This window comes from Vibrio sp. 1F253 (assembly GCF_041439295.1).
Taxonomy (GTDB): domain Bacteria; phylum Pseudomonadota; class Gammaproteobacteria; order Enterobacterales; family Vibrionaceae; genus Vibrio; species Vibrio tasmaniensis_A.
The window spans coordinates 122139-168355 of record NZ_JBGONU010000006.1; the positions used below are offsets into that span (position 1 = coordinate 122139).

Consider the following 46217-nt stretch of genomic DNA (forward strand, 5'->3'; position numbering starts at 1 on the left):
GGTAGTGCGAAGTGATCCATACCAATGAACTGGTAACCCGCACCGGTTAGCGTCTCGATAGTATCTTGTAAGATAGCCATCTTCTCTTTAGCTTCAGGTAGGTCTTCATCTTTTATCTTACGCTGCGCAGCAAACAGTTGCGGCATGTGTGCGTAGTTAAATACAGATAAACGGCCCGGCTTCATTTCTAACACTTGCTTCAATGTTTCAGCGAACAAAGCTTGAGTCTGCTTTGGTAGGCCGTAGATCAAATCCAGGTTAGTTGAACGGAAGCCTAGCTCTGTCGCACGTTGAACCATTGCAATAATGAACTCTTCATCTTGCTCACGGTTAACCAGCTTCTGTACTTCTTTATTAAAGTCTTGCACGCCAATGCTCAGGCGGTTGAAGCCTTCATTTCGAAGGTGGTCAAGTACGTCTAGCTCAATCTCACGCGGGTCAACTTCAATACTGATTTCAGCGTCAGCGGTGAAGTTAAACTCTTCACGCAAAATGCCCATCAAACGAGTGATTTGTGTTTTGGTCAAGAACGTTGGTGTACCACCACCGAAGTGCAGTTGAGTCACTTTACGGCCATTCAATAAAGAGGCGCGCTGGCGGATTTCATGTTCAATCACATCCAAGTACTCATCCGCTTTATGCGAGTGACGAGTAATGACTTTATTACAACCACAGTAGTAACAAAGCTTGTGACAAAATGGGATATGCACGTAAAGAGAGAGTGGACGATCAGGATATTGAGTACACGCCATGTCGTAATCAGCGACGGTAAACGCTTCATGAAACTCCAACGCAGTTGGGTATGAGGTGTAACGAGGTCCCGAATAGTTGTACTTGTTTAAGATCTCTTGATCCCAAACGATTTGCTGATTCGTTGTTACTGGCTTGCTCGACATAGCGGTATTTCCAATTTAGATCCGCGAGAACCTAAGGTCTCTCAAATCATTTTACATACATTAAAATATAGACGGGTTATTTTGCCACACGACCTGTAAGGTCGTTCCAAGACAAAATCAATTTTTTAGACAAAAACTCAGAACTGCTAGCTTGATCACTAACAAAGCGTCGGGATTAACGAGACGCAAAAGGTAAGAAGGCTCATTTAACATCATCTGTTAAAGACAAAACGTATTAAAGACGTGAGTCTTAAAAGCTGTATGCCTCAAAACAGCGCGTCTTGAAAACTAAATGTTAAACAAGCCTCTATTTTAAAAGTCTTAGCGACTAGATCATCTGAATGTTGATTTGGTTGTTGAGAGGTTTAACCTTCTCTTGCAACCTTTTCAGATCTTCGATGACCGCATCATTCAAGCGAGTCTCTGCCTTATGGCGCGTGAGATTCTGCTGCATGCGTTCTTTCTTCGTCAGTTCCTGTCTTGCCTCTCCGCGAGCCATATCTTTTACGATATGGTACAGCTCAGAAAGAGCAGGATATTCAGAATCAAAATCGACACGCTCATCACCCTGAACATTATCCATAATGATACACACTCGGATACTGATCTCAGGTAAGTCACATTGCCCTTGAATGCCCGCTAAGCACAAAGTATTTACGTTTTCGTAAATCGTCGCGTTACGTTTTTCAATGGCTAGTGCTTGATGCTGCTTTTGCAACTCCGTCTGCTTCTTCACTTGAAGTAGAAGGTAACCTGCGTAAGAGCCCAAGCCGAGAATGATAATTCCACCAGCAATTGCTAATAAGGTTACATTCATTGGCTATTAACCTTTAAAGCTGTCTAAATCGAAATCTTCGAATTGAGATAGCAAGTCTTCGTCAGAGCTCGCTTTCTTCTTAGAGGCAACCGGTGCTTCTTCGAAGATCTCTTCTTCATCGTCTTCTGGCTCTAGTAGACCTAAGCGGCCCATTAGGTGTTCGATACGATCAAGTTTCTCATCAACAAACTTCTGTAGACCAGCACCTAGGTTTTCACCATTTTCGATACGATCTAGCAGTGTGTTCAGTTGAGCATCATTCTCAAGCATCTCTAACTCTTGTTCGTTAGATAGCTTGCGCTCTTGTTTAGTCGGCTTCTTCGCTGGTTCAACGATCAGCGGGATTTTTTTCTTGCTGCCTAAACGAGGGTCACGAGCTTGTGCAGCTTTACGCTGTTTTGCTTCGCTACCATCAGAGTGACGGCTGCCAGACTTAAGGCCTTTACGCTTTTTAACACGCTTACGTTCACGACCTTCAACATCAGATTCACTACGGTTACGAGTAACCATAGGCTCCGGAGCGCCAAGTGCTCCCGGCTTTCTTGATTTCTTACTACGACCCATTACTGCACTTTCCTCAGTAAAATTACATCATTTCCAAAAAATTCTAGTTCGAGCTTATCCCGCTCTGCCAAAAACTGGAATGTTTGACGACTAAAGAAGACGACATGTGTCGGGTCATTCTTGTAGTGCCAACCAGCAAACGCGTCTACGTCTATTACTAGTTTAGTCATAAGACCAATCCAGCCCTTGGGTTTAACTAAATTCAACCATTGCTGCCACACTTTGTCTGGGTGGTAAAGATGCTCTATCACCTCCGTGGCAGTCATAAAGTCATACGTTTTTTCCAACACAGAAGCTTCTGGGTGGTAATAGATATCGTACAACTCCATGGTGTGTCCGGCTTCTTCTAACATAATAGATAGCGTAGGGCCTGGGCCACAACCAAAATCCAACCCTTGTGAGTTAGATGAAATTTTGTCTGTTAGTGGATCCGCGATGCGAGATAGAAAACGGCGATAGCCTGCATCACTAGGATCGTTCTCATGGAGATCATAGTGTGCTTTTTCTTCTTTTGCTTCTAACCTTTGTTCAGGTTTAACAAATACCAGTTCACATTGCTGACACTGCAGATAGGCTCTGCGTTTGTCTTCAAAATAGTGATTCACGCCTTGGTGATGGCATAAGGGACAAGTATACATAGCACATCCTTAAACAGGGATGCGAAACATACCAGAAACTGAGTTTATAGTGGAGAGGTATTGGGTGTTTTTTCATCAAATCAATAAAAAAAGCGATAGGAAAACCTATCGCTCTCTAAATCTGCCTATATCGGCCAAAATTTGCATACTCAACTTGGTACACAAATCTCCATTTGTTATTGGTGCTTTCCATGCCAAATTTGTTTGTTGTTCATCGTCCTGATGAGTTTTGGCTATCCTTTTCTAACACCTTGTTGCTGGGCTGTCCTAGCCTGATCCGTTTCTGTCTATACCGTTAGACTAGATGACCATCCGTATCTAAGTCAGCTCCTAGCTGATGGCGGCTACTTTACCTTTTTACAAAAAGACTACAAGAGTGCGAGCTCACACTTTTGTACACAATTCGAACACGCATTGATAAATTAGACATTAACACAAACCGGATATATAAAATCAATACAAAAGAAAACGCCCCAACCATTACTGATCGGGGCGTCTCTTCAATCTCGCTCGAACGTACATTTCATTACTCTGGCTAAGAGCAAGAAACCGACATATTAGTGTAAACCACCAACGTACTTCGATAAGGTATCAATATCTGCGTCTGTTAACTTTTTAGCTACATCACGCATCATCGCATTCATGTCGTTATTACGGTTACCATCGCGGAATTTCTCAAGTTGAGCCTTGATGTAATCTGCGTGCTGACCTGAAATCTTAGGGAAACCAGAAAGTTCGGTACCATTACCACGAGGGCCGTGACAAGCAATACAAGCCGTTACGCCGCGTTCTGCGTTACCCGCAGTGTAAAGAACCTTACCTTCATCTACTACATTTTCAGGAGTAGAGTTACTAGAGATAGGGAGAGATGCGTAGTATGCCGCTAGGTCAGCCATATCTTCTTCAGATAAAGGCATCGCCATTGCACCCATTACAGGCTCGTAACGACCTTGTTTACCACCACTCGTCATACCTAGCTTAAGCTCTTTTAACTGCTTCTCTAGATACTTCTCATGTTGACCAGCCAGCTTAGGATACTGAGTGATCAGACTGTTGCCGTCAGCACCGTGGCAGGCAACACATGTTTGTGATTTGGCTTTACCAGCTTCAATACTACCTTGAGCCCATACTGAGCAGCTGGCTAAAAGACTCAAAATTAGCGCTAATTTCTTCATGACATTCCATTATAATTATCAAGCTTCCAGTACCACTCTATGTTGCCACTCATGGTACAATAGGCGACCTTATGCCGAGCACGGTTATTTTACACAAATTCACAAAAAAGTAATCAATCGACTACACAAAGTCGAGATGGAGTTAACAGTGAGCGTAAAAATTCATTATCAAAACACGCATTTCATTACCAGTGCACCTGATATTCGTCACTTACCAGAAGACGAAGGGATCGAAATTGCGTTTGCAGGACGCTCCAATGCTGGTAAATCTAGCGCACTAAACCGCGTTACAAACCAAAAAAGCTTGGCGAAAACCAGTAAAACCCCAGGTCGAACTCAGCTAATTAACCTATTTAAGGTTACCGACGGCTGTCATATTGTCGATTTACCGGGATATGGCTTCGCTCAAGTACCGCTTGAGATGAAGAAAAAATGGCAGAAGTCGCTAGGTGAATACCTACAACGACGTGAAAGCCTAAAAGGTTTAGTGGTATTGATGGATATCCGTCACCCAATGAAGGAGCTTGACCAACAAATGATCTACTGGGCTATCGATAGCCGCATCCCAGTACAGGTTTTGTTAACAAAAGCAGACAAGCTGAAAAGCGGTGCGCGTAAAGCACAGCTACTGAAAATCCGTAACGATGCGAAATCTTTCGGTGGTGATGTAGCGGTTGATGTCTTCTCTTCAATGAAGGGCATCGGCGTTGACCAACTGCGTGCCAAGATGGATGAGTGGTTTGCACCTGTGTTTGCTGATCAAATCATTGATGAGCTAGCGGACGAAGAGCAAAACGACTCAGAGTAATTCCTCTATCTAGAGCTTTATCTATTAATTAGAGGTTAAAGCACTGACAACACGTGATTTAGCCTTATCAATACCCTGCCTTTTATAGGTGGGGTATTTTTTTACCCACAAATTAGTGAGTTAAACCTAGATCTTGAGAGTTAAAGACAAGATTAATCAGTTAGAAGCGAGAGAAGTGAACCATACTAAAAGACAACCTTTAACAAACTAAACAGTGAGAAAGGAATACTCATGTGGAAAAAACCCTTGGCGACCATCGCACTTATATTGATCTCATTTTCCGGTGTAGCATCTGAAGCGGAACAGCCCAAGACCGAGGCCGCTCTAGTCAATGTTGATATGACTTTAGACCTAGATGGTATGGAAAAGTATGCAAAAGACGCGAGTGAGTCCCTTGAGGTGATATCGCAATCTTTGCAGGCGATAGTCAACAACCCCAACCTCAGCAATGACCAACAACAAGCCCTGAATCAAACCGTTGAAAGCATCAATCAGCTTGCGAGCTCCACCAAGACATCACTCAATCAACTCCCACAAGTCTTAGACCAATCTCGACTCGCCTTTAAGAAAACCAGTCAATTACTGCTAGATGATATCCAAACTAAAATCATTATTGCGTTGGCAGCCGTTATCGCTGTCATTGTTATCGCGTTGACCGCTATCTATCTACTTATCCTAAAACCCATGCAGCAAACCTTAGTGGAAGCGACCAACAATATCTCTTCTATGGCGCAATCTATCCAGATCACGGCCGAAGCTCTGAAATACAGCACCGAGAAACAACAGGAAATCATGGACTACATTGAGCATTCACCCACTCAATGTCCTGATAAATAAGACGTAAGCGATCAATGTATTATGAGTTACTTGTAAAATAAAAGTTATTTTCAAGAATAAAACAATGCACTTAGAGACGGATTAAAATTACCAATTGCTGATTGAATTCCAGATCTAAGGCAATCAAGTGTTTATCACGCTGCTTGGGGGAAACGTAACAAAAGGCACTAAAAATGGGAGATTTTACGGGGGAATAGTAGGTTGGAGATATTTTTCTTTCGCACAAGAAAAAACGCCCCAGTCAAATACTGACTGGGGCGGCTGAATCAGCCTAATCCAATAACGTGAAACAAAAGGTCTGAAAGATAGAACATCTTACCTCTGTACCCTACAAGATTTAATGTACAACAATTGCTCAGAAATGAAAACCATTTTTGTAGTTTTTTTTCATGAACGTTTTATTAAAACACCCAAAATCTTCTTATGACTTAACTTTATTCGAGACAAAAAAAAGCCAGTGTTTGTGCACTGGCTCATACTAATTTACTCAATAAGGTCAAAAACTGATTAGTGGGCTTGATCCCAGTTGTCACCGTGGCCAGCTTCCGCGACAAGCGGTACTTCTAGCTCTGCGGCGGATTCCATCAATTCTTGTACTTTACTTTCAATTTCGGCTAAAGCTGACTCTTCCACTTCGAAGACCAATTCATCGTGTACTTGCATAAGCAGTTTCACACGACCATCGCCTTCCGCTTGAATCCATTCATCAACCAACAGCATCGCTTTCTTAATGATATCTGCTGCTGTGCCCTGCATTGGCGCGTTGATTGCCGCACGTTCAGCAGCCTTACGACGCATGCCATTTCGAGATTGAATCTCAGGAAGGTGCAGACGACGACCGTAAATGGTTTCAACAAAGCCTTGCTCTGAAGCCGCGCTGCGTGTGTCTTCCATATACTGCATCACACCTGGGTAACGCTCAAAGTAAGTATCCATGTAGTGTTGTGCTTCGCCACGAGGAATACCTAGCTGCTTAGCCAAACCAAAAGCACTCATGCCGTAGATAAGACCAAAGTTAACCGCTTTAGCACGACGACGCTGCTCAGTGGTCACACTCTCAATATCAACACCAATGATCTCAGCAGCCGTTGCCGCGTGGATATCTTTGCCTTGTTGGAATGCTTCCAGCAGCGCTTTATCACCCGATAGGTGCGCCATGATACGCAATTCAATTTGAGAGTAATCGACCGCTAGAATCTTCCAACCATGCTGTGCAACGAATGCTTGGCGGATACGACGACCTTCTTCATTACGAATTGGGATGTTCTGTAGGTTTGGATCAGTCGAAGACAAACGGCCCGTCGCGGTCACCGCTTGATGATAAGACGTATGAACACGACCAGTCTCAGCGTTGATCATCTTCGGCAGTTTATCTGTGTACGTCGACTTAAGCTTCGCAAGACCACGATACTCAATGATCAACTTAGGTAGCGGGTAATCAAGCGCCAGCTCTTGAAGCACTTCTTCGTTGGTTGAAGGTGCACCTGATGGCGTTTTCTTGATAACTGGCAGACCCATTTTCTCAAACAGGATCGCTTGCAGTTGTTTTGGCGAGTTCATATTGAACTCTTGCTCTGCTATCTCGTAAGCTTTCTGCTCTAGCTCATCCAGACGAACCGCAATCTCTTGCGATTGAGCCCCTAACAACATGTCATCAATGAATACACCTGTGCGTTCAATGCGAGACATCACAGGGATCAGCGGTACTTCGATTTCTTCATAGATGGTTTTTAGCTTTTCATCTTGCTCAATGTTTTCCATCAGGCGGTTATGAAGACGTAATGTCACATCAGCATCTTCTGCAGCGTATGGAGACGCCTCACCCAGTTCAATCTGGTTGAAAGTAAGCTGTTTCTTACCTTTACCTGCGATTTGCTCAAATGAGATGCAGCTGTGCTGAAGGAAACGCAGCGCTAGGCTGTCCATATCATGCTTGCCACCTACGCTGTTGAAAACGTAAGACGCCAGCATGGTATCGTGTTTGATGCCTTTCATCTCGATACCGTAGCGCGCTAGCACACTCATATCGTACTTCAGGTTTTGACCCACTTTAGCTTGAGCATCATCTTCAAGAATCGGTTTCAGTTGTTCAAGTACCCAATCACGATCCAGCTGTTGCGGTGCATCTAGGTAATCATGAGCAACCGGTACGTAAGCGGCAACGCCCTCGTCCGTCGCAAATGATAGACCGACCAGGTTCGCCACCATGTAATCAAGGCTGTCTGTCTCAGTATCAAAAGCAAACAATTCAGCTGCTTTAAGCTTTTCTAACCAAACATTGAATGACGCTTCATCTAGAATCGTTTCGTAGTTGCTACGATCAATCGTCACGGCAGACGTATTCATCTCTACAGTAGAAGCGCTGCTACGTACTGATCCAGCTCCCGCTGCGGCAGATTTCTCATCCGCCTCAACCACTCCGCTGCCACCTTCAAGGAGCTCGTTCAGCCAAGATTTGAAAACCAATTGACCGTATAGCTTGATCAACTCATCGATATTGGGTTGAGCTTTTACCAATGATTCTGGTGTCTCTTCAAGCTCAACATCTAGCTTGATTGTTGCAAGCTCGTAAGACATGTCAGCATTGGCTTTATTATCAGCCAGCTTCTTAGCCATCGTCTTCGAACCACGGAAACCAAGCGCCGCAATATCATCAAGATTCTGATACAACTTTTCGATACTACCAATGCCTTGCAGCAAAGCCGTCGCTGTCTTGTCACCCACACCCGGAACACCAGGGATGTTATCGACTTTATCACCCATCAGTGCCAAATAATCGATGATCAGTTCTGGCGGGATACCAAACTTCTCAATCACACCTTCGCGATCCATTACCACGTTGGTCATGGTGTTGATCAGAGTAACGTTGTCATCAACTAACTGCGCCATATCTTTATCACCAGTACTGATAAGTACAGGCATCCCCATCGCAGAAGCTTGAGAAGCAAGCGTACCAATCACGTCATCTGCTTCAACGCCAGGAATAGAGATAAGTGGCAAACCCATCGCACGAATCACATTGTGCAATGGTTCTATCTGGCAACGAAGATCGTCAGGCATAGGTGGGCGGTTTGCTTTGTACTCTGGGTACATGTCATCACGGAACGTTTTCCCTTTCGCATCAAAAATAACCGCAATACGATCAGAAGCAAATTGACGCATCATGCTGCGTAGCATGTTAACTACACCATAAACAGCGTTCGTTGGGATATCACCATTGCTCATGGTGCCAGGGTAAGCATGGAACGCGCGATATAGGTAAGAAGAGCCATCGATCAGAATCAATGGATTATCAGGAATACGAGCCATAATATTTGTGAATCCAGTAAGTACAGAAATTATCTGTTAAGAATGCCACGTCTGTTGGTTGGATTCCATGTTGTCGATCTGTATCCGTTCACTCGGTTGTATTCGTTATAATCGATTTGTTGTTATTTTTTGTTCTTAGACGCAAGCGTTCTGTGGATAACTCTGTTTATATTATTTATCCACCCTGTTGAGAATTAAGGTTAACAAATCAAAAAACACCAGCAACACACTGAAAATAAAGAATAATTCTACAGATCGAACATATGATCAACGATCTTTTTACGATCCTGCATTGTGGAAAAGAATGCTGATGGCGTTTTATTCATAAAAAAACGTGCCACTAAATATGCATATTGTTGAATTGGAGGTATAAAAAAAGCGACACCCGAAGATGTCGCCTAGCAAAAACTGGTAAAGCCATTCAAATTGAATACCACAGCTTTACCTAAAAGCTATAAATTACACTGGAAGCAATGTGAGCAATGTCGTGTCAAAAAGAACTTAGTACAAGTTCGCGAGAATTCTGTTGGGTAACCAAGTTGATACTTGAGTACTTAACATCCTTGTGAACATTTCCTCATTCCCTAAGACAGGGTTAATAATAATGATTCTCATTTAATAGTCAACAACTAAATGATAATAAATCTCATTAAATTCATTTTAAATGATTTATCACCCCGATAAAGCAAATCATTAAGCTGATAATTGCTTCACGAAATGGATTCGATTTTCATTAATCTCTTCTTTTTCTTCCAATTTTTCAATTCGATATCCATTTTTCAATAGTAAACACAGCATCGCAGGAAACTGGTTACGAGATTTTACTTTCAGCTGCTCATAACCCCGCTCTTGTGCCCACTGCTCCTGAACATCTAATTGAGCCTGTGCGACCCCCTTATTTCTTGCAAGCGGTGACACACCACCAAACCAACTATAGAAAGTATTTGAGTTAAGCTCATAACCAATTTTAAAGCCGAGTAACACGTTCGCCTCTTCAGCCACTAAGATCAGGCTCTTTTTCCCTTCAAGCCTAGCTGCCAGTGAAGCGACACTCTCTTTTCTAGCAAATTCAGAGATCTGCTCGACAACAGACACAACCTCTCCCAGTGAACCTTCACGTACTATGACTGACATCTTCTTCCATCCTCATAAGCGAAAGGGCTGACACAATGGCCAACCCTTTTACTGAATATCACTTAAGTTAACGTTAAGTTGTTACTTTTCTTTTAAGTGCTTGGCTGCTTGTGCATTGTCTTCAGCAAGCCACTCTGCAACATCTTTAGCGAAGTAAGTCAGAATGCCATCAGCACCAGCACGCTTAAAGCACAGCAGTGATTCCATAACGGTGTCGCGTTCTTTCAGCCAACCGTTTTGAATTGCTGCTTTGTGCATCGCATACTCACCAGACACTTGATAAGCATACGTTGGTGCTTGAAGTTCATGTTTCACACGACGCACGATGTCTAAGTAAGGCATGCCTGGCTTAACCATCACCATATCCGCACCTTCATTAAGATCCATTGCCACTTCGTGAATCGCTTCATCGCTGTTGGCAGGATCCATCTGGTAGTTCTTCTTATTACCACCTTTCAGGTTCGAAGCACTGCCGACTGCATCACGAAATGGGCCGTAATAACACGATGCGTATTTCGCAGAGTACGCCATAATCTGAGTATGAATATAACCCGCTTCCTCTAACGCTTCGCGGATCTTACCAATACGACCATCCATCATATCCGACGGAGCAACCACATCTGCACCGGCTTCAGCATGCGATAACGCCTGCTGAATCAACACTTCAGTCGTTTCATCATTCATCACGTAACCATCTTCATCGATGATGCCGTCCTGCCCGTGAGTAGTAAATGGGTCCAGTGCAACATCAGTAATCACACCCATATTTGGCACGTGCTCTTTTAATGAACGTACCGCACGCTGCACTAAACCTTCTGAATTATGAGCTTCAGCCGCGCATAAGCTTTTAGCATCTTGGTTCACGACCGGAAACAGAGCAATCGCCGGAACACCCAATTTTGACAGGTAATCCGCTTCTTCAAGCATCAGATCGATCGACAAGCGTTCAACACCCGGCATTGACTCGACAGGCTCGCGGCGGTCTTTACCCATCAGGATAAACATTGGGTAGATGAGGTCATCCACAGACAATTGATTTTCTGCCATTAGGCGACGGCTAAAGTCGTGTTTACGCATACGGCGCATACGGCGACCTGGGAATTGACCTTGAATTGAAACAGACACTAGATTCTCCTTGCCTAGTCTAAGCACCGAAATGCTTAGATATGAAAAGTGCTAAATACAGGCAAAAGCATATCACTGATGGCTCAGGACGCTAGCAGTAAAATATAAAACCCACTCAAAAACAGGGATAAATGGCAAAAAATGACCTTCTCCTCACACTGCCGTATACTCATGACAACTCAGTAAAGACTGCTTTCAGGACAAAATAATGATCGACACCCATGCTCATATTTACGCGAGCGAATTCGATGAAGACCGTGAACAAGTCGTGCAACGCGCACTGGCTCAAGGTATTGATACCATTCTATTGCCGAACATCGATTTAGAATCTATCGAGCCCATGTTAGCGACGGAAGCTCAGTTTCCTGATGTGTGTCGTTCAATGATGGGCTTACACCCTTGTTATGTGGATGCGAATATCGAGCAAACCCTCAAAACCATTCGAGCTTGGTTTGATAAACATGACTTTATCGCCGTGGGTGAGATTGGTATCGACTTGTACTGGGATAAAACCTTCAAGGCTGAACAAGAGATGGCTTTCGTGACTCAACTGCAGTGGGCAAAAGATCTAGACCTACCTGTCGTAATCCACACGCGTGATTCCATTGAAGAGACACTTGCCCTGCTTCGCCAAGAACAAGATGGCAGCTTACGTGGCGTATTCCACTGCTTTGGCAGCAGCTTAGAGGAAGCCCAGGCAATCAACGAGCTAGGCTTTCACTTAGGTTTAGGCGGTGTATCGACCTTTAAGAACTCAGGAATGGACAAAGTGATTCCACATCTTGATATGAATTACGTCATTCTAGAGACAGATTGCCCATACTTGGCACCAACACCGAATCGCGGTAAACGTAATGAGCCAGCCTACACGGAATTGGTAGCAAAACGCATCGCTGAATTGCGCGGGATTAGCCTTGAAGAGGTCGACACCACAACTTCAAAAAATGCTAGCACCCTCTTTAATATATAAGACCTTACTTCACATAATACTTTAGAGTTATTCATTGAAATGCATAGGTACATTGTTTAATATTGACGATTATAATAAATAAAAGTCAAATTGAGATGATTATGTGTAATCACACTATTCACTTACAACGTCAACATCGAACCCTATGGCATAAAATTTTGGGCATCAAAGAGCTCTATATATGTCAGAACTGTGGCTATCAGTTAAAGGTTCGATAAAATCGACATAATAAAAAAGCGGCCTCGGGCCGCTTTTTTATTGTGTGATTTTTGCTGAAGGGCTCTAGCAAATTATGTTCTTACAGCAGAATCAAGACTCAGCTTCTTCCTCTTCATCCGCATCTGGCTTACGCACATAGAAACGCGCGAAGAACAGACCAATCTCAAACAGAATACACATTGGAATCGCCAACAGTGTCTGCGAGATCATATCGGGAGGTGTCAGCATCATACCGACGATAAAAGCACCGACAACAATGTACGGACGCTTTTCAGACAGAGCCTTAGGTGTTGTCGCCCCCGTCCAACATAACAAGATAATCGCTACTGGTACTTCAAAGGCAATACCAAAAGCAAAGAACAGCGCGAGTACAAAATCGAGATAACTTGATATGTCTGTTGCGAACTCTACCTGCCCTAAGGAAATAGCCGTGAAGAAACTAAATACCAATGGGAATACTACGAAGTAAGCAAACGCCACACCACAGTAAAACAGCAAAGAACTTGAAGCCAATAGCGGCATGATCAAGCGTTTTTCATGCTTGTACAAACCCGGAGCAACAAAGGCCCACACCTGATACAAAATAAACGGCACCGCGACAAAAATAGACGCGATTAAGGTTAGTTTTAGCGGTGTAAAAAATGGCGATGCAACATCCGTTGCGATCATCGTCGCCCCTTCAGGCAGACGATCTACCAAAGGTGCTGATACGAATTCATAAATATCATTAGCAAAATAAATTAGCCCGACAAATATCACTAGAACGGCGACAATCGCGCGTAGTAGGCGATTACGTAATTCTAGAAGATGGCTAATTAAAGGCTGTGTCTGCTCAGTCGAAGACATGTCAAACCTCTTAAACAGGAAGATCGAAAAGGAGCCGCGCACCTATCTATCCAGTTGAATTGGTATCCACTTGAATAGTTATCTACTTGAATAGCTATCGATTTAAACATCTAGCGACTCAAGCATCTGGCGACTCCTCCTTGCGAGACTATTCGGCTTTCTTATCTGACGGTGCTGAAGCTTCGCTGTTGACCTGAATGGTTTCAGATTCCACAGTTTCCGTGACACTAGGTTCAGTCTCACTTGGCTTATCAGACTCAGGCTTAGCGTACGGACGTTGAACTTGAGCAGCGGCCTGCTTGAGTTCATCGACTGACGCTTTTAGGTCTGGAGATAAATCTTCCATACCCATTTTTTCCGCCTTGCGTAGGTTTTCTTGCAGCTCTTGCACCTTAAGCTCGTGAGAAAGTTCATCTTTCACACTGTTTGCCATGCTTTTCGCTTGTCCAACAAACTTGGAAATACTACGAATCGCCACGGGCAAACGCTCAGGTCCTAAAACCACTAACCCAACGACAGATATTAATACCAGTTCCCAAAAACCGATATCAAACACGATTTACGCCTGCTCTTTGTCTTTCTTTGTTTCAGCAGTTGTTTCAGCGCTAGCTTCTGTCTTCTGCTGTTCAATATTCTTTGGTTCAAAGTCTGCATCTTTCTTATCTGCAGGCTTGTCTTCATCGCTCATCGCTTTTTTGAAGCCTTTCACCGCTGAACCTAAGTCACCACCCATACCGCGCAGTTTCTTTGTTCCGAAAAGTAAAATTACAATTACAGCAATGATTAGAAGTTGCCAAATACTGATACCACCCATTGTCATTGTCCTCGGGTCTGTCTACACATAAAAAATATTAAGAGAGTCTACTGTCTAACGACGGTAAGCTCGCCAACTAAGCAACCAAAATGTGACACCTGCGATGCCACAGCCCATAGATAGCTGCTCATAAGGGCTTGAAACTAATATTGCGGAGCATACGACTAAAGTGGCTCCAACGCCAAACAAAAACTTTCCAGTTGCTTGCTGACGCTTACTATCTCGGTAACCTTGATAAAGCTGATCCATTCTGTGGTTCATCGCTTTACCTTGGCGTAAGCTGTCATAAAGCAGCTCTGGCAGCTCTGGCAGTTTTTCTGCCCAGAATGGCGCGCGCTCTTTTACTGCGTTGATCACAGCTTGCGGCCCTACCTGATTCATCATCCAGGTTTCAAGGAAAGGCTTAGCCGTCGCCCACAGATCAAGCTGCGGGTACAACTGGCGACCTAGGCCTTCCACATACAACAAGGTCTTCTGCAGAAGCACCAACTGAGGCTGAACCTCCATGTTGAAACGTCTTGCTGTATTAAATAAGTTTAGCAACACATGGCCAAATGAGATCTCGCCAAGTGGTTTTGCAAAAATTGGCTCACACACCATACGGATCGCGAACTCAAAATCATTGACGTTGGTGTCGTGTGGCACCCAACCCGAATCAACGTGCAGCTCGGCGACTTTACGATAATCTCGATTAAAGAAAGCCAACAGGTTCTCTGCTAAATAGCGCTTATCTTCACTGTTGAGCGTGCCGACAATGCCACAATCCAAACCAATCCACTGAGGGTTATCTGGATTCTCTGGGTTAACGAATACGTTGCCCGGGTGCATGTCTGCATGGAAAAAGCTGTCTCGGAATACTTGGGTGAAGAATACCGTCACGCCACGTTCCGCGAGCAATTTCATGTTGGTGCCGTTGGCTTCTAGCGTTTCAATATCGGATACTTGAATACCGTAGATACGCTCTGACACCATCAGGGTTTCGCTGCTTAGATCAGGGATAACCTCTGGAACATACAGCTCTTCACTGCCTTCAAAATTACGTCGTAGTTGAATCGCATTGGCCGCCTCTCGGCGCAGGTCTAGTTCATCAAGTAACGTTTTTTCGTACTCGTGAACGACTTCAACCGGTTTCAAACGACGTGCTTCAGGAAGCGACTTAGCGACTATACGCGCCATTCGGTGCATCAGTTTTAGATCTGCGTCAATCACCGGGCGAATATCAGGGCGAATAACCTTCAGAACAATCTCGCGACCACTCTCCTTGAGCTTTGCGGTATGCACCTGAGCGATAGAAGCAGAAGCCAATGGCTCGATATCAAAGTCGGTAAACCAGTTATCTAGGCTACCACCGAGCGCTTTTTCCATGTCTCGCTTAGCCAATTGACCATCAAATGGCGCCACTTGGTCTTGCAATAGTGCTAGCTGATCAGCGATATGAGGAGGAAATAGGTCGCGACGCGTTGACATCATCTGACCAAACTTAATCCAAACAGGCCCTAATTCTTGCAACGCTAAACGCAAGCGGTGGCCTAATTCTTTATCTTGATGCTTATTCTTGAGCCAAAACAGTGACTTTCGCGCCAGTAAAGGGGCTTTAGTCAACTGGTGCTCAGGCATCAATTCATCAAGGCCGTATTCCAACTGTACCTTGATAATATGATAAAGACGTTTCAGTTCTGTTGGGGTCATGCTTTCTCCAACAGAGCGTTCAATTTAGCTTCAAGACGTGCAGCTGAGCTTTTTACGTCATCAACCTGATCGCAAAAATGTGCCACTTCTAATGGCGCTGGTGCAATTTTCCACTCTTCAGTTAATACCTGAGCGAGATGGTTTTGATGCTTAGTCGCTTGCTTAGCTACAAGACCGCCAACATTCTTAACGCCTTGTACCAAGGTATGAGCAACCACATCGCCTGTCACTCGCGATAGCCACTCTTCCAAGTCAGGCTTGCAGTCTGTCATTAGCTGAGCAAATTTCTGAGCCAGTTGAATATCACCCTCTAAAATCAGCTTATCTTGCTTGATCAGTTTGGTGATGTTCGATTGCTCACGCAGTTCTGGCAGTACCGATAGGTTCAAAGATAGGTAGCAATCAGGTTGTCCTTCGTAGTCAGACAACACATCGATTTGTTGGCTAAAAACGAAAGTGAGAGTTTTATTCAGCTCTTTCAAATTAACTTGAATGATCTGCCCCTTTAAACGAGACAAACGACGAACCAAAGCTGGATCATCGTTCACGAAAGTATTTAAAGAGGTTTCAATAACCGCGGTGACCAATGGATCAAATGGCATGACTGTCCTTACCTTTGAAAACGGATAAGCGTTAACCTATCCGTTCTATCTTTATTCTTATTTTTAGCACACTCAACGAGCCTGCTACCAAGTTCGACTAGAACTTGTAACCACGGTGCAGCGCAACAATGCCGCCCGTTAGGTTGAAGTATTTAGTATTTTCAAAACCCGCTTCTTGCATCATGCCTTCCAAGGTTTCTTGGTTAGGGTGCATGCGGATAGATTCTGCAAGGTAACGATAGCTGTCTGCATCGTTAGCAATCAGCTCACCCATTTTTGGCAATAGGTGGAAAGAGTATGCATCGTAAACCTTTGATAGTGGCTCAAGCACTGGCTTAGAAAACTCAAGAACCAACAGACGACCGCCCGGCTTAAGTACGCGGTACATTGAACGCAGTGCTTGGTCTTTATCGGTTACGTTACGCAGACAGAAGCTGATGGTAATGCAATCGAAGTAGTTGTCAGGGAAAGGCAGTTCTTCAGCGTTTGCTTGAACATAATGTACATTGCCAACAATACCGCTATCACGCAGTTTATCGCGGCCAACATTCAGCATTGAGTTGTTGATATCAGCAAGAACCACGTGGCCTTTTTCACCAACGATGCGCGAGAATTTCGCAGTAAGGTCACCAGTACCACCACCAAGATCGAGGATACGTTGACCAGGGCGCACGCCACTGCAATCAATCGTGAATCGCTTCCACAAGCGGTGAACACCACCCGACATTAAGTCATTCATGATGTCGTATTTAGCGGCTACAGAGTGAAATACCTCTGCTACTTTCGCGACTTTTTGGTCTTTAGCGACTGTTTCGAAACCAAAGTGTGTGGTTTCTGACTCTACTGCTGAATTTGTCTGCACGCTTGTGTCCATAATGCTGTTATCTACCATGGTAAGTTCTCATCGACAGTACACTCTCTCTTTAGAGGCGCTGCGGCCGATTAGTTTACTTTATCCTCAGCGGGTTGTCTTTCTACTAAGGAGGCATTTTCTGAAAAAGCCTCATTTTGAGCGATTTCCGCCAAGCCAACCGAGATAGGTTTCTTCACCTCGACACCCAATTGCTTAAAGCTTTCGGCCTGACGAATCACATTACCACGACCAGTCACCAGCTTATTCATGGCACCTTGGTAGCTTTGGTTGGCTCTGTCTAATGAGCTACCAAGACCTTCCATATCATCAACAAACAAGCGCAGCTTGTCGTAAAGTTTGCTCGCCCGCTCTGCAATGATTTGTGCATTCTGGTTCTGTCTATCGTTGCGCCACAAGTTATCAATGGTACGCAGTGCCACCAGCAAGGTGGTTGGGCTAACCAAGATAATGTTTTGCTCCATCGCATCTTTAACTAAGCTAGGGTCGGCTTGAATCGCCACCTGAAACGCAGGTTCTACCGGAATAAACATCAACACGTAATCCAAGCTCTGTATGCCTTTGAGCTGATGATAATCCTTCTGGCTCAAGCCTTTAATATGCGCTCGCAGTGAAGCTAAATGATCACGCAGTGCTGCGTCGCGTTGTTGATCGGTCTCAGCGTTGAAGTAGCGCTCAAATGCCACCAAAGCCATTTTCGAATCGACCACCACCTGCTTATCTTGTGGCAAATGCACGATCACATCGGGTTGGTAACGCTTGCCGGCATCGTTTTGCAGGTTCACCTGCGTTTGATATTCATGGCCTTCTCGTAAGCCAGAATCCGCCAACACGCGAGCCAGCACCACTTCGCCCCAGTTCCCCTGCTGTTTGTTATCGCCCTTTAGTGCTTGGGTCAGGTTAACCGCTTCACGCGTCATGCTCTCATTGAGGCGCTGCAAGTTTTTAAGCTCATGCACTAAGGTGTGACGCTCTTTGGCTTCTTGACTGAAGCTATCATTAACCTGCTTCTTAAAGCCCTCTAACTGCTCTCTCAGCGGTGATAACAAACCCTCTAGGCTTTGCTTGTTCTGTTGATCGACCTTAGCGGTTTTGCTCTCAAACAGTTGATTCGCTAACAGTTCAAACTGCTGCTTCAATCGGGACTCTGCCTGCTCTAACAGCTGCAGTTTTTCACTGTTGGCGAGATTTTCTTGGTCGTGCCTAGCTTCTTGCTCGCGAAGCTCAGCCTCCAACTCAGACTTATGCTCCTTAAGAACATTGATATCATCGGCATACTGCTGACGCTCTTGCTTCACGGCTTCAAAATAGCGCAGCTTCTCCATCGCAGCCATCACCTTGCCATGCGCCTGCTTAAGTTCAAATGCCGCTTTGTCTCGATCATCATCCAACTCATTGAGCTCTTGTTGTGCCTCTGCGAGTGAAGATTTGAGCTGAGATTGTTGTGACTCATGCAGCAAACGGTCGGACTCTAATTGCTGTTCAAGAAGTCGCTGCTGAAAAGAGAACTTCTGTTTGATCCACCAACCCACGACACCGCCGCTGACGAGCGCGCCGGAAATAGCAGCAATAAGCGTTGCCTGATGTTCGATAATCCATTGCATGATAATGATTTAGCCTAATTGGAAATAACTCATTAAAGGGTATTTTGATACTGGATAAATGTCCAGTTTGCCGTATTAAAATTCGACAGATAGACTAAGCGCTCCGTATTCTGCCCCATCAAATTAGAATGAGTTGCTATGAACGAACGTCGTGCCTTGGGCTTTGGCCTTGCTGCGGTATTACTGTGGTCAACAGTCGCTACTGCTTTTAAGCTGACCCTTGCTGAGTTTTCACCGATTCAAATGCTGACCATCGCCAGCATTGTGTCGTCGATTGCGCTGATCGCAGTCTGCGCGTTTCAAGGCAAGCTTTCTCAGCTGAGTACCACGTTTCTTTCAAACCCTTGGTATTACTTACTGCTCGGTTTGGTTAACCCACTGGCCTATTACCTGATTCTATTCAAAGCCTACGACCTGCTGCCTGCATCTCAAGCTCAAGCCATTAACTACAGCTGGGCTATCACGCTAACCTTAATGGCTGCGGTGTTTCTGGGACAAAAGATTCGTAAACAAGATTGGATTGCGTGTACCTTCAGCTATGCGGGTGTGGTAGTCATTGCCACCAAAGGTGATGTATTAGGCATGCAGTTCGATAGCCCACTCGGTGTGGCACTGGCGCTGCTTTCAACCTTGCTTTGGGCGGGCTACTGGATTCTCAATACCAAAAACAAGGCTGACCCTGTGGTGGGTGTACTGCTTGGGTTCTTAGTGGCATTGCCCTTCGCGATCGGTTTAACCATTTACGAAGGCGAGAGTTTTAGCCAAATCACAGCGAAAGGTTGGATGGCTGTGACTTATGTTGGCCTGTTCGAGATGGGCATTACCTTTGTCTTGTGGCTATCAGCACTCAAGCTAACCAACAATACGGCACGTATCAGCAACCTAATTTTTGCCTCACCGTTTATTTCGCTAATGCTACTTTCAACCATCATTGGCGAAGAGATTCACCCAGCGACACTGTTTGGCTTACTGCTAATCATTGCTGGTTTGGTGATTCAACAGATCAAGTTTTCAAAGAAAAACCCTACGTAAATAAGAGCTAAAAGACTCGATTGAGCACGAAAAGCTATCGATATAGTCTAATTTTCTCAATTAGATGTTAGATACAAAAATGGCGAGTCATATGACTCGCCATTTTTCTGTAAGATAACATTAAGTTGTAAGTCTCAATGTTCGATATTCAACCGTTGTTTTTCATATCAAATTTGGACTTAAATATCATGAAAAACAAGATCATAAATATAAAATCATTTACGCCATAAATTGTGTAAAACACGCCAGCCATCGTATCCGCTTCATATACTGGTGATAGCGTATTATTGGAAAGCCAATTCACCCAAACAACCACATAAACCAACTTTTCAATAAAGAAAGCACCAGCAAGATATTTGATGTTCGCATTGATTGTTGCAGCCCCAAGGTACGCAAAACCCCAAACGACGATCATAATCAGTCCAAAGTTGGACATTACTACGGGATCGGCTTCGTTAATGGCACTATTCGTAAAAAAGCGTGAAAACAGTAAAACAGCACCAACATTCATCGCTCCTGCTGCCAATAGAATGCTTTTTACTTTTGTCTGATTCATTGCAAACCCCTCATTTAAATAAGTAAAACATCAATCACTTATAATCTTTATCATTTGTGACGAAGTCATTCTTTCTACTGACTGAAAATGTTCTAAATGAATAAGCTTAGCCAGTGCCATCGCCACTGTGCTAGACGTTTTGGCCTGCAACCCAACCAGACGACCACGTCCATTGGAAGTTATAGCCCCCTAACCAACCCGTTACGTCCATTACTTCACCGATGAAATAGAGGCCAGGCACACTCTTACACTCCATGGTTTTCGAAGATAGGTGATCAGTATCCACTCCGCCTAGAGTCACTTCGGCAGTTCGATAACCTTCCGTGCCATTTGGTGCAATTTTCCAGTTCTCTAGGTGCTCAACGATGCCACTAAGCTGCTTTTCGTTGAACTGTTTAAGCGGCTTGTCTTCAAGCTCTTTACGATCAATCAGCACTTCCACAAAACGCTTTGGTAGTGCTTTCGCCAAGGTATTTTTCAAACTCTGATTTGGGTGTTTCTCGCGAGAATTCTCAAGCAACTCGGCAACGTCTACTTCAGGTACTAGGTTAATAGAAACCGATTGACCCGCTTTCCAGAATGAAGAGATTTGCAGTACCGAAGGACCAGATAAGCCGCGGTGCGTAAACAGCAACGCTTCTTTAAATAAAGTGCCGTCTTGCGCTGTGATCTCAGCAGGAATTGCGATACCAGAAAGCTCAGCGAAAGCTTCTTTGTCTTCTTTATGCAGAGTGAATGGCACTAAACCTGCGGTAGTTGGCATTACAGACAAACCAAACTGCTCTGCAATCTTATAGCCAAATGGCGTTGCGCCTAGCTTGGGCATAGACAAACCGCCTGTCGCTACAACGAGTGAGTCACACTCAACTTCGTCGGTATTGAGGTGCATCTTGAAGCCAGCGTCTGTTTTTTCGATGGAGTGAACATCACAACGGTAGCGTTGTTCGACTTTAGCTTGCTTACACTCGTCAAGCAGCATGCTCACGATGTCTTTTGCTGTGTGGTCATTCACACAGAACAACTGACCGTGATCGCGCTCTTCGAACTCAATGCCGTACTTGCTCACCATCGAGATAAAATCCCAGTTGGTGTATTGAGATAAAGCTGACTTCACGAAGTGAGGGTTGTTACACAGGAAATTGTTGGCTGAAACATCATAGTTAGTAAAGTTACAACGACCGCCACCTGAGATTAAAATTTTTCTGCCCGGTTTCTTTGCATGATCAACCACCAGCACTCGTCGGCCGCGTTTGCCCGCTTCCGCAGCACACATTAAGCCAGCGGCACCCGCACCAATTACGATTACATCAAATTTTTCACTCATGTGGTTCTGCTTTTCTTCACTTGTGCAGCCCGAGTACGCCCTGTTCTCGAAATGCCATCAATAAAAAAGGATGTGCATAAACAGCACATCCTTACTAATTGCTCGCTATTTTAGCGGCAATTTTAAACTTTGCAATTGATGTTCAATTGTACAATTTGCAGACAGCAGCAAGCCACTGTTTGGCTTGGCGAACCAACAACCGAAGCTTTACACCAAAAATCTAAGCTCTACTTCAATCGTACTAAATGACTTAGACGATGAAAGAAGACAGCAAGGTTACACCTAACAGAGCAGAAGAGAGTATGAATAACTGCCTTACACGATCGCACTTCGACGTAAAAACTTCGTCGTGATGGTGGTGATACTCTTTGCTTTTGATGTAACTAAACAGGCGAACCTGTTTGGTCATATTGCCATGGGTTGTGAAAAAACCACCTCCATCTACTTGTTGATATAGTAGAGGGTGTGCTTCTCGCATAATATAAATGAGTGTTCTTAGCGCAGTAAAGTAACGCGCCCAGTTCACACAAGTCACAACCATTAGTGCAAATAGAATAGTGTCGCCGCTGATCATCCTTTCCTCCTTACATCTTCATAAGAAAACTCAAAAGAAAAAGATAATCAGTGTCTTTCTCGTACTACCTAAACGGCAGGAGCTTCCATAATTGAAGATGAACCATCTTTTGCCAATTGCGCTAGGTCTTTATCAATAAAGAACAGTGCTTTACCGTCTTCACCAACAAGCTCTAGCTTATCCAATACACCTTTAAACAACTTCTCTTCTTCGTGTTGCTCTGCAACGTACCATTGCAGGAAGTTAAAGGTTGAGTAATCTTGTGTGCTGAAAGCAACGTGAGCCAGTTTGTTGATCTTTTGAGTAATCATTTGCTCATGTTCGTAAGTTTCACGGAACACAGCCCCAAGGCTATCAAATTCATGTTTTGGCGCTTCAATCGCACCTAAAATTGGCATTGCACCTGTCTCACTTACGTAAGTAAAAAGACGCTGCATGTGTTCCATTTCTTCGACTGCATGAACACGCAGAAACTCTGCTGCACCTTCAAATCCTTTATCTTCACACCAAGCACTCATTTGTAAGTATAGGTTGGATGAGAAAAATTCTAGATTAATTTGATCGTTCAGTTGCTCTACCATAGTTTTTGATAGCATTTAAGACTCCTAATTACATCTTCAGTTTTCTCTACTATATCACTATTTTATGAATATCTCGCAGGCCATTAGTTAACCAATATTTCGAGCAAACATTACGCAAGACAGTGGATATGAGATCACTTCAGCAAAAAAAGGGATTGCATAGTGCTAGTCTTTAGTTAGGCAATGAATAGAAGAGGTAGCGATATGAGTTACAAACATATTTTGGTCGCAGTCGATTTATCAGATGACAGCAAATTACTTGTGGATAAAGCGGTAGCATTGGCTAAGCCATTGGAAGCCAAAGTCTCTTTTATCCATATCGATATTAATTATGCAGAGCTCTATACCGGCCTTATTGATATCAACATGGCAGAAACCCAGCACAACGCGATGGAAGCATCTCGAGTTCAGCTACAAAATTTTGCAGAACACGCTCAATACCCGATTACCCACACCTTAGTGGGCAGCGGCGACCTGAGTCATGAACTGTGTGACACCATCAATGAATTCAATGTTGATTTAGTGGTTTGTGGGCACCATCAAGACTTCTGGAGCAAATTGCTCTCTTCAACACGACAACTGATCAATGCCTCGCCGGTTGATATGCTGGTCGTGCCTCTAAGAGATTCAGAAGACTAATGAATTAAGGTTAGGTAACATACAGCTCATATCTTATTAACGAAGTTTTTATATGAGCTATTTAGCTAGTGTTACCCTCTTATGGGCCTTCTCTTTTAGCCTGATCGGCGTGTACCTTGCTGGTCAGGTTGATTCTTGGTTCTCTGTATTAATGCGTGTTGCCCTTGCTGGCATTGTATTTCTTCCTTTCCTGAAGTTTCGAGGTATCTCGCGTAAGCTGATCGCTAAGTTGATGGCTATTGGTGGTATCCAGCTTGGGCTGATGTACTGCTTCTATTACCAGTCTTTCTTGCTGCTATCCGTTCCTGAAGTCCTTCTGTTTACCGTTTTTACCCCAATTTACGTCACGCTTATTTATGACTTCCTCAAAGGACAATTCTCTCCGTGGTATTTAGTGACAGCGGCGATTGCTGTATTGGGCGCTGTATTCATTAAATTCGCGGGTATCAACGAAAACTTTTTAGTCGGTTTCCTCGTAGTCCAAGGTGCAAACCTGTGCTTTGCTATCGGCCAAGTTGCTTACAAAGTAGTGATGGAGAAGGAATCGACAGAGTTACCTCAGCGCACAGTATTTGGTTACTTCTATTTGGGTGCGTTATGCGTCGCTTCGGTTGCTTTCATACTCTTAGGTAACCCTGAGAAGCTGCCAACAACCACGCTTCAATGGGGCATCCTGATTTACCTTGGCTTGATTGCTTCGGGGTTAGGTTACTTTATGTGGAATAAAGGTGCATGCATGGTGAATGCTGGTGCACTGGCTGTAATGAACAACGCCTTAGTTCCAGCTGGCCTTGTAGTAAACATCCTGATTTGGAACAGAGACGTCGACTTGGTTCGATTGGCCATTGGCGGCGCGGTTATCTTGTTCTCTCTGTTCGTCAACGAAACATGGGTGAAAAAGCGTGTTGCGAGATCCACAAGCAACGCCTAACCGCTTTCACTGAGCGAAGCGAACTAAACTAAGCTAAATGAACTGAGCTAAATGAATTGGCTCGGATAACCCCAAAAAGCAAAAGAGCGACCTTAGGTCGCTCTTTTTAAATCATCGTTGTAGCAATAAGTTATCCGTACCAGTTTCAGTGAATGTGACTATGGCTCACTACCTGAGTCTTAGTTTCAGTGAAAGCGACGTCATCAAGTTGTAGGTTGATACGTTCAAGGTGACTTTCCAGTTTTTGACTTTTCTTAAACAGTTTTTGCTGCTTCTTAATCATCTTCGCGAGCTTTTTGTTGTACTTCTCTTGTTTCTTAGCCGCTTTCTTCGCTCGCTTGAGGTCGGCTTTTTCATCACCACTCGCATTAGCGATTCGTTTTTTCAGTTTGGCTTTTTTCTGTGATGCATTTTTATCTACAACATTAGGGGCAATATCAGCAGCGGCTGGATCGAACATTTGTACGCTCGGCTCAATTGTCTCGCTGATTTCCGCAAGCGATAACTCTGGTGCAGGTAATGTTTCCGCTAGTAGGCCGCATGCGGCTTTTTCTTCAACGGGTTTATTTTGACAGCCAAGAGGTGGAATTGCGGTTGGTTTGCATAGGTTCGCTTGATCCGCCGAAGAACGCGCACAAGAACGACACACAAATTTAGGTTCAGTAACCAAGCTGTGGATCTCTCCTAGGTGTTCAGTGATATCTCGACGGTTTAACTTACAAAAGCGTTTAGCCATGCTACAACTCCAGCTAAGAATAATAATGATTCTTAGTTAGATATACATCCGTAACGCGACTATCGCAAGTGTTAAATGGTGATTTATCGTATTTATGACGGGAAATTTTCTTAGTGTGTATCTAAGTTATTGATGCTTCAATTAAGTCATTGATGCTTTCACATACACATCAAAACGGTTCTTTTTAGTTTCGATTGCCATGCTCGGTTTTTGCTCGTCTAACCATGCTGCGTAATCCGGTCTTTTGACCACAACGCGCTTCGTTGCCAGCTTCATCGCAGGCTCAAACAAGCCATCGGCATCCAGATCGGCGCCAACCAAAGATTGGAATACTCGCATCTCTTTCTTAACCAAAGCCGACTTCTTCTTGTTCTCTGGATGTGGGTACATAGGATCGAGGTACACCACATCAGGCTGTTCGAAGTTAGGGTCGTTGCTAAGTTTATCCAGCGCGTCGTGACTTGAAGCGTGAATCAACTTCATACGTTCGCTAACCCAACCGCCGATATCTGGGTCTTTTTGTGCTCTCTGCAGGCCGTCATCCAATAATGCAGCCACAACTGGATGTCGCTCTACCATCTGCACTTTACAGCCCAACGAAGCCAATACAAATGCGTCACGCCCTAAGCCTGCTGTACCATCAAGAATAGTTGGCGTTGCGCCTTTGTTTAGACCTGCCGCCTTAGCAATTGCCTGACCTTTACCACCACCAAACTTACGTCTGTGACCGACTGCGCCTCCGACTAAATCAACAAAAATAGCGCCAAGCTTAGGTTCATCGACTTTACGTAGCTCAAGTCGCTCGCGAGTCAGTACCAAAGCAAACTCGCTACTTTCATCATGAGATAAATTCCAACGGGTCGCTAAGTCATTTAAATGATCGATTTGGGTAGCATCTTCGCAAATCAGTTGTAATTGCAAGGTCGTCTCCAACAGACAGTGGTATTCAAAATAAAAGAGGCAACCAGTTTACCTGATTGCCTCCACAATACATATTAGCGGTGAAAAGTATTCACAGCTCGGTCGGCTTACCTAAACCAATTACTCTATCTCTCGTTCTTGCCTTAACTCTTCAACAAGCTCGGCCAGTGGCTTCGGTCGGCCAATAACATAGCCCTGAGCGTAGTTAACACCGAGTTCAATCAACTTATCGAGAACCTGAGTATTTTCAACAAACTCAGCTACCGTGTGCTTGCCCATCTGCTTCGCTAAATCATTGATCGAACGAACCATCACATAGTCCATCTCGTTAACATCAATATCACGCACAAACAGGCCATCAATTTTCACAATATCAACAGGTAATGCCTTCAGATATCCGAATGACGACAAGCCTGAACCAAAATCATCCAGAGCAATCAAACAGCCGAGCTCTTTAATTCGAGTAAAGAAGTTGATTGCCTGCTTCATATTACTCATGGCGGCCGTTTCAGTGATCTCTAAACAAATCTTATGGCAAGGCACTGATGAGTTCGCCAAACTTTCAATCAAGAATTCAACAAACTCTCGGTTACCCATCGAGTGACCAGAAAGGTTTATCGAACACATCCCTAAATCATCAACTAGATGTGGGCGTTGCTCCAACCAATTCAACGTCTGACTGACGACTTGGCGATCAATCAAATGCGCGATGTTATAGCGCTCGGAAGCTGGCATGAAGATCCCCGGTGAAATGTACTCACCTTGGACGTTCTTGATCCGCACCAGTATCTCAAAGTGCATTTTGTTGCTATTTTCCTCTAGGCCAAGAATACGTTGGGCAAATAACTCCAAGCGATCATTGGCTAAGGCTTCGTGTACCAAGTTAACGCATTCCATTTCTAAATGGCGACGGCGCAGATCTTCATCATCTAGATGATAAAGGTGATAACGATTTCGCCCTTCCTCTTTAGCGGCATGGCAAGCGGCATCCGCCTGTGCATGCACCATTTGTGATGAAGCGGCAGTATGGTCAATCAATCGAATTCCGATAGAACAAGTAAGATTGAGGTGAATAGCACCCCATAAGAATGGATTCTCACTCATCATCGATATAATACTGTGACAGACATTGACAGCATCTCGCTCAGTACAGTCTTTGATTAATACCGCAAACTCATCTCCCCCCATCCGAGCTAACACAGCATTGTAAGGAAGCACATCTTCTATCAGATTAGCGCTAAATAAGATCGCGGCATCACCCGCTTCATGCCCAGCAGTATCGTTCAATACTTTCAATTGGTCCAAATCTAAGAACAACATCGCATGAGTTCTCATATGACTCTCGACCTCTTTCAGCGCCTTTTGTAGCTCTTGCTCAAAGTGGTTGCGGTTGAAAGTGTCTGTAAGCAGGTCATAACGCGCTTGGTATTCTAACTTTTCAGAAAGTTCGCGGGTTTCAGTAATATCCTCTCCCACAATCAACAGCTGACCCGAGTCGACCAATGGACGAATATTTTCACGAATCCAGATCGTTCTACCGTCCGCATGACGATACTCGATATCACGACGCCACACGCCGCGAATTTTGTGCTGTGGTTGCAACAAGATATGACGAGGAATCATCGCGTTCTCATCCACATAAAATTCTCTAGGGCGATGCCCCAAAAGCAGATCAAGTGGATAACCTAGTAATTCTTCAGCAAACTGGTTCACTTGCTGAATGCGATTATTGACATCCAGTGTAATCATCATCACCGGCTGCTTGTCGTAATACAGTTTGAGATTCGCTTCACGTTGGAATAATTTGTTCTCAGCAAGCTTTCGTGAGGTAACATCACGAGCTTCAAATAAGAACTGAATGGTGTCCTCTTCACTGCTCGGCATCGGCTTTAAAGAGATATCTAGCACCATTCCACCACGATCACGGCACCATACCTCCGCCTCAAATCGTAGGGTTGGATAATCATCCCTTTCTGCAAAATACTCCTTCAGCGCTTCGCCAGCGGCATCCTCCCAATATTCTTGGAGAGGTGTTCCTAATTTATAACCTTGATTATAAAGAAGCTCATGCAGCTTACTGTTGCTCGACAGCAGTACACCGCCTTTATCAAGAATACCCATGTACTGTAGACTTTGATCGAATATCGACTCCAGTAACAGCTGGCTTTGTCGGCTAGCACGCTCACTTTTCTTGAGGCGGTTGAGGTAGTAAACCAAGGTCGCAATAACACACGACATAACCAGAAACAGCAAACCTATTGTTCGAATTTCATCGTGATAACGCACCAAGAATGACTGAGGCTTATTGAGAAAAGTAATTGAAGCCTCATTCTCAGTTCCCAGCCCCCAGCGTGACATCTGTTGGTAGTCGAGTTTAATTTCCGATGCGCCAGGTGCGACTAAAGGCAGAGGTTCATTTGGGTTTGCTAATACCTTTAGTAAAACACGTCCCGTATCTCGACCTTGCGTTTCACCACTTTGAATAACACCGCCTATCGCCCCAAAACCCAACCCCAAATCGTGCACCATATACAGTGGCATTTGGGTTTTAATGTTCAATTGTCGCCAGTCTTCAACGCTACTCACGTTACCTTTAGCATCGCGATAATATGCCCAAAAGAGTAAGCTCTGATCTAGATCGGTTCGCTGAGAAAACGCAATTAACTCTTGGTAAGAGTCAGGCACATAGTGCTCCAGCAAATCGGAAAAGTTGGGGTGAGCCTCAATAGAACGATCAATTTGTGAGCGGATAGCCTCACCTGTTACTGAATGGTCAGTAACAATGTATATCTTCTTTACGTTTGTTTGAAGGCGCTTAATTAGCTCAATATTACCCAATAAATCAATATCTTCAGTAATGCCCGTCGCGTTCAAACCTTCAATCATTTCAGGGGAGAAATTGTTGATGCCACCAAAGATTACTGGCGTATCTTTGAGATCGGGCGCAAGGCGCTTCATTAAATTAAGGGCGTTATTGTCACTGACCACAACCGCAGCAAATTCTTCATGCATCAACTTGGTGTGATAAAGCTGATAAACGCGCTCTAAGTATTCTGGGTTTTGAGTTCGTTTACTATCCAAATAAACAACTCGATACGATAGTCGATCACGGTCCAGTTCTTCTGATAATCCTTTGTGGAAATCATCAGTCCAGAAAAAACCCTGATGATAAGAGTGAATAACCAACACATCTTTTGTTTGAGCTGAAACAAAAGCACTCCAACACATAACAATCAAAAACAACGAAAATCGCACTGAATTCACCCTAACACTATAGTTGCTGCTAATATTATCACCCTTGGCTATGATGTGTACTAAAGCCGGTATGTTTTTTATTCACCCTAAGGATTATGCATGTCCACAACTACAGCTCGTCTGGATGATCTAGACCGTGCCATTCTCAAAACCTTAATGGAAGATGCGCGCACGCCTTATGCTGAAATGGCAAAGAAATTCGATGTCAGCCCCGCGACGATTCACGTTCGTATCGAAAAGATGAGATCGGCCGACATTATTGAGCGAACCGAGGTTGTGGTAAACACCAAGAAGCTTGGTTACGACGTGTGTTGTTTTATTGGTATCAACCTTAACGCAGCTCGCGACTACCACTCAGCCATTGCCAAGCTTAATGCATTAGATGAAGTGGTTGAGGCTTACTACACCACTGGCGCCTACAACATTTTCGTTAAACTGATGTGTAAATCGATCGAAGAGTTGCAGTTCGTACTGATTGATAAATTGCAGGCGATTGACGAGGTTCAATCAACTGAGACATTGATTTCATTGCAGAACCCTATCAACCGCAATGTGAATCCATAGTCATTTGATAAATCGATACAAAAAGAGCCTCACAAGGAGGCTCTTTTCTCTATTAACTCGCAATAGAGCTAAGCAACTACCGCAGTTACGGAAATGATAGCAATTACGCGCTGATACCCGCATGACGAAGCATCGCATCGATTTGAGGCTCACGACCACGGAAGCGTTTGAACAACTCCATTGGTTCTTCACTGCCGCCCATCTCAAGGATGTTGTTCAGGAAGCGATTACCGGTTTCAGTGTTGAAGATACCCTCTTCTTCAAATGCAGAAAACGCATCTGCAGACAATACTTCTGCCCATAGGTAGCTGTAGTAGCCTGCGCTGTAGCCACCAGCAAAGATATGCCCAAAGCTGTGCGAGAAGCGGTTCCAATCAAGGCTTGGCAATACCGATACCTTAGACTTCACGTCGGCTAACGTTTCGAGTACGCGAGCACCGACTTCTGGATCGTATTCAGTGTGCAGTGTGAAATCGAACAGGCCAAGCTCTAGCTGACGCAGGATAAACATCGCAGATTGGAAGTTCTTCGCCGCTAGCATTTTCTCTAGCATCTCTTTTGGTAGCGCTTCACCCGTTTCGAAATGACCAGAAATGAACGACAGCGCTTCCTCTTCCCAACACCAGTTTTCTAGGAACTGACTTGGCAATTCAACCGCATCCCAAGGCACACCATTGATACCCGCAACTGCGCCCGCTTCTACTTGCGTTAACATATGGTGGATACCGTGGCCAAATTCGTGGAACAAAGTGACCACTTCATCGTGAGTAAACAATGCTGGTTTATCACCGACTGGTTTGTTGAAGTTACACGTTAGGTAAGCGACTGGTGTTTGTAGATCGCCAGATTGAGTAATGCGACGACCACGACAGTCATCCATCCAAGCTCCACCACGTTTGTGTTCACGTGCGTATAGATCTAGGTAGAAGCTACCGCGCAATGTACCTGTCGCATCAAAGATGTCAAAGAAGCGCACTGAATCATGCCATGTATCCACACCTTCACGCTCAGTCACAGACATACCAAACACACGGTTTAGTACTTCGAACAAACCAGACACTGCGTTCGACTCAGGGAAGTATGGACGAAGCTCTTCATCAGAGATTTCAAAGAGGTTCTGTTTTTGTTTCTCGCTGTAATAAGCGATGTCCCACAGGTTTAGCTCAGAGACACCAAACTCTTTCTCAGCAAACTGGCGTAGCTCTTCTACTTCGCGCTCACCTTGTGGTTTGGCTTTTACTGCTAGGTCGTTAAGGAAACCAAGCACTTGGTCTGGCGTTTCTGCCATCTTAGTCGACAGAGATTTCTCGCTGTAAGTGCTAAAGCCAAGCATGCGTGCGATCTCGTGACGCAGCTTAAGTTGTTCAGTGATGATCTCAGTGTTGTCCCACTTACCAGCATTTGGACCGCGATCTGAAGCGCGAGTTACGTAGGCTTCGTACAGTTCTTTACGCAGTTCTTGGTTATCACAGTACGTCATCACTGGTAGATATGAAGGGATGTCCAGAGTCAGTAGATAACCTTCCTGCTCTTTAGCTTGTGCCGCGGCTTGTGCTGCTGCCAATGCCGACTCAGGCATACCAGCCAGTTCAGCCACGTCTGTAACTTGCTTGCTCCAACCCATGGTTGCATCAAGCACATTGTTTGAGAATTGAGAACCCAGCTCAGACTGACGCTTGCTGATCTCGCCGTAGCGGTGCTGCTCGTCTGCGGGTAAGCCAATGCCTGATAATTCAAAGTCACGCAGTGCGTCGGTAATGGTTTTCTGTTGAGCTTGGTCTAATGCCGAGAATGCCTCACTCGCCTTGATCGCTTTATACGCTTCGAACAAACCTTTGTGTTGGCCGACCCACGTGCCGTACTCAGAAAGTACAGGCAGGCAGCTCTCATAAGCGTCACGCAGTTCGTCGCTGTTCATCACAGAATTCATATGGCTTACAGGTGACCAAATACGGCCTAAACGATCATCCACTTCTTCAATTGGAGCAACGAGGTTGTCCCAGCTTGGTGAAGTATTACCTTCAAGTACTTGTTCTATCTTGTTGCGACACTCTTCAATCACTTGCTCAACCGCTGGCTTAACGTGCTCAGGTTTGATCTGTGAAAACGGAGGTAAATCCGTGAAGGTTAATAGCGGATTAGACATATAAACATTCCTTTGGCTTTAGAGACTTTCGTCTTTTTTGTAATGAGGTCGTCTTACAGTCATCAGGCTCAGGGTCACCCTAAAAAATCACCTGCGAATAGTTATTAAATAGTGCCCATGAAGGCAAATTTCAATAGTAGAACCAATAACTAACTGCATATTGCTAGCGACTGTTCCTGAATTGTTCGAGAATTTATGGTCCATTGGGGGTTATAATAGTCAAACTAACCCCACCTACACTAACCACACTCTAATTCGAGAGTGTTACGAGAGTTTAATTTGTTAAGTTATCGCCACAGCTTCCACGCGGGCAACCATGCCGACGTAGTAAAGCATATCGTACAGAGCCTTATTCTTAATTCTTTGAAACAGAAGGATAAGCCTTTTGTTTACCATGACACTCACTCTGGTGTAGGTCGTTACGACTTAACGCATGAATGGTCTGAAAAAACGGGCGAATACAAACAAGGTATTGCCCGCGTCTGGGCACAAACAGAACTTCCTGAAGACATTCAAAGCTACCTTGAGTCTATCTCAGCACTCAACAATGGCGAAAAACTGCGTTTCTATCCAGGTTCACCACGTGTAGCACATGCGCACCTGCGTGACCAAGACCGCATGGTATTAACAGAACTTCACCCTGCAGACCACCCTCTGCTTGAGCAAGAGTTCCACCGCGATCGTCAGGTATCTATCTACAAAGAAGATGGCTTCCAACGCCTAAAAGGCAGCCTGCCACCTAAAGAACGTCGTGGTTTGGTACTTATCGACCCACCTTACGAGCTGGCAAAAGAGTATCGTGATGTTGTGACTGCGATTGCTCAAAGCCATAAGCGCTGGGCAACCGGTATCTACGCAATTTGGTACCCAGTGGTAAATCGCTGTGATATCGAAGACATGATCGAAGGCCTTGAAGGCTTAGGCATCAACAAGATTCTACAAATCGAACTTGGCGTATCACCAGACACCAACGAGCGTGGCATGACAGCATCAGGCATGATTGTTATCAACCCACCTTGGAAGCTAGAAAGCCAAATGAACGAAATTCTTCCATTCTTGAAGGAAGCAATTGCGCCGGCGACCGGTCACTTCAAAGTAGAGTGGATCGTACCCGAGTAATCTCGAACTTAACGTCATCGTCTGACGAATACTCAGCAGACTGTGACGTACACGAATAAATTTTAAACAGGGAGATTGAGTTCAACCGATCTGCCCTCAATATAATAATTAGACAATTTAAGAATCTATAGGACGTAGGTGTTCAGTGCGCTCACTGTACCCACAACCTTCAATAAATGGAGAAAGTAATGGCGACTCATTTTGATTACATCTGTATCGGCGGCGGTTCAGGCGGCATCGCATCAGCTAACCGCGCAGCAATGCACGGTGCAAAAGTTGCACTTATCGAAGCTCAAGACCTTGGTGGTACTTGTGTAAACGTTGGTTGTGTTCCTAAAAAGGTTATGTGGCACGGTGCTCAAGTTGCTGAAGCAATCAACCTATATTCAAAAGACTACGGCTTCGACGTTGACGTAAAAGGCTTCAACTGGGGCAAACTGGTTGAAAACCGTCAAGCGTACATTGGTCGTATCCACCAATCTTACGATCGTGTTCTTGGTAACAACAAAATAAACGTAATCAAAGGCTTTGCTAAGTTTGTCGATGAGAAGACTGTTGAAGTTAACGGTGAGCACTACACAGCGGATCACATCCTGATCGCAGTGGGTGGTCGTCCAACCATTCCAAACATCCCTGGCGCAGAGCACGGTATCGACTCAAACGGTTTCTTCGACCTGATGGAGCAGCCTAAACGTGTTGCTGTAATCGGCGCAGGCTACATCGCAGTAGAAATCGCAGGCGTACTAAGTGCACTTGGCACAGAAACACACCTGTTCTGTCGTAAAGAGTCTCCACTACGTAGCTTCGATCCAATGATCGTAGAAACACTGGTTAAAGTAATGGAAGCGGAAGGTCCAACACTTCACACGCACTCAGTTCCTAAAGAAGTAGTGAAAGAAGCAGATGGCACACTGACTCTGCACCTAGAGAACGGCAACACTCAAAACGTTGACCACCTAATCTGGGCTATCGGCCGTCACCCAACCACTGACGCTATCAACCTAGCATCAACTGGCGTTGCAACTAACGACCGTGGCTACATCAAAGTAGACGAGTTCCAAGCAACCAACGTTCCTGGCATCTACTGTGTTGGCGACATCATGGAAGGCGGTATCGAGCTAACACCTGTTGCTGTTAAAGCCGGTCGTCAGCTTTCTGAGCGTCTATTCAACGGTCAAACCAACGCGAAGATGGACTACAAGCTAGTACCTACTGTTGTATTCAGCCACCCACCTATTGGCACTATTGGTCTAACGACTCAAGAAGCTGAAGAGCAATACGGCAAAGACAACATCAAGGTATACACGTCTGGTTTTACTGCAATGTACACAGCAGTCACTCAGCACCGTCAACCTTGTAAGATGAAGCTAGTATGTGCTGGCGAAGAAGAGACTGTAGTTGGCCTACACGGCATCGGTTTCACTGTTGATGAAATGATTCAAGGCTTCGGCGTTGCAATGAAGATGGGCGCAACCAAAGCAGACTTCGACTCTGTTGTGGCTATCCACCCAACGGGCTCAGAAGAATTCGTTACCATGCGATAACCCACTGTAAGTCAAAGAAATATTATACAAAAGCCGACCTGTGTCGGCTTTTTTTGTTTTTTACCGTATGGTCGGGATACTTATTAACCGAACAGCATTTTACATACTTAACTTGGAATCAAGATCAAACTACAATCGCGCGCTATAAAATTACACGCATAAAAAAAACAATTAGCTCTAATACATGAAGGATGTACGAGTAATGAAAAAAGTGAGTATTCTCGCAGCAGCGATTGCAGTGGCTTTAACAGGTTGTGGTAGCGACAGTTCTAATTCAGGTGTCACAACACCGACAGGACCATCCACAACAACCAACAAGTTTATCGATGCCGCTGTTGAAGGTATCTACTACAGCACTAGCTCTGGTTCAAAGGGCATCACAAACAGCGAAGGCGAATTTACCGCTAAGTCTGACGACACGGTGACCTTCTTCATTGGTGGTGAAAATGGCTTGAAAGTAGGGGCAGCATCAAACCGTGATGTACTGACACCATTTGAAGCAGCGGGCAAATACGACCGAGCTCTAAATTTAGCAATTCTACTTCAGTCTTTAGATAACCAATCTGGTAGCGCTTCTGATGAAGTACTGACAATTCCAGATGCGCTGCGCGAACCTGATGCAGCGACGTTAGCGAAGATGAAAAGCCTAAGTCTAGATGACCGTGATTCTGTTACAGACTTCCTGACAGCGATGGGAGTCACTTCAATTACTAGTGAATCTGAAGCATTGGCTCATATGGAGAAAGCATTCGGAGAAAAATATGGTACTGTTCGCGGCAGCACTGATGCCAATCCATTTGTAGCGAAAAATGGGCAATTCATTCGCTCAATCATGGTGAGACAGTATGATATTAACGATCCAAACAACCGCCCTAACGACAAGACAATGTTAGTTCACGCTGACAAAATGCTCCCTAAAGCTGTGTTTGAACATACACGTGGCACGCCTTACTTCACTTATCAAGATTCAGCCAATGGTCTTATTACTGTAAGTGACAGCGACTCTTTATTGTCATACGCAGACGCTGAAGAGTATATCAACTGTGTATTGACAGGAAGTTCTGCAGGCTGCAATCAAACAGCTCACCCAGACTTCACTCTAAACGCTCCGTTTTCTTACCTTCTGCTTGATAAAAGCAAAGAAAATACCACACCTAAGCCAGGACGTTACGATGAGGTACCTTTCATTGAAGGGAATCAACAAATCCTCAACCACTACACGCCAAATAAACTGGAAGATGATCGAGATGAAGGCGATGCAGACCCTTCATACCAATATGAAACCCTTTCTGGTAGCTATGACCCAATTACAAAAATATACACACAAATTCGTTCAAAAACTGAGTTAAACGACCCATCAAACGAATCTAGTGGAAAGAATCGCATCGAAGAAAGTTTGAATTTCTACTATCACGTAGAAACACCTAGCGACGAAAGGTACGTAGACTTTACTGGCTCTTGGGATACCACTCAGATTTGCGCTGATGGACAAAATGCTGTCATGAGAATGGTATTTGATTCTGAGGGCGCTACCGTATCAGGGAAAGAGTGCAATGCAAACTCACCGGCAGATCTTGAAGACTCAGGCAAGAAGTATACCTATGAAGAGCTTGCTGCAATTGACTATTGGTGGTTTAACATTTCGGGACGTGAATCAAAAGCAACCCTGACAGATTTAAACTCAGTTGTGCGCTTCTGTGATGATACTGACAATGGTTATATTCCTGGTTCAGGAGATAAATGTCCTGTTGATGCAAATGGTAATAACCAAGAATACATCATTAAATGGGAATACCAACCTGCTGGTACTAACTGGGACGAAGGATTGCTAACTCGCCGTAAAATGACTCCAGACGGATCAACAACAGGCCGTGTTAGCATCATGCAAAAAATCAACTAACCTTTGAGTTAATTTGATTACTTATGAATAAACCAGAAGCTGAGCTTCTGGTTTTTTCATTTTTAACACACATGAACCTTCAAACAACCATCAACGTAGATACAGAAACAAAGAACTATCGAGAACAACATGGAGTTTGTTATGAATCTACTCATTGAATCATTTGAAGGCGGGATCTACTTGGCTTACCAAATCATTGGCGAGCAAAAGCAGTTAATCAAAGACGACCACCAGCACCCAATGAAGTTTTTGAGTGTTAACCAAGCCCGCGACCACTTCAGTGATCAAGGCGTATCGTCAGCAATGCTGATACACAACAGTGCATACGACGAGATGTGCGGTGAGCATTGTGGTAACACCCAACCGTTCGAAATTGATTTGAAGTGGAGTTAAATCAACTTCAAATCAATCGCAATAAAAATTGAAAGGCTTGCAGCGATGCAAGCCTTTCTTATGGGAATCGCTTTCCCTATCTGCACTGAAATCAGCGCAATGTTCGTTTCTGTCTACGTTTGATGTTTTGCTCTTTCACTACAAAGTCGAACAGCGGAGCAAACAGGTTAGCAAACAAGATCGCCAACATGATGCCCTCTGGATAAGCAGGGTTGAGCACTCGAATACCGACCGTCATCACACCGATCAGAATCCCGTAAGCCCACTTACTCTGATTAGTAAACGCGGCAGAAACTGGGTCGGTTGCCATAAAGAAAGTGCCAAAGGCAACACCGCCCAATACAAAGTGCCAGTAGAACGGCATCGAGAACATCGAGTTGGTATCAGAGCCAATCCAGTTCAGTAAACTCGACGTTGCCACAAGCCCAACAATCACACCAGCCACAATGCGCCAAGACGCTATCTTCATGACGATCAAAATCAGACCTGTCAACATGATGAGCAATGAAGAAACCTCGCCCATCGAGCCCGGAATATTACCGATAAAGGCATCCATCCAAGTGATGGCCTCACCAGTCATGTTGTTGATCAGCGACGAGCTCCCCCCCTCATACCATTGGCTGAGCGGTGTTGCGCCAGAATAACCATCAGCTGCCACCCATACCAAGCCACCGGACATGTTGGCGGGATAAGCAAAGTAAAGAAACGCTCGCCCCGCCAGTGCAGGGTTGAGAAAGTTTCGCCCTGTGCCACCAAACAGCTCTTTCGCGACAACGATACCAAAGGTGATACCCAAAGCGGCTTGCCACAACGGGATAGTTGGCGGAAGAATAAGTGCGAACAGTACCGAGCTTACAAAAAAGCCTTCATTCACCTCGTGTTTTCGTACAACGGCAAATAAAACTTCCCAGAAGCCCCCGACCACAAATACGGTGGCATAAACAGGTAGGAAGTAGAGCGCCCCCAAGAACATCTGGCGCCCCCAGTCGCTTGCGACTAAGGACTGTGCATCACCAAACGCCCACGATAAGCGCCAACTGCTCTCTATAAGCGAGGTAAGTTCGTTAAGTTGATAACTGGATGTTAGTACCGAGACACTCTGGTGCCCGACGTTATACATACCCCAAAACATCGCGGGGAAAGTCGCTAGCCACACCAAAATCATTATTCGCTTGAGATCGATACTATCTCGAACGTGGGTCAAGCCTCGGTTTACGTTGCCGGGCGTATAAAAGATGGTGGCAAACGCCTCATAGACTGGGTAAAGCTTTTCGTATTTACCTCCGGCTTCAAAACGCGGGGCTACGTCTTCTAATCGTTTCTTCAAACTCATAATCTCAATCACCTTATTGCTTGAGTTATGGTTTTCTACGCATCAACCGTGCTATTTGAACAATTTTTAGCGATTTTTAATCAAATTCGTCTTGAAGAACGAGTGTCTAAAAGTCGAACCGATGTTGAAAAAGAAGGGTGTATAAACAACAAAGCCCCAGCAATGGCTGAGGCTTATTTGGTATTACGCACGTCTTCGTTATTTCACACACATCACATTAAGTAGTGAGGAGCCTTTAAGCTGGTTTACGTTACCGTTAGTAAACAGGCCTTTTTTATCTGCTCCCCAATAAGGTAGATGCATTGGCCAGTTCTGATTTTCCATGACCTTCGACCCTAAGAGACTTTGCCACTGCTTTTCAGTCAACAGCGTCATATTAATCTTATCACATACTAATTCGGCACTGTCGTAATCGAGTCGGCTCCAAGGTTTACCTTGCTCCATATAAAACTGTTGTTCATCACCTAAAAGATAAGGAATCGCATATTTACTACCCGCAACACTCGCTGTCATGCGTATTTCAATGTTCAGATCATTGTCTGAATTTGCACCATGACTAGGGAAAGCTTGAATGGCAGCAGCACTCGCGACTGCAGTTTTTTGAGCAGCTGCTATCGGCTTCGGCGCTGGTTTCGCTGCTACTTTAGCCTTAACTGGGGCTTGATGCTTAACCGTTTTTGGCTCTGCCGTTTTTGACTTCATTGCTTTGGTCACGACCGGTTGTGAAGAAGAGGTCTTCGATTTATCAACCATACGAATAAAGGCTTCGCCATAGCCAGAAACCTTACGTACCTGAGCTAAGTCTTTTCTCGCATCAGAGAAAGTAGAATAAGGACCAATTAGGCAGCGATAGTCTCCACCTTCGGGCTTCATCCATACGTTAGTTGAAATCTTCTCATACAATGGCTTTGCTTTGCTCAGTGACAAAGGCTTATTCAACAAACCACATTGAACCCAAAACAGCTCATTATCTGAATGATGTTTAGGCGCTTTACTGCCCCAAACACCTTTACCAATCGGACATGATTGTTCTAGCTGTGGTAACTGATTGGTGCTTGCCTGAGTCGCATCGCATAGAACCGATTCGGCATTAACTTGGCTTGATACCAACAGGGATGTAGCAATAAGCCCCATACGATAATTTCTAACCACAGCACGACATACAACATTCATTGTCAACTTCATAACCACCACTTAAACCCTCTAGGGGTTAATTATTACCGAACAAATGTCGATAAAACATGAATTCCATTTTAAGTACTATTGACTCTATCAATGGTACTAAGTTCCAAATTCATTAAGCAAAAAAAGAGCCGTAATTGCTTACGACTCTTAGTTTAGTGATTTTTTTTACTAAAAATCAAACTGAACTATCACCCTTTATAGATTTTCGGGTTAAACACGTCACGTAACCAGTCGCCTAGTAGGTTGATAACTAGAACCAATGTCACCAAAAGCACACCTGGGAATGCAGTGATCCACCATGCTCCTGAGAAGATGTAGTTAAAACCAGTACTAATCAGAGCACCCAGTGAGGGTTGGTCGACTGGAAGGCCTAAACCTAGGAAAGAAAGTGCCGCTTCTGACATGATGGCATTTGCCACCTGTACTGTAGAGATAACCAAAATCGGTGATAAACAGTTAGGCAGAATATGACGGAACATGATACGAGGTGCTCTAAAGCCCATCACACGTGCCGCTTCTACGTACTCTTTCTTCTTCTCTGCTAATACTGATGCACGAATAGTACGTGCATACTGCGGCCATTCTGCGATACCAATGATCACCACCAGCATCACCACAGCGTATTGTGCATAGAAATCACTACCGAAACTTGCCTTAAAGATGGCCGAGACAATGATCGCAACCATCATGGTTGAGAACGAAAGCTGAACATCAGCGAAGCGCATCAAGAAGCTATCAATACGGCCACCGAAGTAACCTGCAGACAAGCCAATGATAATACCAAGCGTCAGTTGTAGACCTACCGCTAAGAAACCAATGGTCAGTGATAAACGAGAACCGTAAAGCATAGTCGATAAAATATCACGGCCTTGCTCATCCGTTCCTAGCAAGAAGCGTTCTTCGCCGTCTTCCATCCATGATGGTGGAAGTTCTGAGTCCATGATATCAATCGATGTCACGTCGTACGGGTCTGTTGGCGCTAGGATAGGTGCAGCTAGAGCCATCACCAAGAAGATTGAGAAAATGGCGAAGCTCACCATTGCCACTTTGTCGCGTAAGAAGTAATACACAATGTCAGATTGCTTAAAACGTTCCCAGCGAGACGGCACTGTCGATGTCTGTTCCATGATTATGCTCCTTTCCCTGTGATGTTAACGGTTGGGTTGATAACACCGTAAAGCAAATCAACAATTGTGTTAGTCACGACGAAAATAAGACCAACAAAAATAACGTATGCGGTAATCAGCGGAGTATCCACTCGGTTAATCGCTTCTAAGAATAAGAAACCTGTACCTGGCCACTGGAAAACCGTCTCAGTAAGAATGGTGTATGCCACCATCGTACCAATCTGAACACCACCAACGGTAAGTACCGGTAGCATGGTGTTTTTCAATGCATGTTGGTAATAGATTTTGTTTAGCGCTAGGCCTTTCGCTTTACCAAACTTAATGTATTCAGAACTTAGAACTTCTAGCATTTCAGAACGAACTAGACGAATAAACAGCGGCAGCATGATAGATGCCAGAGCAATACTCGGCAGAACTAAGTGTGCAAGGCCATCTAGCGTTAAGAAGCCAGACTCCCAACCAAACCAGTTGGCCGTATCACCACGTCCAAATGACGGCAGCCAACCGAGCTCAATAGAGAACACATACATCAGCATGATTGCAGTTAAGAAAACAGGAACCGAGATGCCGACACTACTGCCTGCCATAATCAATTTGGTAAAAAAGCTTTTTGGGTGAATAGCAGAGTAAACGCCGAGTGGGATCGACATACAAACAATAATTAAAGAAGCACCAAATACCAGCTCCAGAGTTGCCACTAGTTTATCTAGAATCACATCAACTGCAGGTCGCTTAAAGAAGTATGAAGTACCAAGATCACCCTGTAGAGCTGCGCCTACAAAGCGAGAGTATTTTGTAACGAAGGGATCATTTAAGCCGAGTTCATCGCGTAGCGCTTGACGCTCCGCCTCTGAAACAGATTGACCGACTAACTCACGTAACGGGTCGCCCAGGTTATCCTGAATGGCAAACGCCACCAAACTGATCACAAACATCACTATCAGTGCCTGAAACAGGCGCTTGACCAGAAACGTAACCATTCCTTGCCCCTTATCTATCCATGACTATCTAATCGAAATCCGCGACTAGACAACAAAAAAATTCAGTCTTAAAAAAGGTATTTAGCCAGACTGAAGGAAGACCAAATACCGAAACTTAAATCTATATCTTAATAATATTGAGAGCCTGAAAGCTTCAGGCTCTCGATTCTAGCAAGCTAGATTATTTTACAACTAGGTCGCCGAAGTAAGGCATAACCATTGGGTTTACTACGTCTGCTGCACCTACGTTAGATTTCGCGCCCCACGCTTCACTCTGCCAGTGTAGAGGAACGAAGACTGCATCGTTGTAAAGTGTTGCTTCAACGCCTTTCAGCATCTTAGAACGCTTAACTGGGTCAGTTTCAGTATTAGAAGCTTCTACAATCGCATCCATTTCTGGGTTTGAGTAGCCAGAACAGTTGTATTGACCACGGCCAGTCTCTTCGTTACGAGTCATTGTTAGGAACTCGTTGAAGTTAGCTGAATCTTCAGTATCTGAGTGCCAGCCGATCATCATCATGTCTGCTGAACATAGATCAAATTCTGGCCAGTACTGTGCTTTAGGCATTGTCTTAAGATCAACTTTGATACCAATCTTAGACAGCATTGCCGCAGACGCTTGCGCTACTTTCGCATCGTTCACGTAACGGTTGTTAGGCGCTGCCATAGTTAGTGTAAAGCCATCTTCGTAGCCCGCTTCTTTCATCAGCTCTTTCGCTTTTTTCAGATCGTAACGAGGAACTAGATCTTCGTTGTGACCCGCGTAGCCTGTTGGGCTCTGCTGACCAGCAGCTGTCGCGAAACCTTTCATGATTTTCTTAACAATACCTTCATTGTTAATCGCATGAACGATTGCTTGACGAACGCGCACATCTTTCAGTGCTTCGTTGCTGTTTTGGTTCATTTGGAACGTAATGATACGAGTACCAGGTAGCGTTACTAGATCGATGTTCTTAGCTTTTTTAACACGCTTGTGATCGTTTGGCGCAACAGGGTGAATCATATCAACGTCGCCAGAAAGAAGTGCTGCTACACGCGTTGCATCTTCTTTGATTGGCACAAGTGTTAGCTTGTCTACGTTACCTTCAGTTTCTGTGTCCCAGTAATCGTTGAAACGCTCGAACGTTACTTTAACGCCTTGCTCACGCTGCGTTACGATAAATGGACCAGTACCAGAAACGTTAGTCGAAGCAAACGAGTTACCGTGCTTAACTAGCTCAGATTTGTCATTACCTTCCGCTGTTTGACCAGAGTAGAACTTGCTGTCCATTGGGAAGATGTAGGTTGCTGTTTGTAGTACTAGTGGGTAAGCCGCTTTTGATACTAGCTCAACTGTGTAGTCATCCACTTTTACCATTTTTTCGTATGGCGTGAAGATAGACTTAAAGTCTGGAGAAGCTTGTAGACGTTCAAAAGTCCACACAACATCATCAGCAGTCAGTTCGTTACCAGAGTGGAATTTCACGCCTTTACGTAAGTTAAAGCGGAAAGTCGTTTCATCAACACGCTCCCAGCTAGATGCTAGGCGGCCTTCAAAATCCATCTCTTGAGTGAAACGTACTAGAGGGTCAAACACCATGTGAGACATTTGCAGTGTGCCACCAGACAGCTGCTCGTGCGGGTCAAGTGATACCGGGTCAGCTGCGTAGCCAACGGTAATATCTGCTGCTGCTGCACTAAAGCTTAGGCCAGCTGCCATTAAAGCTACTGCTAATTTGCTTTTCATGGTTTTCATTGCATAACTCCTTCATGCGGGAATCCAGATCCCTAGTTGTTGTATTTGCGTCTGTTTATTGTTTTTAGCAAGCTAAACTCCAGCCTGCTGATTTTTATACCGCGGCTTGTGCCACTGCTTTTTCTTCTCTTAAACCTGTAAATTCAGGCATTAAAGAAATTAGGTGTTTGCTGTATTCATGCTGAGGCGATTGGAATAGCTGCTCAGTTGGCGCTACTTCCAATAGTTCTCCCATTTGCATCACACCAACACGATCACACATTTGGCGAATAACCGGTAAATCGTGACTGATGAACAGCATGGTTAGGTTGAGCTCGTCTTGTAAATCTTTTAATAGGTTAAGGATCTGAGCCTGAACCGACACATCCAGCGCCGAGGTAGGTTCATCACAAATCAAAAGACGTGGACGAGTTGCCAAGGCGCGAGCGATAGAAATACGCTGACGTTGGCCACCTGAGAATTCGTGTGGGTATTTAACCCCAGCCATCTTGCCTAAACCAACGTGCTCTAGCAGGTCGTTAACGATCTGACGAGTTTCATTCTCGTTACGCGTAAGTTTATGGAATCGGATCGGCTCAGCAATGATGTCGAATATCTTCATTCGAGGGTTCATTGATGTATAAGGGTTTTGGAAAACCATCTGCATTTGACGACGCATTGGGCGACGTTCTTTTTCAGATTTAAGTCCCGTAAGATCAACGCCTTCAAACGTTACCTTGCCTGAGTTAGGTGCGTACAAACCAGCAATCACACGAGCAATCGTTGATTTACCCGAACCAGATTCACCAACAAGACCAAAAGTTTCACCTTCATGTACTTCAAAGCTCACGTTATTTGACGCCTGAACGTACTCTCGACGACTCTCAAAGAAAGAATCCTTGGTAGTAAAGCGTAAGTTTACATTTTCAACATTCAACAGTGGACCAGTGTAATCACGGTGATCTTGGCTTTGACCCAACCAATGGTTTTTCACATCAAGTGGTTCCATCTCATGTGCTTCTTCGATGTAGCTCACAAGAGGGAAACGATCAAGTTTACGATCTGAACGCGGAACCGCGGAGATAAGACTGTGCGTGTAAGGGTGTTCAGGAGTACCAAGGACTTTCGCCGTCGGACCAAACTCAACCAAATCACCACGATACATAACGGCTACGCGATCGGTAACATTAGATACCACACCCATATCGTGTGTTACCAACATACAACCTACATTCTTCTTAATACATAGGTCACGAATCAAACCCAAGATCTGATCTTGAATAGAAACATCCAGTGCGGTTGTTGGTTCATCAGCGATGATTAGGTCAGGTTCTCCTGCCAGTGCGATCGCGATAACAACACGCTGACGCATACCGCCAGAGAATTGGTGTGGGTACTGCTTTAAACGGTTTTCTGGTTGCGGAATACCAACTTGGTTCATCAAATCTAATGAGCGCTGGTAGGCTTCTTGATCCGAAACCTTCATGTTGGCATGAATCGTCTCTTTTAACTGCTGTTCTACTGTGAATAGAGGGTTAAGAGAAGTCATTGGATCTTGGAAGATAAAACCAATCTTTGAGCCGCGAACAGAACGCATCTGTTCAGGAGATAAGCCTGAAACTTTTTCACCGTCCAGAAATACCTCGCCGCTAGCAATGCGACCAGGAGGGCTCAGCAAATCGATCACAGCATTACCTACTGTTGATTTGCCTGCACCAGACTCGCCTACAACGCCAACAATCTCACCACGTTCAATGTTGAACGAAAGTGATTTCACTGCGGCGTGAACTCCATGACGAGATGGGTATTCGATACGAAGATTTTTTACTTCTAAAAGTGACATTACCAGACCTCTACTGCTTTGGCAGCTTTCTGCCCTGTCTGCAAAATTGAATCCATTCTTACCAGAATATTGTTCTGATATTTTATACGGTTGACAATTTGGCAAATAATTCACAGAAAAGCAACAAAAATAGGATAAAAAGTCGACATTAAACGCTTAGCAAGTAAAAACACCACATAAGTATTCACTCGAATAGCATATAGTAATGAAAACCAGCATTATATTTCCAATAATAAATACTCACAAACCCCTTACTACTGCGTACTTGTAGAGTTAAACATATCATTCAAAGCACATATCCCCATCAATCAACAAGATCAAATAATTATTCCAAAAAACAATTAACACTATAGAAACAAACGCTAACTTTACCAATTTAAGCAAACAAAACAACCAGACAAAACCAACCTAACCACACATTCAACCATATGAATTATTTTGATAAATACAAACAAGAAAAACGAAAGACTCAATAAATCAAAGGATTTTTTAAACAACAAGATTCGAAGAAATCTGTCAAATACAGGCCTTAGAGAACATATTTAACGTCAAATTTCACTTTTCATAAAAATCCTTAGACCAAACCTATTAACTTGTCGAATGATTGATGGTTAGTTTTATATAAAATTAGATATCGATCTGCACATTTGATAAAGCAAATCGCTCCGTATAAGCACCATAATGAAGATAAAGGGTAAGAGCCTGCCTTGTTATATGGAGGGGGGAGATTTACGGAGGTGACATCAGGCAAGATGTCGAAGCGGTTGAAGTCCCAGCATTCAAAATTGAGGATTACTGAAACGAGAGATGTAAAAAAGCCCCGTCATTCCTGACGAGGCTTCTTAAGGTGGTCGGTGAAGAGGGATTCGAACCCCCGACCCTCTGGTCCCAAACCAGATGCG

The 46217-nt window shown here is 44.4% G+C and carries 40 protein-coding genes (1 of these 40 only partly in view); 11 read left to right on the forward strand and 29 right to left on the reverse strand.

Annotated features, from left to right (window positions below):
• The 5 genes from hemN to ACED28_RS05215 all read right to left on the reverse strand — a co-directional run.
• Positions 1-896 carry the 5' portion of an oxygen-independent coproporphyrinogen III oxidase gene (gene hemN / locus ACED28_RS05195; protein ID WP_009848042.1) on the reverse strand. 496 nt of this gene lie to the left of the window's left edge, so 896 of the gene's 1392 nt are visible here — the first part of the coding sequence; its start codon is at positions 894-896; the stop codon falls past the left edge of the window.
• A 328-nt stretch (positions 897-1224) separates the two neighbouring features.
• Positions 1225-1713 (reverse strand): DUF2489 domain-containing protein, encoded by a 489-nt coding sequence (locus ACED28_RS05200; protein WP_017060164.1) that lies wholly within the window; start codon positions 1711-1713, stop codon positions 1225-1227.
• Between the two features lie 6 nt (positions 1714-1719).
• Positions 1720-2277, reverse strand: a complete 558-nt coding sequence (gene yihI, locus ACED28_RS05205; RefSeq protein ID WP_017060163.1) for a Der GTPase-activating protein YihI — start codon at positions 2275-2277, stop codon at positions 1720-1722.
• Entirely contained in the window at positions 2277-2915 is a 639-nt protein-coding gene (locus ACED28_RS05210; RefSeq protein ID WP_012602994.1) for a class I SAM-dependent methyltransferase, read from the reverse strand. Before ACED28_RS05210 ends, yihI begins: the two co-directional genes overlap by 1 nt.
• A 557-nt stretch (positions 2916-3472) precedes the next feature.
• Positions 3473-4090, reverse strand: coding sequence for a cytochrome c (locus tag ACED28_RS05215; RefSeq protein ID WP_009848044.1), 618 nt, complete (start codon positions 4088-4090; stop codon positions 3473-3475).
• A 148-nt stretch (positions 4091-4238) separates the two neighbouring features.
• On the opposite strand from ACED28_RS05215, the gene yihA reads away from it, so the two are divergent.
• Together yihA and ACED28_RS05225 are read left to right on the forward strand one after the other, a co-directional pair.
• Positions 4239-4898: a ribosome biogenesis GTP-binding protein YihA/YsxC gene (gene yihA / locus ACED28_RS05220; RefSeq protein ID WP_371709448.1), complete on the forward strand. Its 660-nt coding sequence runs from the start codon at positions 4239-4241 to the stop codon at positions 4896-4898.
• 231 nt (positions 4899-5129) lie between these two features.
• Positions 5130-5735, forward strand: a complete 606-nt coding sequence (locus ACED28_RS05225) for a hypothetical protein (RefSeq protein WP_017099575.1) — start codon at positions 5130-5132, stop codon at positions 5733-5735.
• 507 nt (positions 5736-6242) lie between these two features.
• Here the strand turns inward: ACED28_RS05225 and polA are convergent.
• The 3 genes from polA to hemB all read right to left on the reverse strand — a co-directional run bounded on the left by polA (position 6243) and on the right by hemB (position 11303).
• Positions 6243-9044 carry a DNA polymerase I gene (polA, locus tag ACED28_RS05230; protein ID WP_371709449.1) on the reverse strand — a complete coding sequence of 934 codons (2802 nt, stop codon included), beginning with the start codon at positions 9042-9044 and terminating at the stop codon, positions 6243-6245.
• 693 nt (positions 9045-9737) lie between these two features.
• Positions 9738-10178, reverse strand: a complete 441-nt coding sequence (locus ACED28_RS05235; RefSeq protein ID WP_009848048.1) for a GNAT family N-acetyltransferase — start codon at positions 10176-10178, stop codon at positions 9738-9740.
• A gap of 81 nt (positions 10179-10259) precedes the next feature.
• On the reverse strand, positions 10260-11303 hold the full coding sequence (gene hemB / locus ACED28_RS05240; RefSeq protein ID WP_009848049.1) for a porphobilinogen synthase: 1044 nt from the start codon (positions 11301-11303) through the stop codon (positions 10260-10262).
• A 208-nt stretch (positions 11304-11511) separates the two neighbouring features.
• Between hemB and ACED28_RS05245 the strand changes: the two genes are divergently transcribed.
• Positions 11512-12273 carry a TatD family hydrolase gene (locus ACED28_RS05245; RefSeq protein WP_371709450.1) on the forward strand — a complete coding sequence of 254 codons (762 nt, stop codon included), beginning with the start codon at positions 11512-11514 and terminating at the stop codon, positions 12271-12273.
• A 309-nt stretch (positions 12274-12582) separates the two neighbouring features.
• On the opposite strand, the gene tatC is transcribed toward ACED28_RS05245, so the two are convergent.
• The 7 genes from tatC to rmuC all read right to left on the reverse strand — a co-directional run bounded on the left by tatC (position 12583) and on the right by rmuC (position 18918).
• Positions 12583-13338 (reverse strand): twin-arginine translocase subunit TatC, encoded by a 756-nt coding sequence (gene tatC / locus ACED28_RS05250; protein ID WP_009848051.1) that lies wholly within the window; start codon positions 13336-13338, stop codon positions 12583-12585.
• A gap of 148 nt (positions 13339-13486) precedes the next feature.
• The gene (gene tatB, locus ACED28_RS05255) at positions 13487-13894 is read right to left on the reverse strand and encodes a Sec-independent protein translocase protein TatB (RefSeq protein ID WP_004735566.1); all 408 of its coding nucleotides are present in this window, start codon (positions 13892-13894) and stop codon (positions 13487-13489) included.
• Between the two features lie 3 nt (positions 13895-13897).
• Entirely contained in the window at positions 13898-14152 is a 255-nt protein-coding gene (gene tatA / locus ACED28_RS05260) for a Sec-independent protein translocase subunit TatA (RefSeq protein WP_009848052.1), read from the reverse strand.
• 54 nt (positions 14153-14206) lie between these two features.
• The gene (gene ubiB, locus ACED28_RS05265) at positions 14207-15841 is read right to left on the reverse strand and encodes a ubiquinone biosynthesis regulatory protein kinase UbiB (protein WP_065679637.1); all 1635 of its coding nucleotides are present in this window, start codon (positions 15839-15841) and stop codon (positions 14207-14209) included.
• Positions 15838-16443: an SCP2 domain-containing protein gene (locus tag ACED28_RS05270; RefSeq protein ID WP_017099242.1), complete on the reverse strand. Its 606-nt coding sequence runs from the start codon at positions 16441-16443 to the stop codon at positions 15838-15840. The genes ubiB and ACED28_RS05270 overlap by 4 nt, the downstream gene beginning before the upstream one ends.
• Positions 16444-16540: 97 nt before the next feature.
• Positions 16541-17320: a bifunctional demethylmenaquinone methyltransferase/2-methoxy-6-polyprenyl-1,4-benzoquinol methylase UbiE gene (gene ubiE, locus ACED28_RS05275; protein ID WP_029222994.1), complete on the reverse strand. Its 780-nt coding sequence runs from the start codon at positions 17318-17320 to the stop codon at positions 16541-16543.
• Positions 17321-17385: 65 nt separating this feature from the next.
• A complete protein-coding gene (rmuC, locus tag ACED28_RS05280) occupies positions 17386-18918 on the reverse strand; it encodes a DNA recombination protein RmuC (protein WP_371709452.1) in 1533 nt (510 codons plus the stop codon).
• A gap of 138 nt (positions 18919-19056) precedes the next feature.
• Between rmuC and ACED28_RS05285 the strand changes: the two genes are divergently transcribed.
• Positions 19057-19950: a DMT family transporter gene (locus tag ACED28_RS05285; protein WP_017099240.1), complete on the forward strand. Its 894-nt coding sequence runs from the start codon at positions 19057-19059 to the stop codon at positions 19948-19950.
• Positions 19951-20098: 148 nt separating this feature from the next.
• On the opposite strand, the gene ACED28_RS05290 is transcribed toward ACED28_RS05285, so the two are convergent.
• The 4 genes from ACED28_RS05290 to ftnA all read right to left on the reverse strand — a co-directional run bounded on the left by ACED28_RS05290 (position 20099) and on the right by ftnA (position 23000).
• On the reverse strand, positions 20099-20506 hold the full coding sequence (locus ACED28_RS05290; protein WP_371701480.1) for a hypothetical protein: 408 nt from the start codon (positions 20504-20506) through the stop codon (positions 20099-20101).
• 130 nt (positions 20507-20636) lie between these two features.
• Positions 20637-21830 carry an NAD(P)/FAD-dependent oxidoreductase gene (locus ACED28_RS05295; protein WP_269337755.1) on the reverse strand — a complete coding sequence of 398 codons (1194 nt, stop codon included), beginning with the start codon at positions 21828-21830 and terminating at the stop codon, positions 20637-20639.
• Between the two features lie 250 nt (positions 21831-22080).
• The gene (uspB, locus tag ACED28_RS05300) at positions 22081-22404 is read right to left on the reverse strand and encodes a universal stress protein UspB (RefSeq protein WP_009848060.1); all 324 of its coding nucleotides are present in this window, start codon (positions 22402-22404) and stop codon (positions 22081-22083) included.
• Positions 22405-22472: 68 nt separating this feature from the next.
• Positions 22473-23000 carry a non-heme ferritin gene (ftnA, locus tag ACED28_RS05305; RefSeq protein ID WP_004735556.1) on the reverse strand — a complete coding sequence of 176 codons (528 nt, stop codon included), beginning with the start codon at positions 22998-23000 and terminating at the stop codon, positions 22473-22475.
• A gap of 189 nt (positions 23001-23189) precedes the next feature.
• Between ftnA and uspA the strand changes: the two genes are divergently transcribed.
• Positions 23190-23624: a universal stress protein UspA gene (gene uspA, locus ACED28_RS05310; RefSeq protein ID WP_009848061.1), complete on the forward strand. Its 435-nt coding sequence runs from the start codon at positions 23190-23192 to the stop codon at positions 23622-23624.
• A 52-nt stretch (positions 23625-23676) separates the two neighbouring features.
• A complete protein-coding gene (locus ACED28_RS05315) occupies positions 23677-24555 on the forward strand; it encodes a carboxylate/amino acid/amine transporter (RefSeq protein WP_086050313.1) in 879 nt (292 codons plus the stop codon).
• A 145-nt stretch (positions 24556-24700) separates the two neighbouring features.
• Here the strand turns inward: ACED28_RS05315 and ACED28_RS05320 are convergent, their stop codons facing one another.
• The 3 genes from ACED28_RS05320 to ACED28_RS05330 all read right to left on the reverse strand — a co-directional run bounded on the left by ACED28_RS05320 (position 24701) and on the right by ACED28_RS05330 (position 29440).
• Positions 24701-25291, reverse strand: coding sequence for a hypothetical protein (locus ACED28_RS05320; protein WP_017101121.1), 591 nt, complete (start codon positions 25289-25291; stop codon positions 24701-24703).
• 141 nt (positions 25292-25432) lie between these two features.
• On the reverse strand, positions 25433-26212 hold the full coding sequence (locus ACED28_RS05325) for a class I SAM-dependent methyltransferase (RefSeq protein WP_269337751.1): 780 nt from the start codon (positions 26210-26212) through the stop codon (positions 25433-25435).
• A 120-nt stretch (positions 26213-26332) separates the two neighbouring features.
• Complete coding sequence (locus ACED28_RS05330) at positions 26333-29440, reverse strand: EAL domain-containing protein (protein ID WP_371709457.1); 3108 nt, start codon at positions 29438-29440, stop codon at positions 26333-26335.
• Between the two features lie 126 nt (positions 29441-29566).
• Here ACED28_RS05330 and asnC point away from each other — a divergent pair, with 126 nt between their 5' ends.
• Positions 29567-30031, forward strand: a complete 465-nt coding sequence (asnC, locus tag ACED28_RS05335; protein ID WP_009848066.1) for a transcriptional regulator AsnC — start codon at positions 29567-29569, stop codon at positions 30029-30031.
• 103 nt (positions 30032-30134) lie between these two features.
• Here the strand turns inward: asnC and prlC are convergent, their stop codons facing one another.
• Positions 30135-32177, reverse strand: coding sequence for an oligopeptidase A (gene prlC / locus ACED28_RS05340; RefSeq protein WP_371709453.1), 2043 nt, complete (start codon positions 32175-32177; stop codon positions 30135-30137).
• 279 nt (positions 32178-32456) lie between these two features.
• On the opposite strand from prlC, the gene ACED28_RS05345 reads away from it, so the two are divergent.
• The 4 genes from ACED28_RS05345 (at position 32457) to ACED28_RS05360 (ending at position 37133) form a co-directional block, all read left to right on the forward strand.
• Positions 32457-33296, forward strand: coding sequence for a 23S rRNA (adenine(2030)-N(6))-methyltransferase RlmJ (locus ACED28_RS05345; RefSeq protein WP_009848068.1), 840 nt, complete (start codon positions 32457-32459; stop codon positions 33294-33296).
• Between the two features lie 188 nt (positions 33297-33484).
• Complete coding sequence (gene gorA / locus ACED28_RS05350) at positions 33485-34840, forward strand: glutathione-disulfide reductase (RefSeq protein WP_371709454.1); 1356 nt, start codon at positions 33485-33487, stop codon at positions 34838-34840.
• Positions 34841-35042: 202 nt separating this feature from the next.
• On the forward strand, positions 35043-36740 hold the full coding sequence (locus tag ACED28_RS05355; protein WP_371709455.1) for a hypothetical protein: 1698 nt from the start codon (positions 35043-35045) through the stop codon (positions 36738-36740).
• A 141-nt stretch (positions 36741-36881) separates the two neighbouring features.
• On the forward strand, positions 36882-37133 hold the full coding sequence (locus ACED28_RS05360; RefSeq protein WP_017103429.1) for a DUF6482 family protein: 252 nt from the start codon (positions 36882-36884) through the stop codon (positions 37131-37133).
• 91 nt (positions 37134-37224) lie between these two features.
• Here the strand turns inward: ACED28_RS05360 and ACED28_RS05365 are convergent, their stop codons facing one another.
• The 6 genes from ACED28_RS05365 to ACED28_RS05390 all read right to left on the reverse strand — a co-directional run bounded on the left by ACED28_RS05365 (position 37225) and on the right by ACED28_RS05390 (position 45315).
• Positions 37225-38466 carry an NADH:ubiquinone reductase (Na(+)-transporting) subunit B gene (locus tag ACED28_RS05365; RefSeq protein WP_102257535.1) on the reverse strand — a complete coding sequence of 414 codons (1242 nt, stop codon included), beginning with the start codon at positions 38464-38466 and terminating at the stop codon, positions 37225-37227.
• A 198-nt stretch (positions 38467-38664) separates the two neighbouring features.
• Positions 38665-39651: an SPOR domain-containing protein gene (locus ACED28_RS05370; RefSeq protein WP_371709456.1), complete on the reverse strand. Its 987-nt coding sequence runs from the start codon at positions 39649-39651 to the stop codon at positions 38665-38667.
• 188 nt (positions 39652-39839) lie between these two features.
• Positions 39840-40778, reverse strand: a complete 939-nt coding sequence (locus tag ACED28_RS05375; RefSeq protein WP_004735541.1) for an ABC transporter permease — start codon at positions 40776-40778, stop codon at positions 39840-39842.
• Positions 40779-40780: 2 nt separating this feature from the next.
• A complete protein-coding gene (locus ACED28_RS05380) occupies positions 40781-41758 on the reverse strand; it encodes an ABC transporter permease (protein WP_009848074.1) in 978 nt (325 codons plus the stop codon).
• 181 nt (positions 41759-41939) lie between these two features.
• Positions 41940-43493 (reverse strand): ABC transporter substrate-binding protein, encoded by a 1554-nt coding sequence (locus tag ACED28_RS05385; protein ID WP_009848075.1) that lies wholly within the window; start codon positions 43491-43493, stop codon positions 41940-41942.
• 94 nt (positions 43494-43587) lie between these two features.
• Positions 43588-45315, reverse strand: a complete 1728-nt coding sequence (locus ACED28_RS05390; protein ID WP_009848076.1) for an ABC transporter ATP-binding protein — start codon at positions 45313-45315, stop codon at positions 43588-43590.
• Positions 45316-46217 lie beyond the last annotated feature (902 nt).

Coding starts and splice junctions, on each gene's coding strand:
- gorA (WP_371709454.1), top strand. CDS start 33,485: ATGGCGACTCATTTTGATTACATCTGTATCGGCGGCGGTTCAGGCGGC.
- ACED28_RS05290 (WP_371701480.1), bottom strand. CDS start 20,506: ATGAATCAGACAAAAGTAAAAAGCATTCTATTGGCAGCAGGAGCGATG.
- ACED28_RS05355 (WP_371709455.1), top strand. CDS start 35,043: ATGAAAAAAGTGAGTATTCTCGCAGCAGCGATTGCAGTGGCTTTAACA.
- ACED28_RS05210 (WP_012602994.1), bottom strand. CDS start 2,915: ATGTATACTTGTCCCTTATGCCATCACCAAGGCGTGAATCACTATTTT.
- ACED28_RS05320 (WP_017101121.1), bottom strand. CDS start 25,291: ATGGCTAAACGCTTTTGTAAGTTAAACCGTCGAGATATCACTGAACAC.
- ACED28_RS05225 (WP_017099575.1), top strand. CDS start 5,130: ATGTGGAAAAAACCCTTGGCGACCATCGCACTTATATTGATCTCATTT.
- ACED28_RS05285 (WP_017099240.1), top strand. CDS start 19,057: ATGAACGAACGTCGTGCCTTGGGCTTTGGCCTTGCTGCGGTATTACTG.
- ACED28_RS05215 (WP_009848044.1), bottom strand. CDS start 4,090: ATGAAGAAATTAGCGCTAATTTTGAGTCTTTTAGCCAGCTGCTCAGTA.
- ACED28_RS05270 (WP_017099242.1), bottom strand. CDS start 16,443: ATGCCATTTGATCCATTGGTCACCGCGGTTATTGAAACCTCTTTAAAT.
- ACED28_RS05360 (WP_017103429.1), top strand. CDS start 36,882: ATGAATCTACTCATTGAATCATTTGAAGGCGGGATCTACTTGGCTTAC.
- ACED28_RS05200 (WP_017060164.1), bottom strand. CDS start 1,713: ATGAATGTAACCTTATTAGCAATTGCTGGTGGAATTATCATTCTCGGC.
- ACED28_RS05295 (WP_269337755.1), bottom strand. CDS start 21,830: ATGAGTGAAAAATTTGATGTAATCGTAATTGGTGCGGGTGCCGCTGGC.
- ACED28_RS05330 (WP_371709457.1), bottom strand. CDS start 29,440: ATGTGTTGGAGTGCTTTTGTTTCAGCTCAAACAAAAGATGTGTTGGTT.
- ACED28_RS05370 (WP_371709456.1), bottom strand. CDS start 39,651: ATGAAGTTGACAATGAATGTTGTATGTCGTGCTGTGGTTAGAAATTAT.
- polA (WP_371709449.1), bottom strand. CDS start 9,044: ATGGCTCGTATTCCTGATAATCCATTGATTCTGATCGATGGCTCTTCT.
- uspB (WP_009848060.1), bottom strand. CDS start 22,404: ATGATCAGCGGCGACACTATTCTATTTGCACTAATGGTTGTGACTTGT.
- rmuC (WP_371709452.1), bottom strand. CDS start 18,918: ATGCAATGGATTATCGAACATCAGGCAACGCTTATTGCTGCTATTTCC.
- ACED28_RS05365 (WP_102257535.1), bottom strand. CDS start 38,466: ATGAGTTTGAAGAAACGATTAGAAGACGTAGCCCCGCGTTTTGAAGCC.
- ACED28_RS05235 (WP_009848048.1), bottom strand. CDS start 10,178: ATGTCAGTCATAGTACGTGAAGGTTCACTGGGAGAGGTTGTGTCTGTT.
- ftnA (WP_004735556.1), bottom strand. CDS start 23,000: ATGCTATCAAAAACTATGGTAGAGCAACTGAACGATCAAATTAATCTA.
- ubiB (WP_065679637.1), bottom strand. CDS start 15,841: ATGACCCCAACAGAACTGAAACGTCTTTATCATATTATCAAGGTACAG.
- ACED28_RS05385 (WP_009848075.1), bottom strand. CDS start 43,493: ATGAAAACCATGAAAAGCAAATTAGCAGTAGCTTTAATGGCAGCTGGC.
- uspA (WP_009848061.1), top strand. CDS start 23,190: ATGAGTTACAAACATATTTTGGTCGCAGTCGATTTATCAGATGACAGC.
- asnC (WP_009848066.1), top strand. CDS start 29,567: ATGTCCACAACTACAGCTCGTCTGGATGATCTAGACCGTGCCATTCTC.
- tatA (WP_009848052.1), bottom strand. CDS start 14,152: ATGGGTGGTATCAGTATTTGGCAACTTCTAATCATTGCTGTAATTGTA.
- ACED28_RS05315 (WP_086050313.1), top strand. CDS start 23,677: ATGAGCTATTTAGCTAGTGTTACCCTCTTATGGGCCTTCTCTTTTAGC.
- yihI (WP_017060163.1), bottom strand. CDS start 2,277: ATGGGTCGTAGTAAGAAATCAAGAAAGCCGGGAGCACTTGGCGCTCCG.
- ACED28_RS05245 (WP_371709450.1), top strand. CDS start 11,512: ATGATCGACACCCATGCTCATATTTACGCGAGCGAATTCGATGAAGAC.
- ACED28_RS05390 (WP_009848076.1), bottom strand. CDS start 45,315: ATGTCACTTTTAGAAGTAAAAAATCTTCGTATCGAATACCCATCTCGT.
- ACED28_RS05375 (WP_004735541.1), bottom strand. CDS start 40,778: ATGGAACAGACATCGACAGTGCCGTCTCGCTGGGAACGTTTTAAGCAA.
- tatC (WP_009848051.1), bottom strand. CDS start 13,338: ATGTCTTCGACTGAGCAGACACAGCCTTTAATTAGCCATCTTCTAGAA.
- ACED28_RS05380 (WP_009848074.1), bottom strand. CDS start 41,758: ATGGTTACGTTTCTGGTCAAGCGCCTGTTTCAGGCACTGATAGTGATG.
- prlC (WP_371709453.1), bottom strand. CDS start 32,177: ATGTCTAATCCGCTATTAACCTTCACGGATTTACCTCCGTTTTCACAG.